Annotated in this window: 42 protein-coding genes (1 of these 42 only partly in view); 19 read left to right on the top strand and 23 right to left on the bottom strand. The window is 59.5% G+C overall.

All coding sequences use genetic code 11. From position 1 onward, the window contains the following. Window positions 1-116: the 5' end (the start) of a thiamine-phosphate kinase gene (gene thiL / locus H9S92_RS19915; RefSeq protein ID WP_187468456.1), read on the bottom strand. The gene continues 919 nt to the left of window position 1, outside the view; 116 of the gene's 1,035 nt are visible here — the first part of the coding sequence; the start codon lies at window positions 114-116; its stop codon lies off the left edge, out of view. A gap of 224 nt (window positions 117-340) precedes the next feature. Here thiL and H9S92_RS19910 point away from each other — a divergent pair, with 224 nt between their 5' ends. The 9 genes from H9S92_RS19910 to H9S92_RS19870 all read left to right on the top strand — a co-directional run bounded on the left by H9S92_RS19910 (window position 341) and on the right by H9S92_RS19870 (window position 13,935). Then, window positions 341-2,419, top strand: coding sequence for a T9SS type A sorting domain-containing protein (locus tag H9S92_RS19910; protein WP_187468455.1), 2,079 nt, complete (start codon window positions 341-343; stop codon window positions 2,417-2,419). A gap of 139 nt (window positions 2,420-2,558) precedes the next feature. Next, window positions 2,559-3,911, top strand: a complete 1,353-nt coding sequence (locus H9S92_RS19905; RefSeq protein ID WP_187468454.1) for a DUF58 domain-containing protein — start codon at window positions 2,559-2,561, stop codon at window positions 3,909-3,911. Between the two features lie 216 nt (window positions 3,912-4,127). Further along, window positions 4,128-5,429, top strand: coding sequence for a citrate (Si)-synthase (locus H9S92_RS19900; protein WP_187468453.1), 1,302 nt, complete (start codon window positions 4,128-4,130; stop codon window positions 5,427-5,429). Window positions 5,430-5,483: 54 nt separating this feature from the next. Continuing rightward, window positions 5,484-5,873, top strand: coding sequence for a glycine cleavage system protein GcvH (gcvH, locus tag H9S92_RS19895; protein WP_187468452.1), 390 nt, complete (start codon window positions 5,484-5,486; stop codon window positions 5,871-5,873). Window positions 5,874-5,878: 5 nt separating this feature from the next. Then, window positions 5,879-6,325, top strand: a complete 447-nt coding sequence (locus H9S92_RS19890; protein ID WP_187468451.1) for a VanZ family protein — start codon at window positions 5,879-5,881, stop codon at window positions 6,323-6,325. Window positions 6,326-6,344: 19 nt separating this feature from the next. After that, complete coding sequence (locus tag H9S92_RS19885; protein WP_187468450.1) at window positions 6,345-7,271, top strand: energy transducer TonB; 927 nt, start codon at window positions 6,345-6,347, stop codon at window positions 7,269-7,271. Between the two features lie 242 nt (window positions 7,272-7,513). Beyond that, the gene (locus tag H9S92_RS19880; RefSeq protein WP_187468449.1) at window positions 7,514-9,316 is read left to right on the top strand and encodes a tetratricopeptide repeat protein; all 1,803 of its coding nucleotides are present in this window, start codon (window positions 7,514-7,516) and stop codon (window positions 9,314-9,316) included. 226 nt (window positions 9,317-9,542) lie between these two features. After that, window positions 9,543-11,336 (top strand): SLC13 family permease, encoded by a 1,794-nt coding sequence (locus H9S92_RS19875; protein ID WP_222936181.1) that lies wholly within the window; start codon window positions 9,543-9,545, stop codon window positions 11,334-11,336. Window positions 11,337-11,685: 349 nt separating this feature from the next. Further along, on the top strand, window positions 11,686-13,935 hold the full coding sequence (locus H9S92_RS19870; protein WP_187468447.1) for a hypothetical protein: 2,250 nt from the start codon (window positions 11,686-11,688) through the stop codon (window positions 13,933-13,935). A 109-nt stretch (window positions 13,936-14,044) separates the two neighbouring features. On the opposite strand, the gene porX is transcribed toward H9S92_RS19870, so the two are convergent. Next, entirely contained in the window at window positions 14,045-15,601 is a 1,557-nt protein-coding gene (porX, locus tag H9S92_RS19865) for a T9SS response regulator signal transducer PorX (RefSeq protein ID WP_187468446.1), read from the bottom strand. 268 nt (window positions 15,602-15,869) lie between these two features. Between porX and H9S92_RS19860 the strand changes: the two genes are divergently transcribed. Next, entirely contained in the window at window positions 15,870-16,946 is a 1,077-nt protein-coding gene (locus H9S92_RS19860) for an App1 family protein (protein ID WP_187468445.1), read from the top strand. Between the two features lie 77 nt (window positions 16,947-17,023). Here H9S92_RS19860 and H9S92_RS19855 read toward each other — a convergent pair whose 3' ends face one another. Beyond that, the gene (locus tag H9S92_RS19855; protein ID WP_187468444.1) at window positions 17,024-19,459 is read right to left on the bottom strand and encodes a zinc-dependent metalloprotease; all 2,436 of its coding nucleotides are present in this window, start codon (window positions 19,457-19,459) and stop codon (window positions 17,024-17,026) included. 241 nt (window positions 19,460-19,700) lie between these two features. On the opposite strand from H9S92_RS19855, the gene H9S92_RS19850 reads away from it, so the two are divergent. Together H9S92_RS19850 and H9S92_RS19845 are read left to right on the top strand one after the other, a co-directional pair. After that, the gene (locus tag H9S92_RS19850) at window positions 19,701-20,138 is read left to right on the top strand and encodes a hypothetical protein (protein ID WP_187468443.1); all 438 of its coding nucleotides are present in this window, start codon (window positions 19,701-19,703) and stop codon (window positions 20,136-20,138) included. A gap of 118 nt (window positions 20,139-20,256) precedes the next feature. After that, a complete protein-coding gene (locus H9S92_RS19845) occupies window positions 20,257-20,940 on the top strand; it encodes a rhomboid family intramembrane serine protease (RefSeq protein WP_187468442.1) in 684 nt (227 codons plus the stop codon). Window positions 20,941-21,272: 332 nt separating this feature from the next. Here H9S92_RS19845 and hemF read toward each other — a convergent pair whose 3' ends face one another. The 8 genes from hemF to H9S92_RS19805 form a co-directional block, all read right to left on the bottom strand. Next, window positions 21,273-22,169, bottom strand: coding sequence for an oxygen-dependent coproporphyrinogen oxidase (gene hemF / locus H9S92_RS19840; protein ID WP_187468441.1), 897 nt, complete (start codon window positions 22,167-22,169; stop codon window positions 21,273-21,275). 193 nt (window positions 22,170-22,362) lie between these two features. After that, window positions 22,363-22,719, bottom strand: a complete 357-nt coding sequence (locus H9S92_RS19835; protein ID WP_187468440.1) for an arsenate reductase family protein — start codon at window positions 22,717-22,719, stop codon at window positions 22,363-22,365. A gap of 34 nt (window positions 22,720-22,753) precedes the next feature. Then, window positions 22,754-23,482 carry a peptide-methionine (S)-S-oxide reductase MsrA gene (msrA, locus tag H9S92_RS19830; protein ID WP_187468439.1) on the bottom strand — a complete coding sequence of 243 codons (729 nt, stop codon included), beginning with the start codon at window positions 23,480-23,482 and terminating at the stop codon, window positions 22,754-22,756. A 364-nt stretch (window positions 23,483-23,846) separates the two neighbouring features. Beyond that, complete coding sequence (locus tag H9S92_RS19825; protein WP_187468438.1) at window positions 23,847-25,265, bottom strand: hypothetical protein; 1,419 nt, start codon at window positions 25,263-25,265, stop codon at window positions 23,847-23,849. After that, window positions 25,262-25,798: an RNA polymerase sigma factor gene (locus H9S92_RS19820; RefSeq protein ID WP_187468437.1), complete on the bottom strand. Its 537-nt coding sequence runs from the start codon at window positions 25,796-25,798 to the stop codon at window positions 25,262-25,264. Before H9S92_RS19820 ends, H9S92_RS19825 begins: the two co-directional genes overlap by 4 nt. A 104-nt stretch (window positions 25,799-25,902) precedes the next feature. Continuing rightward, complete coding sequence (gene mfd, locus H9S92_RS19815) at window positions 25,903-29,316, bottom strand: transcription-repair coupling factor (RefSeq protein WP_187468436.1); 3,414 nt, start codon at window positions 29,314-29,316, stop codon at window positions 25,903-25,905. 156 nt (window positions 29,317-29,472) lie between these two features. After that, window positions 29,473-30,741 (bottom strand): adenylosuccinate synthase, encoded by a 1,269-nt coding sequence (locus H9S92_RS19810; RefSeq protein ID WP_187468435.1) that lies wholly within the window; start codon window positions 30,739-30,741, stop codon window positions 29,473-29,475. A gap of 240 nt (window positions 30,742-30,981) precedes the next feature. Further along, window positions 30,982-31,344: a hypothetical protein gene (locus H9S92_RS19805; RefSeq protein ID WP_187468434.1), complete on the bottom strand. Its 363-nt coding sequence runs from the start codon at window positions 31,342-31,344 to the stop codon at window positions 30,982-30,984. A 172-nt stretch (window positions 31,345-31,516) separates the two neighbouring features. On the opposite strand from H9S92_RS19805, the gene hisA reads away from it, so the two are divergent. Then, window positions 31,517-32,236, top strand: a complete 720-nt coding sequence (gene hisA / locus H9S92_RS19800; RefSeq protein ID WP_187468433.1) for a 1-(5-phosphoribosyl)-5-[(5-phosphoribosylamino)methylideneamino]imidazole-4-carboxamide isomerase — start codon at window positions 31,517-31,519, stop codon at window positions 32,234-32,236. A 124-nt stretch (window positions 32,237-32,360) separates the two neighbouring features. Here the strand turns inward: hisA and H9S92_RS19795 are convergent, their stop codons facing one another. Both H9S92_RS19795 and H9S92_RS19790 read right to left on the bottom strand, forming a co-directional pair. Next, complete coding sequence (locus H9S92_RS19795; RefSeq protein ID WP_187468432.1) at window positions 32,361-32,690, bottom strand: hypothetical protein; 330 nt, start codon at window positions 32,688-32,690, stop codon at window positions 32,361-32,363. Between the two features lie 25 nt (window positions 32,691-32,715). Next, a complete protein-coding gene (locus H9S92_RS19790) occupies window positions 32,716-34,152 on the bottom strand; it encodes an NADP-dependent isocitrate dehydrogenase (protein WP_187468431.1) in 1,437 nt (478 codons plus the stop codon). Window positions 34,153-34,245: 93 nt separating this feature from the next. Here H9S92_RS19790 and H9S92_RS19785 point away from each other — a divergent pair, with 93 nt between their 5' ends. The 3 genes from H9S92_RS19785 (at window position 34,246) to H9S92_RS19775 (ending at window position 37,252) form a co-directional block, all read left to right on the top strand. Continuing rightward, window positions 34,246-35,178 carry a LysR substrate-binding domain-containing protein gene (locus H9S92_RS19785; protein ID WP_187468430.1) on the top strand — a complete coding sequence of 311 codons (933 nt, stop codon included), beginning with the start codon at window positions 34,246-34,248 and terminating at the stop codon, window positions 35,176-35,178. A gap of 127 nt (window positions 35,179-35,305) precedes the next feature. Next, window positions 35,306-36,403, top strand: coding sequence for a flavin monoamine oxidase family protein (locus tag H9S92_RS19780; protein ID WP_187468429.1), 1,098 nt, complete (start codon window positions 35,306-35,308; stop codon window positions 36,401-36,403). Between the two features lie 339 nt (window positions 36,404-36,742). Then, window positions 36,743-37,252: an RNA polymerase sigma factor gene (locus H9S92_RS19775; protein WP_187468428.1), complete on the top strand. Its 510-nt coding sequence runs from the start codon at window positions 36,743-36,745 to the stop codon at window positions 37,250-37,252. Window positions 37,253-37,384: 132 nt separating this feature from the next. On the opposite strand, the gene H9S92_RS19770 is transcribed toward H9S92_RS19775, so the two are convergent. Next, complete coding sequence (locus tag H9S92_RS19770) at window positions 37,385-38,545, bottom strand: MFS transporter (protein WP_187468427.1); 1,161 nt, start codon at window positions 38,543-38,545, stop codon at window positions 37,385-37,387. 183 nt (window positions 38,546-38,728) lie between these two features. Here H9S92_RS19770 and H9S92_RS19765 point away from each other — a divergent pair, with 183 nt between their 5' ends. Beyond that, window positions 38,729-41,185, top strand: a complete 2,457-nt coding sequence (locus tag H9S92_RS19765; protein WP_187468426.1) for an HRDC domain-containing protein — start codon at window positions 38,729-38,731, stop codon at window positions 41,183-41,185. 133 nt (window positions 41,186-41,318) lie between these two features. Here the strand turns inward: H9S92_RS19765 and H9S92_RS19760 are convergent, their stop codons facing one another. The 5 genes from H9S92_RS19760 to H9S92_RS19740 all read right to left on the bottom strand — a co-directional run bounded on the left by H9S92_RS19760 (window position 41,319) and on the right by H9S92_RS19740 (window position 49,952). Continuing rightward, a complete protein-coding gene (locus H9S92_RS19760; protein WP_222936180.1) occupies window positions 41,319-44,687 on the bottom strand; it encodes a hypothetical protein in 3,369 nt (1,122 codons plus the stop codon). A gap of 104 nt (window positions 44,688-44,791) precedes the next feature. Beyond that, window positions 44,792-45,445 carry a hypothetical protein gene (locus tag H9S92_RS19755; RefSeq protein ID WP_187468424.1) on the bottom strand — a complete coding sequence of 218 codons (654 nt, stop codon included), beginning with the start codon at window positions 45,443-45,445 and terminating at the stop codon, window positions 44,792-44,794. Window positions 45,446-45,665: 220 nt separating this feature from the next. After that, entirely contained in the window at window positions 45,666-48,287 is a 2,622-nt protein-coding gene (locus H9S92_RS19750) for a TonB-dependent receptor (RefSeq protein ID WP_187468423.1), read from the bottom strand. Between the two features lie 3 nt (window positions 48,288-48,290). Further along, window positions 48,291-49,265 (bottom strand): FecR family protein, encoded by a 975-nt coding sequence (locus H9S92_RS19745; RefSeq protein WP_187468422.1) that lies wholly within the window; start codon window positions 49,263-49,265, stop codon window positions 48,291-48,293. A 162-nt stretch (window positions 49,266-49,427) separates the two neighbouring features. Beyond that, the gene (locus tag H9S92_RS19740) at window positions 49,428-49,952 is read right to left on the bottom strand and encodes an RNA polymerase sigma factor (RefSeq protein ID WP_222936179.1); all 525 of its coding nucleotides are present in this window, start codon (window positions 49,950-49,952) and stop codon (window positions 49,428-49,430) included. A gap of 147 nt (window positions 49,953-50,099) precedes the next feature. On the opposite strand from H9S92_RS19740, the gene H9S92_RS19735 reads away from it, so the two are divergent. Then, a complete protein-coding gene (locus tag H9S92_RS19735; RefSeq protein WP_187468421.1) occupies window positions 50,100-50,984 on the top strand; it encodes a hypothetical protein in 885 nt (294 codons plus the stop codon). Between the two features lie 87 nt (window positions 50,985-51,071). On the opposite strand, the gene H9S92_RS19730 is transcribed toward H9S92_RS19735, so the two are convergent. The 4 genes from H9S92_RS19730 to H9S92_RS19715 all read right to left on the bottom strand — a co-directional run bounded on the left by H9S92_RS19730 (window position 51,072) and on the right by H9S92_RS19715 (window position 55,969). Then, on the bottom strand, window positions 51,072-52,253 hold the full coding sequence (locus tag H9S92_RS19730) for an OmpA family protein (RefSeq protein ID WP_187468420.1): 1,182 nt from the start codon (window positions 52,251-52,253) through the stop codon (window positions 51,072-51,074). Window positions 52,254-52,451: 198 nt separating this feature from the next. After that, complete coding sequence (locus tag H9S92_RS19725; protein WP_187468419.1) at window positions 52,452-52,898, bottom strand: hypothetical protein; 447 nt, start codon at window positions 52,896-52,898, stop codon at window positions 52,452-52,454. 75 nt (window positions 52,899-52,973) lie between these two features. After that, window positions 52,974-53,531 carry a DinB family protein gene (locus tag H9S92_RS19720; RefSeq protein WP_187468418.1) on the bottom strand — a complete coding sequence of 186 codons (558 nt, stop codon included), beginning with the start codon at window positions 53,529-53,531 and terminating at the stop codon, window positions 52,974-52,976. Window positions 53,532-53,752: 221 nt separating this feature from the next. Beyond that, entirely contained in the window at window positions 53,753-55,969 is a 2,217-nt protein-coding gene (locus H9S92_RS19715; RefSeq protein ID WP_187468417.1) for a RecQ family ATP-dependent DNA helicase, read from the bottom strand. Window positions 55,970-56,290: 321 nt separating this feature from the next. Here H9S92_RS19715 and H9S92_RS19710 point away from each other — a divergent pair, with 321 nt between their 5' ends. Then, window positions 56,291-57,265 (top strand): KpsF/GutQ family sugar-phosphate isomerase, encoded by a 975-nt coding sequence (locus H9S92_RS19710; protein ID WP_187468416.1) that lies wholly within the window; start codon window positions 56,291-56,293, stop codon window positions 57,263-57,265. Window positions 57,266-57,671: the final 406 nt, after the last annotated feature.

Raw genomic sequence — 57,671 nt, 5'->3', positions numbered from 1 at the left:
GCCGCGTCGTCGCCAATGCCCAGCAGGCTGCTTGGCTGGCGGAGTTGGAAAGGGGCGGTCAGGCGGTCAATCAGGCCAAATTCGCCCAGGGTATTTACGTCGGTACGGGTTGCCATAAGGGGGTGGGGTTAGCTACGCTGCGGCGGTGGCGGCAGCAACAAACGGGCGCGGCCGCGGGTGCAAAGAAAGTCGCTTTGGGTGCAATGAAGGTAACCCTCCGCCCGGCAGCAAGTTGCCCGACGGCGGGGAACTTGTTGGCCCGGCAAGGGAATTGCGGACAAAAGTCCTTAGTTTTATGGAATCTCCCTCCCTTTTTCGTCCCTACGCAAAAACCTGAACTATGCGCTCCCTTGCCCATCTCTGCCTTCCCCTGCTCCTCGTCCTGTTCGCAGGCACCTGCGTCCGCGCCCAGGCGGATATCCCGGTTAGCTACCCAGCGGATTTCATCACCCATTTCCAGGACATCCACATTGACGCTGCCGGCGTGGGCTTTGCCGCAGGCACCTGCGGAGTCCTGCGCCGCACGACCGACAGTGGCCAAAGCTGGACGACGGTGACCTCCCCCACCGACGAGAACATTGAGAGCATTGCCTGCGCCCCGGGCGGCTGCGCAACGGCCATGCTCTCCACTGAAACCGGCTTTTTCCGCCTGGCCAGTAACGTCTGGAGCCCCGTCGATTACCCCGACTTCACGAGCAACGGCCAGCTCCACTGGCTCACTGCCAACGTAGTAATCCACGAAACGGGCGGCAATTACTACGACCGCTCCGCCGACGGCGGCCGCACCTGGACTTCCATCGATTTTCCCGGCAACAGCAGGGGGAATATGGACTTTTCGGTCGCCAACAATATTTTCGTCTTCATTGACAACACGCTGTACCGGAGTACCGACAACGGTGCCACGTTCACCGCTACGAGCTACACCCACCCCAAAACGGTACTGAAGCAGGCCTGGCTGGACGCCAGCCGCGGCTGGTTGTTTGACTCCGACCGCCTTTTTTACCGCACCACCAACGGGGGGACTACCTGGACCCTGCTCAACCCTACTTCCCAGCTCACTTCCGTCAATTGGTTCATCGCCCTTTCCGCCACCCACCTCGTAGGGGCCCAGGTGGTGAACAGCCGCCTGGAGAGCCTCGACGGTGGGGTGACGTGGACGCGCAACGAATTTATCCCGGCCAGCACCCAGCGGGTAAACGAAAAGTACCACCGCCGGGGGAACGAAATTTTTACGGTAGGCAACCAGAGCCAGTTGCTTTATTCCCCCCAGGATTTTGCCAATTTCGTAGAGCTGGCCCCTTTCGGCCGCCTGGATCGGCTTGAGCACCTGGCCTTTGCCACCAACACCCTGGGCTACGCCATCAATGGCAACGAACTCCTTTCCACTACCGACGCGGGACTGACCTGGACGCGGACACAAATGAACCAATTCGGCCGGGATCTCCACGCACTCAGCAACGGTGCGGCCATCGTTTTGGGCTCGTCCGGGGTGCAGATTACCACCGACCGGGGTGCCAGTTTTACGCCGTTCCTCCCCGGGGCCGTGGTGACGGATAACAACACCCCACAGAGGATCGGGGTGAAGCCCAACGGTGACCTGTACCTGATGTCGGGCACCTTTGCTTACGTGACGACCAACGATGGGCAGAGCTGGACGGCGATTGCCCATAGCCTCGGTTACGAGCCTTCGGCCATTTTCTTTCTGGACCAAAACCGGGGCTACGCCGTGGGGCGGCAGTCGCAGTTTGCCACCACTACCAACGGCGGCCAGACCTGGACGGCGGGCGTGGGGCCGGCCAACAACTCCGTCGACGTTTACTTCACCACTCCCACCAACGGCTGGGTATCCACCGCCTCCAGCCGCCACGTGACGACCGACGGCGGCATGACCTGGACCAGCCAGAACGACCAGGGAGGTTACGACATCACCCGCCGGGCGAGCGACGGCTTGCTGCTCACCAACCGCTTTGCTTCCGGCAACAACGGGGAAGTAGCGGTCTCCCGCGACAACGGAGTCACCTGGGAAGCCGTTGCCTACAATTGCTACGCGTTCCGTGCCGGTGCCCTGACCCCGAACGGCCGCTACTGGTTCAGCGGCGGTGACGGCTTCATCGTGCGCCACGACCTCGACGCACTCCTGACGAGTACCCGCTCCCCCGACCGCCCGGCGGCTTTGGCACTGCGGGCCTACCCCAACCCGACGGGCGGGGAGTTCACCCTTGAACTTCCCGAGCTGCGGACGGGCGGGCAGGGCCAGATCGAAGTCTTCGACGGCAACGGCCGTCGGGTAGTGCAGCACAACGTCTTCACGGGTCAGCCCCGGATTGCGGTGGACCTGGCGGCCTTCCCCGCCGGCGTGTACTTTGTGCGGTGGACTGACGGGACCCGCACCGGCCGGGTGCGGATGGTCAAGCGGTAATTCTGGTCCGTCATTTTTGCTTGGGAGAGCAGCGGTTTCCGGTGGGGAAGTCGCTGCTTTCCCGTTTTCCGGCCCGCGGGCCACGCGGGGGGGGGGGCGTGCTGCGCAATTTCGGAACAAAACGTACCTTTCCGACCCGATGCAAAACTGGTTCAAGCCTATTTACGAACACCTGCGCCACCTCTATTTGGGGAACCGCTTTTTTGTGGGCCTGGGGGCCGTCATTTTGTCGTCGGCCGTGGGCTTTTACTGGAGCTGGCTGTTTTACCTGGCCATCGCAGGCTTGGTTGCGTTGCTGGGGGCTTTGGTCTTTGATACGGTACAGCTTTACCGCATGGCCGGCACGGTGGAGGCTACGCGCCGCACCCCCAGGGTTTTTTCGCTGGGAGACCGCATGCCCGTGCGGGTACTGGTAAGTAACCGGGGCACTTTTAACATTAACGCGGCCCTGACGGATGAACTGCCGCCGGAATTGCAGATCCGCGACCACTACCTTCCTTTTGAATTACCCGCCGGGGAAGATCGCGAATTGAGTTATCCCATTTTACCGCTCAGTCGCGGGGAGTACCAATTTGGCAACCTCAACATCTTTTTGAAGACGAACTGGCGGCTGGCGGAACGGCGGCTGGAATTTGCTGCCGCCCAGGTCGTCCCCGTTTACCCCAGCATTTTACAGATGAACCAGTTCGCCCTCCAGGCCAAAACGACGGTACCCGCCCCGGGGCGTCGCCGCCTGCGCAGACTGGCCAAGAGCTACGAATTTGACCAAATCAAGGAATACGTAAAGGGGGATGACTTCCGCAGCATCAACTGGAAGGCCACCAGCCGCCACAACGCCCTGATGATCAACCAGTACGAAGACGAGCGCGCGCAGCGGGTCTTTTGTTGCATCGATAAGGGGCGGACCATGCTCATGCCCTTTAACGGGCTGAGCCTGCTGGACTACGCCATCAACGCCACCCTGGCCCTGAGCAACGTCATCCTGACCCGTGAAGACCGCGCCGGGCTCATCACTTTTTCCGACAAGATCGGCACGGTATTGCCCGCCGACAGCAAGCCCGACCAACTCCGGCGCATCATGGAAGCGCTCTACCGCCAGCAGGACCGGCAAAGAGAAAGCAATTATGACCTGCTGTACTACGCCAGCCGCAAGCTGCTCGGTGGGCGCAGCCTCATCATTCTGTTCACCAACTTCGAGAGCAACTACGCCCTCGACCGCGTATTGCCGGGGTTGCGGCGCATCAGTAAATCGCACCAACTCGTGGTCATCCTCTTCGAAAACACGGAAATTGCGGAGTTGCTGGATGTGCCGACGGGGGAGGTGGAAGACGTTTACCGCAAGTCTACCGCCCGCCGTTTCCTGCAACAACGGGAATTGATGGCCGCCCGGCTGCGGCAAAACGGGGTCAACGTCGTTCTGACCCGTCCGGAAGATCTCACGGGAGCGGTGATTAATAAGTACCTGGAACTAAAAAAACGGGGGCTGGCGTAGAGGTTCCTTGTCGTGCCAACGAAAATTTGGTTTTCCGGGAAACTTTCGGGTCCAATCCGGGGAAAGAAGTGGGGAAATCACGTTATTTGCCCGCTAAGCCGTTTGGCAACGCTTTCTCCCCCAACCCGAAGTACGGGAAGGTGTTACCTGATGGACAACGGAGCCACAGATTCACGTGGCTTCCCCAAAACCAAATAAAAACTTACCCTTCGATCCATGGAATCCCTTAAACAGAAATTCGCTGAAAAAGCCATTGCCCTTTACCAGGAGCTGCGTGAAATCAACAAGGCCCACGGTGATTTAAAGGTGGACGAAGTAACCCTGGGACAGATCACCGGAGGGGCGCGAAGCATCAAGATGATGCTGTGGGAAACCAGCCAGCTCGACGCCATCAAGGGCATCCGTTTTCGTGGTTATTCCATCCCCGAGTTGAAAGAATTACTCCCCAGCGGCCCCCAGGGAGAACCCAAGCCCGAAGGTTTGTTCTGGCTCATGCTCACGGGCGAAATTCCTACCGCTGCGGAGGTGGACGGGCTGACGGCCGATTGGCACGCCCGCGCTGGCGTCCCCGACCAGGTTTTCAAGACCCTGGACAGCCTTCCGGAAGACACCCACCCGATGACGCAGTTCACCATCGGCATCATGGCCATGCAGCCCACCAGCATCTTCGAACGGCGCTACGCCGAGGGCATGCCCAAAAGCGAATACTGGGATGCGGTTTACGAAGACAGCATGAACCTCATCGCCCGCTTGCCGCGCGTGGCGGCGTACATCTACCGCCGCGCGTTCAAAGGGGGTAAGCACATCGCTCCGGATACCACCCTCGACTACAGCGCCAACTATGCCCACATGCTGGGCAGTGACGACGAAGACTTCCGCAGCCTCATGCGCCTGTACCTCACCATCCACGCTGACCACGAGGGGGGCAACGCATCGGCCCACACCGTCAACCTGGTAGGCTCCACCCTGAGCGACCCTTACCTGTCTTTCGCCGCTGGCATGAATGCGCTGGCGGGCCCCCTCCACGGCCTGGCCAACCAGGAAGTGATCAAGTGGATCTTCGAAATGATCGAAGCCCTCGGCACCGACCGCCCCACGAAAGAACAGATTGCGGACTACGTAAACAACACCCTGGCCGAAGGCAAGGTCATCCCCGGCTACGGCCACGCCGTACTGCGGGAGCCCGACCCCCGCTTTACCGCCCAGCGCAAGTTTGCCGAGCAGTACATCAAGGACAGCAACCTGATCACCACCGTCTGGAACATCTTTGACGTTGTCCCCCCCATCCTCGAAGGCCTCGGCAAAGTCAAAAACCCCTGGCCCAACGTCGATGCCCACTCCGGTGCCCTCCTCGTACACTACGGCTTCCGGGAGTACAGCTACTATACCGTCCTGTTCGGCGTCAGCCGGGCCCTCGGCGTACTGGCCGCCGGCATCTGGAGCCGCGCCCTGGGTATGCCCCTGGAAAGGCCCAAGTCAGTAACCAGCGACTGGCTCAAGGCCCAAGTCAATAAATAACGCACCTCTTTTTTCCACTTTTTGCCGTGCGCGACTGCGTACCTACTAAGCAACATGAATATTCCCGCTAACCTGCTGTACACCCACGAGCACGAATGGGTCCTCATCGAAGGCAATATTGCCACCGTTGGCATCACCGACTACGCCCAAGACCAGCTCGGTGAACTCGTTTACGTAGAAGTCGATACCGTAGGAGAGACCCTGGAACGGAACGATATCTTCGGCACCGTCGAAGCCGTCAAAACCACCAGCGACCTCTTCCTGCCCCTCGCCGGCAAAATTCTGGAGTTCAACAGCGCGCTCGATGAAAAGGACGGAGACAACCCCACCCTGGTCAATGAAGACCCCTACGGTGAAGGATGGATCGTAAAAATTGAACTTGCTGATCCCGCAGACCACAGTGGCTTGCTCACGGCCGAGGCCTACGGCGAATTAATTTCCTGATTTTTTTGCCCGGCCACCCACCAAAGCAAAAGCGGGAGGCATCTTCCCCCCAAACCCGCCGCATACAACGGTTTGCGGCCGCAGCCTACGCCTGTTTCGTACTCGTGATCAGCTTGCTCCCCGGAGCCGCCCTGCCGGTGGTTCCCGATTGGAACCTGCTTTTTTCCCCCGATAAGATTGCGCATTTTGGCGTTTACGCCATTTTTGCCCTATTATTGTCGGCCATCTTCACGGAACGCCGTAAGTTGTGGGGCCTAATTGCGGCCATCGGTCTTGCCGGCACTTTCGGAGGCCTGATGGAAGTACTGCAAGGCACGGTGACGGCCGGCCGTAGTTTTGACCCCGTAGACATGGTCGCCAACCTCCTGGGGGCCGCCTTCGGGGGCATCTGCTACCTGGTCTTACAACGAATCACTACTTCACCTTCCACTCCGGTGGAAGACAACAATTAACTTTTTAAACCCAATTGTCATGGATATCTCATACTCCGGAGGTACCCTGGGAATCATTCTCGTCCTCATCTTCGCAGGGCTTATCGGGCTGGTCTATTTCATGAGATCGGTTTACAATAAGCGTTCGGAGAAGGCACTGCAGGGTGAGTACCGGGCAGCCGATGACGCCAACAAGTCTTACATCGCCAACCGGGCGAAGTACGAACCGTTGGACGTTTTCGGGCTGAGCTCTACCTTCTTCAACTTCGGGCTGGCGCTCGCGGTGGGCCTTTCGCTCCTCGCCTTCGGCTGGACGCAGTACTCGAAGGAAATTTATATCCCCGACGGTGCCCTCGACCTCGACGAAGAAATCGAGATGGAGCCACCCCGTACGGCGGAACCACCCCCACCCCCTCCCCCCCCACCCCCTCCGGTGATTGAAGAGGTTCCGGAAGATGAATTGATTGAAGAAGATCCACCGGAATTTGAAGATACTTCCGTTGATGAGAATACGGTAATGGAAGCCCCTCCCGAAGTAAAAGTGGAGAAGGCGCCACCACCCCCACCTCCTCCGCCACCACCACCCGCGCCGAAAGTTGACGAGATCTTCAAAGTCGTAGAGCAAATGCCTTTGTTCCCCGGTTGTGAAGACATCAGCAGCTACGCAGACCGCAAAGCCTGCGCCGATAAGAAGATGCTGGAATTCATCTACGGCAACATCAAGTACCCCGCCATTGCCCGTGAAAACGGCGTAGAGGGGATGGCCGTGGTTTCCTTCGTCGTCGAGAAAGACGGTACGGTAACCGATGCTAAAGTAGTGCGCAACCCCGGTGCAAAGACCGGTGAAGAAGCCCTCCGCGTAGTGGAAATGATGAATGAAAAGGGCCTGAAATGGACCCCAGGTAAGCAAGGCGGACGCAGCGTTCGCGTACAGTTTAACCTGCCCGTGAAGTTCAAGCTCGAGTAATCCTTTGCTCCACGCACCGTACGAAAGCCGACGTTCCTTCCCCGGAGCGTCGGCTTTCGCATTCCGGGGCGACCCGGTGGGGTGCGGAGCGCCGTTTTCCGGGGGCGCGGCCGCAGGTGCCAGGGGAAAGACCGGGGCAATGCCCGAACGGACCCGCACGGACTACACCTAAAAGCCCCCGAAAAGCGTTAGCTTTACCTATCGGATTCCGTCTAATTACTCCTTCCCCAACGAACCGCCTTATGCGCCTGCTCTTTCTTTTCGCTCTGCTGGCCGCTCTGCTTCCCCTCGCCGCCCAAAACCAACAGCTGGCCCAGCAATACTTTCTGGACGGCGAATACGAAAAGTCTGCCGACCTCTACTTACAACTCTTCAAAGAGCGGCCCGAGAACAGCTTTTACTTTGATCGTTACGTCACCAGCCTCCTTCAGCTTCAACGCTTTGACGAAGCCGAGGCGGCCCTCAAACGGCAATTGCGGCAACAGCCCGAGGAAGTGGCCCTGTACGTAAAGTACGGGCAGCTGCTGGAGGAAAAATTTGACGAAGAAGGCGCCAAAAAACAGTACGCCAAGGCCATCGAGGAATTGCCGGCCGACCAATTCCGCATCACCCAGTTGGCCAATGCCTTCATCGGGATGACGAAGTACGATTTCGCCATCGCCGCTTACGAAAAAGGGAGTACCCTGCTCAAAAATAAGGGCCTCTTCAGTTACAACCTGGGCGACCTCTACCGGCGCAAGGGGGAAAACGAACCCATGATCAGCAACTACCTGGACGCACTGGCCGCTGAGCCCAAACGGCAGCAACAGGTGGAGACCTACTTTCAGCGCTACCTCGATAAAGAAGGACTGCTCGAGGCCCAGAAACAACTCTACACCAGGATCCAGGAAGGTAACCCCAACGATACAAGCTACCCCGAAATGCTGGCCTGGGTCTTCATCCAACTCAAGGACTACAAATCGGCCCTTCGCCAGGCCCGCGCCCTGGATAAGCGCCTCGACGAATCCGGCGAACGGGTCTTCCGCATCGGGCAAATGGCCGCCAACGCCCGCGATTACGAAACGGCCATCAGTTCCTTCGATTACATTACCGACACCAAAGGCACGGCCAGCCCCCTCTACCTGGAAGCCAAGCGCGAAGGCCTCCTTACCCGGCGGCGGGCCATCACGGACGGGTACGATTACACCGAGCAAGACCTCCGCATCCTGGAAACGGCCTACACCGATTTTCTCGACGAGTTTGGCATCAACCCGGCCTCCGCAGGCATTGCTATCCAGCTGGCCGAACTGGAAGCCCTCTTTCTCAATGACCTCGACCGGGCCATCTCCATCCTCACCACCGTAGTGGAAACGCCAGGCATTCAGGACAAAACCCAGGCTACCGCCAAGCTTTCGCTGGCCGACTTCTACCTCATGCAGGGCGAAGAATGGGAATCTACCCTCCTCTACTCCCAGGTGGACAAAAAATTTAAGGAAGACCTCCTCGGCCACGAAGCGCGCTTCCGCAACGCCCGCCTGAGTTATTTCCGGGGAGACTTTGAATGGGCACAGTCTCAGTTTGACGTTCTCAAAGCCTCTACTTCCCGCCTCATTGCCAACGATGCGCTGGATCTTTCCGTGTTCATCCTCGATAACCTGGGGCTCGACACCAGCGCCCGGGCCCTGCAAACTTACGCCGACGCGGAGTTGCTGGTGTTCCAAAACCGTTTCGACGAAGCGTTCAACACCCTGGATGGATTGAAAAGAGATTTCCCCGGCCACGACCTGGAAGACGACATCATTTACCTGAAGGCCAATATCTACCAGAAGCTGCGGCGCTACCAGGATGCAGCGACGGCCTACCAGAGCCTGATCGACGGCTTCCCGGAAAGCATTCGCCTGGACAACAGCCTTTTTGCCTTAGCGGGTCTCTACGAAAAACAACTCGGCGACCTGGCCAAGGCCCAGGAGTTGTACGAGACGCTTTTCATCGACTACAGCGGAAGCATTCTTGCCGTCGAAGCCCGCAAGAAATACCGGGAATTGCGGGGGGATGCGGTGCAGTAGGCTTGTGGAGCAGCGGGCTGGCCTGGCCTGGCTCCTTCAACGTTCGCAGCACCTGCGGCCGCGCCCTGTTTTACTTCCTGGCTTTGTTTTGCTGAATTGCTAGGAATAGCTGGCACCGCTTTTATCTTTGGCGTTGCGCCCGTGTCTGGGCCTGCCTCCCGGGGCTGGCGCTGAGACGGAGTGCGCTTCCGCCCGCCGAGGGATGGCCGGTAATACCCCCCTTCACTTGTCAACTGCCACCATCACTTTATTCGTTGCATTGGCTGCCGTGCTGCTCTTCGTTACGGAGTGGCTGACGGTGGATCTGATTGCTATGCTCATTCTGGTGACGCTGGTGGCCACCGGAGTAATCAGCCCGGAAGAAGGCCTGGAGGGTTTCAGCAACGGGGCTACGCTGACGGTTGCCTTCATGTTTGTGCTCTCGGCGGCGTTGCTGAAAACGGGCGCATTGCAACTGCTGGCGGGGTCGATGGCGGAGCGCTTTCGCCGGCGCCCCAAACAAGCGACGATGCTCCTCATTCTGGTGGTGGCTTCCGTTTCGGCGTTCATCAACAATACGCCAGTGGTGGCGGTCTTCATTCCCATCGTGGGACGGATTGCGGCTTCGGCGAAGATTAAGCCTTCGAAATTGCTGATCCCCCTTTCCTACGCCAGCATCCTGGGCGGGATGTGTACGCTGATCGGCACTTCCACCAATATCCTCGTCAGTGGAATTGCCGAATCGAAAGGCCTGCCCGGCTTTTCGGTATTTACCCTTGCTCCGGTGGGGCTCAGCCTGCTGGTGCTCGGGGTACTGTACCTGACTTACCTGGGCGGACGGCTGTTGCCAGACCGGGATGAGGACGTCAGTCTGGCCGAACAATTCGCCCTGCACGATTACCTGGCGGAAATTGTCATCCTTGACAATCCCAAGTTGGCGGGCGTGCGCATCATGGATTCTCCCATCGTACGGGAGCTGGACATGGACATCATTGAAGTGCGCCGGGGCAGCGATCGATTTACCCTGCCCCCGGGCGACTTCCGGCTGGCGGCCGATGATACCCTTAAGGTCCGTTGCGACCGGGAAAAAATCAAAAGCCTGAAGGATTGGGTCCGCCTGGTCGATCACTCGGGCAGCGTGCGGGTTATGGGTACGGGATTAGAGCGGGACAATTCCAGCCTGGTAGAAATGGTGGTAACGCCCAATTCCGAGTTCGTTGGCAAGACCCTCCGGCAGGTGGACTTCCGGCGCAGCTTCCGGGCCGTCCCCCTGGCCGTACGCCACCGGGAAGAGACGCTGCACGAAAACCTCTACCAGTTGCCCCTGAAGGCGGGCGACGTCATCCTGGCCGAAATCAAGAGCCATTACCTGACTGAGCTCCAGCGTATTGAGCAGCGCCAGGACAGTCCTTTCATTCTGCTCTCGAGCGACACCATCAGTGATTTTAAGCGGACGCGTTTTTACTTCGTGCTGGCCACCATCGTCGGGCTCATCGTGCTGGCTACGGCGGGCATTACCCCCATCAGCATTGCGGCTTTGGGGGGCGTATGCTTGCTCGTCTTGGGCCGGACGCTGACGATGAAGGAAGCCTACGAAGCCATTGACTGGAAAATCATCTTCCTGCTGGCGGGTGCCCTCAGCCTCGGGCGGGCGATGAGCAACAGCGGGCTGGATACCCAGGTCGCCAGCCTGCTAACCGGCGTAGTGAGCCAGTGGGGCACCTACGCTTTGATTGCCGCCCTCTACCTGGTTACTAACCTTTTGACGGAAGTAATGAGCAACAACGCCACAGCCGCCCTGTTGGCGCCGGTGGCCATTGCTGCGGCTCAACAGCTGGGGGTGGACCCGATGCCTCTTCTCGTAACGGTCACCATTGCCGCCTCGGCCAGCTTCATGACGCCCGTAGGCTACCAAACCAACGCCATGGTGTACGGCGCGGGACGCTACCGTTTTACCGACTTTACCCGCGTTGGCGCTCCGCTGAACCTCATCTGCTGGGTGGTGACAACCTTGTTGGTGCCCCTGTTTTTTCAACTATAGCATCAGGTAAAGCCTCTTCCGGGGTTGGGGGAACTATGGTGGCTGAATGATAAGGTTGGGCATGAATAGATGGCCGGGGGGCAGGGGGGGCATCGTGGTCTTCCAGGGCCTGGCCAAGGAAAAAAACCAGCACGCCCGCGTAAAGGCCGATCCGGGCGTACTTAGAAGTGAGTCCGAGGAGATGCATGGCGGGATTCTTTTGGTGGGGGTAAAACGGTATAAAGCGCAGTGCCTTAGGTTTTCAACTTCAGAGATGCGGAAAGGATTGCACTTTGTGGCCCGATTTAACGAGGAAATTTTGCCAAATCGCCAAATTCCAACTGCTGGCTAGTGCGTAGCTTTGGGATTCATGGTCGATTTGCTACAAAACATCCTCAGGTCATTCTCCGTGCAGTTACTGTTGTTGCACCTGCGGAGCAATTTCCTGTTGCTGGTGGTTTGGGCGCTGCTTTTATTGATGATGAGCGGCCTGGTGGGCCCCCAGCTGGGTTTGCAGTACCTTTTCCTGGACCCCGAGTATTTGAACCGGACGGATTTTTGGTCTTTCCTGATTGTGGGGATTGCCTACGGTTTTTTTGCAATGACCTGGAACCTGAGTACTTACCTTCTCATCGGCGGCTATTTCAATTTCCTGGCCAGCCTTTCGCGGCCCTTTTTCAAATTTTGCATCAACAATGCCCTCCTGCCGCTGGGCGTCCTGTTCTTTTACTTTGGCTTGTTGGTGCGGTTTTTCCGACTGGACACCGACTCCTGGATTCTGCTGGAAAGCCTGAGCGGCCTGGCCCTGGGCGTCGTGATCAGTTTGTTTCTCTACGCGCTTTACTTCAACCTGACCAACCGGGACATCAGCTACTATCGCCCGCGGCACCGGGAGCGACCTCCGAATATGGGCCCCGGTGAAGGTACGGCCTCGGCCCAGGGTCATCGCCCCTACCGGGCCCAGGCGCTGGCTCCCGTCCTGACCCGGCTGTACGACAACCCCTACCGGGTGCGCACCTACCTCAACGAAGGGCTGAAAACCCGCCTGGTGCGTTCCGTGGCCCATTACGAATCTTCCGTATTGCAGGGCATTTTCCGGCAGAACCACCTTAACGCCATCCTGCTTCAGGTGATTACCGCATTGTTGTTGGCGGGGCTGGGCCTTTTGATTGATCGCCCCCTTTTCCAAATTCCGGCGGGGGCCAGCTTTTTGGTGATGCTGAGTCTGGTAATTGCCTTTATCGGGGCGGTGAGTTACTGGTTTTCGGAATGGCGGGTGACGCTGCTGCTGTTGTCGTTGGTGGCGATAAATGTCCTGACCAGCGCCCCCTGGTTTCAGCTGGGCAACCAGGCGTATGGCTTGGATTACAACCTGACGGCGGCGTACTCCGAAGATCGCTTGCAGGGCCTTTACGGTAGCCCTAAGCTGGCCGAGGACATTGCCGCTACAACCGCCATTCTGGAAAACTGGAAGGCAAAGCAAAACGAGGAACGCCCGCCTTTGGTCATCGTATGCGCCTCCGGGGGAGGCCTGACGGCAGCGCTGTGGGCCACGCACATCGCCCAAACCATCGAAGGGTGCAGCGACGGAGCGTTTCTGCACCATACCGCCCTGATGACCGGTGCCAGCGGCGGGCAAATCGGGCTGGCCTACCTGCGGGAAGCTTACCTGAGCGACCCTAACTTTCGGGAAAACGACGTTTTCCGCCTGGATCGCATCAGCCGGGACCTGCTCAACCCCGTAGCCTTTTCCATCGTCAGCAACGACGTTTTCCTGCCGCTGGCCCGGGTTACGGTGGGCGGAAAAAGCTACCGCCGCGACCGGGCCTACGGCTTCGAACGGGAGTTGGCCATCAATACCGACCACACGCTGGATAAAGCGATCTGGACCTACCGGGAGCCGGAACGGACGGCCCGCATCCCCCTGCTTTTTGTCACCCCCAGCATTGTCGACGATGGCCGCAGGATGGTTATTTCCCCGCAGGGTGTTACGTACATGACGGCGTCGGAGGCGGCAACGCGGGGCAACCTGGCCTTGATGCCCGATATGGTAGATTTCCGCTGGCTGCTGGCCGGGCAAGACGCCGATAGCCTCCGCTTCATCACGGCGTTGCGCATGAATGCCACCTATCCCTACGTATTGCCGCTCGTCCGGCTGCCCACCACGCCCGTAATCCGCCTGATGGACGCAGGCTACCGCGATAACTACGGCATCACCTCGGCGGTCCGCTTCGTATCCGTCTTCCGGGATTGGATTTTGGAAAATACCTCGGGGGTCCACATCGTGCAGATCAGTGCCTTCCGCGAACGGGAACCCGAACCCGAGGCCGCAGACAATCGGGGCGTGGTCTCCAGCCTGTTTCGGCCAGTGGGGGTGGCGGGCAATATCCTCAGCGTCCAGATTCTGGACCAGGAAGTCCTGCTGGGGCAGCTCGCCGCTACCCTGGGACCAGAGAATTTCCACCTCTACCGCTTCAACTACCAGCCGGCGGCGGACGACCCGCTGCGGACCTCCGTATCCTTCCACCTCACCGAGCAGGAACGCCGGCAGGTGCTGCGGGCCAGCCAGGACCCAGCCGTCCAGGTTGAAATGGACCGCCTCGTCAGGATGCTCCAATAAGCCCGGCTGGGCCAGACTTCCCTTGCTCTCCCCCTTTGGGGGTTGGGGGGCCAACTAACTCCCCCTTCGGGGGGTCGGGGGGGAGCACCTGCGGCCGCGCCCTCCACTACTACCGGCTACGCAGCCTAACGATGGGGCAGATGATCTCTTCCAGGCTGACGCCGCCGTGCTGGAAGGTGTCCTTGTAGTAGTTGTTGTAATAGTTGTAGTTGTTGGGGTAGAGGAAGAACTTGTCTTCCTTGGCGAAGATGAACGTGGAGCTGAGGTTGGGCCGGGGGAGCATGGCTTTGGCAGGGTCGCGGACTTCAAAAACGTCTTTTTCTTCGTAGTTGAGGTTACGGCCGAGCTTGTAGCGCAGGTTGGTGCTCGTGTCGCGGTCTCCGACGACCCGGCTGGGAGTATTGACGCGGATGGTGCCGTGGTCGGTAGTGACGATGAGCTGGATGTCGCGCTCGGCGAGTTTGCGTAAGGTGGCCCAAAGGGGGCTGTTTTCAAACCAGCTGCGGGTGAGGCTGCGGTAGGCTTTTTCGTCGCCGGCCAACTCCTTGAGCACTTCCATCTCCGTACGGGCGTGGCTCAGCATATCGATGAAGTTGTAGACGATGACGCTGAAGTCGTTGTTCAAAAAATCCAGGGCCCGGTCTTGCATCTGCCGGGCGAAGTTGGTGCGCGTCACCTTGGTGTATTCCCATTTGATGTCTCCGCGCCGCAGGATGCGCTCGATTTGTTTGCCGAGCAAGTCGGCTTCGTGGTTGTTCTTGCCGCCTTCCTCGGCGTCGTTTTTCCACCAGTCTTTGTAGTGCTTGGCGATGTCGCTGGGCAGCATACCGGCGAAAATGGCGTTCCGGCTGTACTGCGTGGCGGTGGGCAGGATGCTGTAGAAGTAGTCTTCTTCCTCCACCTTGTAAAGCTGGGTGAGGTAGGGCTCGATGACCTTCCACTGGTCGTAGCGCATATTATCGAGCAAGACCAGGACCGTGGGCCGGTCCTTATTGATGTAGGGAAATACTTTCTCCCGCATCAGATTGTGGGACATGATGGGGGCGTCTTCGCCACCGACCCAGTCGAGGTAATTGCGGTCGATGAACTTGCTGAATTCGGCGTTGGCCTCCTTTTTCTGGACGGCCAGGATTTCGCCCATCTGCTCACTCTGGCTGTCTTCCAGTTTGATCTCCCAGTTGATGATTTTCTTGTAGACCTCCACCCACTCGGCCTTATCGAGGCCACTGTTGATTTGCATCAGCAGCTGGCGAAAATCCTGCTGGTAATCGGTGTTGGTTTTTTCCCGCACCAGGCGCTTTTCGTCGACGATCGTTTTGAGCGTCAGCAGGATCTGCATGGGGTTAACGGGCTTGAGGAGGTAGCCAGCAATCTGGCTGCCAATGGCCTCTTCCATGACGTGCTCGGCCTCGTTCTTGGTGATCATCACCACCGGGATGTTGGAGTTGCTTTCCCGGATGCGGCTCAGGGTCTCCAGGCCAGTGAGGCCGGGCATGGATTCGTCCAGAAACACTATGTCGATGTCCCCATTGCTCTGCAATTCCTCCAGGGCGTCGTGTCCGTTGGTGACGGTGACGACGGCGTAACCTTTCTTCTCAAGAAACAGCAGTTGGGGTTTGAAGAGGTCTATTTCGTCATCAGCCCAGAGAATGGTGATTTGATCCATGCGGAGTGTGGGGTTTAAAGCTTGCTGAAAAGGCTTGGTCTTGCGGGGAGAAAGAAACTAGTAACGTGTTTGCCGCAGTTTTGTGTGGTAAGTCTGCCAAAACGAAGGGAAAGATACTACGTTTAAGGCGGTGGGATGGTTGGAACGGTGAAGTCGGGGGAGAAAGTATTGTCTTTTTTTATTTGCGCGGCCGCAGGTGCGGGGGGAGGTTGGACGAATTAGGACGTCCGCCGGCAAACCCCGTCTCCTCCGGAACGTTAAGGGGGTTATGCCCATTAAACAAACCTTGCAAGCCATTGGCAAAATTGCCCACCGGGAGTGGGACGAAATGGTAGACCGCCTCGGCTGGGGGCACGATAAGCCCGTTTCCGTGGCCAACTACGTCGGCTTCGGCCGGGAAGACTACCTCTTCCTGACCGGGCGGGTGCTTCGCGACCGGGGCATCAGCCGCGGCGAACGCGATAACCTGCTGGACAACATCGTCAACAACTTCAAACGCCTCAACAGCCGGGAAATCACCGGCGCGGAGGTGGACATTTGCTGGGGGCACCACACGTTCCGGCGCATCACCGACTCCGAGGGCTACTTCCACGTAGAGCACCACTGTGCCCCGGAAGACGAAGTAGTGAGTGAGCACGGGCTTTGGCACGAGGCGGAAGTCATCGTCCGCTCTACCCCCTTCGATGGCCCGGTAGACTTTGTCTCCCACTCCGACGTCGTTGTTCCCAGCGCAGCCGATTTCGGGGTGATCAGCGACATCGACGATACGATCCTGCAGACCGACGTGACCAGCCGCCTGAAGCTCAAGACGATGGTACATACCCTGCTGAAAAACGCGGGCAACCGCCGGGCTTTTGCAGGGGTCGCCGACTTTTACCAGGCCCTCGCACTGGGTACCGACGGGGAAGGATTCAATCCCTTTTTCTACGTCTCGAATTCTCCGTGGAACTTGTACGACCTGCTGGCCGACTTTGTCCAGCTCCACCACTTCCCCCGTGGCCCGATTTTGCTGCGCGACTTTGGCCTGCCCGCCGAAGATGCCCTGTTCAGTTACCGGACCCACAAGGCTGACATGGTCCGCAAAATCCTGACCACCTACCCCACCATGCCTTTCATCCTCGTCGGTGACTCCGGCGAGCACGATACCGACATCTACCTGGAAGCCGCGCGCAACAACCCCGGCCGCATCCTGGCCATCTACATCCGGGACGTCCAGCACGAGCGCCGCGCCCAACGCATTGAGCAACTCATCGAATCTGCTGCGGGCATCGAAGTGAAATTGATTGGTGATTACGCTGAGGCCCTGGAGCACGCGCGGCAACGGGGGTGGATTGCGGGGGCGTAGGGTCTACCAAAACAGCAAAGCGGGCACGAAGGAAATTCCTCCGCGCCCGCTTTGCTTTTTACGAACGTCTTCGGTGCTTATTTCTCCAACAAAGCCTCTACCCCTTTGAGGGCCAGGCTAATCTGTTGGGAGAGTTCCATCTGGTGGCCGCTGACCAGGGTAGCCTGGTCGGCAGAAGCCGTGGAAGCATCCAGGTCGGAAGCTACTTTCACGAGGGTGGCGCGCGCGGCGGCTTTTACGTCGGCGCCGGCTTCGTCATTTTCCAGCAAACTGGCCAAGCCTTTGACGTAGTTGGATTGCAGGGTACGACCGAAGGTGGAGTTCGTGTTTGCGGTGGTAAAGACGCCGTTGCGGGTTTGCTCCATCAGGTCCATCAAGCCGTAGGTGGCGGGGGTGAGGGCCTGTTGTTCGGCCAGGCGGTTGAGGCGGCTGAGGTTCATCAGGGTGCTCAGGGCGGTTCCTTGGAGCCCGCGGATTTTGTCGGCCACGCCGCTGGGGGAGATGCGCTGCAGGATGGCGGGGTCGAGCAGCCAGGTGGGTGTAGTAAAGATCTGGCGGTTGACGAAGTCTACGGCGGCGCGTTGTTTGGCGGCGTCGACGGTTTCGTAGACGACCTTTCCTTCGTCGGCCGACCGTTGCCATTCAATGACGCCACCGACGTTGCTGGCCACGTGGCCGGTGTAGCGACGCAGCTGACCGATGACGTTGTCGTAAACTTCTTCCAGGTCCTCAAAGTATTTGCCGTCTTCAGCCATCCAGGTAGGCAGGTTAGGGACGATCCGCTTGAGGTTGGCAATGCCGAGGTCGGAGGCGGCAACGGCATCACCGCTCAGGTCTTCGGTTTGGGCGCTGGGGTCGTGGCCGTTGCCGCGCTGGGCGCCGTAGCGGTAGCGGGGGTCGTTGGCCTTGGCCTTCACCATTTTATTGAGCAGGGGCCTTTCCGCTTCCGCAGAGTTGACTTCGGGCATTGGCTTGTAGCCGTACTCGATGGCGTAGAAATCGTAGGGGCCGATCTTGGGGTGGAGGCCCGCCCCCTTGTCTTCGGGCTGCGCAACGTAGTTAAAGCGGGCGTAGTCCATGATGCTGGGTGCCGTACCGTTCTCCTGCACGAAGCCGGGTTTGCGCAAATCTGCCACGCTGTAGGCGGCGGAGCTGCCCATGTTGTGGGGCAGGCCCAGGGTATGCCCTACTTCGTGGGCGCTGACGAAGCGGATGAGTTCGCCCATCACTTCGCGCTCGAACTTGGGCGTGCGGGCCTTGGGGTTTACGGCGGCCGTCTGGATCAGGTACCAGTTGCGCAGCAGGTTCATCACGTTGTGGTACCAGATGATGTCGCTTTCCAGGATCTCGCCCGTGCGGGGGTCGTGTACGTGGGGCCCCATCGCGTTCTGAATGTCGGTGGTAACGTAACGGATGACGGAGTAACGGACGTCTTCGGGGCTCCAGTCGGGGTCTTCTTCCTTGGTGGGGGCGCGTTTGGACATGATGGCGTTTTTCAGGCCAATCGCTTCGAAGGTCTTGGCCCAGTCGTCAACCCCTTGGGCGATGTAGGGGGCCCATTCTTCGGGGGTAGCGGGGTCGATGTAGTAGACGATGGGTTTTTTCACATCCACCAGTTCTCCGCGTTTCCAGGCGGCCATGTCTACGGGCTCCAGGCGCCAGCGGGTGATGAAGCGCTGGGTTTCGGCGCGTTGGGCGTCCAGGCCGTAGTTCGTTTGCCGGATGCTGAAGTAGCCTACCCGGGGGTCGTACACGCGGGGGCGCATGGGGTCGGCGGGGAGCAGAATGAAACTCTGGTTCATTTCGACGGAAAGGGTGCCGGTGACTTGGTTATCGGGCAACTTATCGCCGTTGTAAGTAAGGACGTGGCGGATTTCCACGTTGCTGGGGAAGGCTTTGGCCGACATGACCATGCTCCGGCTTTTGTCCAGGCCCTTGATCCCGAAGCGCTTCCGCTCGTCGCCGTCGACGGCACCAATCATTTCTACGTCGGTGGTAAACAATGGGGTGACCTCAGCAACGATGCTGAGGCTGTCTTTGCCGTAGGCTTTGACATCAAAGGCGGCAATGATGGGCTCGAAGTTGTTGTTGCGTACGGACTGGTAGACCGGCAGGTTTTCGTCTGCCACACTGTTGTAGCTGACGCTGCGGAGGAGCACCTTATCGCCTTTCTTCTGCCAGCGGATAACTTGCTGCGGCCGGCTGCGAACGCCCGCCCCACCGAAATTGAGCCCTTTGACGAAGCCACTGATGCGGCTGACCACCAGAATTTCGTCCTCCAGCAAGCCCAGGGGAAGCTCAAAGTAGGTTTTGCCTTCTTTGGTAATGACGTCGAATAAACCCTTGGCGATTTCAGCGTCTTTCGTCAGCTCGGCGTAGGGGTCTTTCTTCTCTTTTTTCTCGTCTTTGGCGTCCTCCTTTTTTTCGGAGGCCCCGGTATCAGCATTTTCTGCCTGCGCAACGAGGATGGGGGTGCTGAGCAGCAGCGTCAGCAGGAAAAATATTTGTTTCATGAATGTGATATGGTTAAGATTCCCAGAACGTTCAAAGCTAATGGTTTTTCCCCGGGGAAAGTTGGCAAGCTACCCAGTAAGCCCATTTCTGCGGTGCAATGCAGCGGACAAAGACGTCGAAAGCCAGCCAAGCAGCGGCCAGGCGCACTTTTTCAACCGGGGCACGTTACCTTTACGGATGGGCGAATCCGCCGTTTTGCCCCCTCCAACTGAGCCTTCTGCGGCCCACAATCTTTCCCTTATGCTGCTGCGTTTTTTTCTCTTTGCTGCCCTCGTCTTTAGCGCCGCCTGCCACAAGAAGGTGGCGGAAGTAAGCCTGCCGACGGGCGAGGTGAAGTCAGTCGCTTACGACGTAATGGAGACGCTGGCCCCTGGGCAATCGCTGCGGGTCAGCAAGGAAGCCCCCTTGTTCACTTTCGTGGAGGTGGTGTCCGACAGCCGTTGCCCCCAGGGCGTAGACTGCGTACGGGCGGGTGAGGCCGTCGCCCGGGTCAGCCTGCCCAACGGAGAAATCAAAGACCTGGTCATTGAGGTAGACCCCAAAATGCCCGTCCGCTTTGGCGTGAAAAACGGCCTGGTGAAGGTATTGGGCCTCGACCCCTATCCCGTCGCCCGGGTACAAACCACCCCCGAAGCCTACCGCCTGCGGGTGATGGTAGAAAAAGCTGCGTTGGAATAACCCCCTCGGGCGCGTGACGTTTCTCCGGCATTGGGTCCGGGCCCTGCACCGTGATCAGCCATAGCCGTCCTTCCCGTTCTCCGGAGACGGTATCCTTCCCCCTGCACAATCCCTAACCATGTTTTTTCCCATTGGAGATGACCAGGTCCACCAGGGCCACGTACCCTTCTTTTCCTACGGCCTGATCGCGCTCAATGTGTTGATCTACTGGTACCAGCATTCACTGGGTGGCCCCGAAGGCGCAGCCTTCATCTACGCCTACGGCTGTATTCCGGCGGAGATCGAAAGCGGACAGGATTACTACACGCTCTTTACCAGCGTGTTCCTCCACGGCAGCTGGATGCACCTGCTGGGCAATATGCTGTACATGTGGATTTTTGCCGACAACATCGAGGCCTCGATTGGCAATTTGCCCTTCGCCGTTTTTTACTTGCTGGGCGGACTGGTAGCGGGGCTGTGCCACATCTACTTCAATACGGGCAGTGCGATTCCGGCCGTGGGGGCCAGCGGTGCCCTTTCGGCGGTCATGGGAGCCTACATTGTGATGTTCCCCCGCTCCAACATCCGGGGCTACCTGATCGTTTTCCGGCTCAGTGTTCCGGCCTTTCTCTTCCTCGGCTTCTGGTTTTTCCAGCAGTCTCAGGCGGGCTACGCCAGCCTGGGAGACACGAGTGGGGGGATTGCCTGGTGGGCCCACATCGGCGGCTTCGTCTTTGGCGTACTGGGAGGCTTTTTGTTCCGGATCTGGTACGGCACCCCCGGCCTAGTGGGCGCTGCGCGGAAGAAGCGGGATTGGGAATAGGGGGGCGAAGTGTGTGAGGGGTATCCCGGGGTATGGATGTGGTGCTTGGGCCTTGGGCGGGAGTACCCTGAATTACGGATGCGGGGGTTGGTCCTCTGGCGGGAGTACCCCGGATTACGGATGCTTCGCATTCTCCATCCGGGGTTATTCAGGTTCGACCCCTACCGGGGTCAGGGGGGTGTATAGGGGAGCAGCGGTGGGGTGTTGGTGTACCCCTGATTCCGGATGCGGTGCATCCTCCATCCGGAGTTATTCAGGTTCGACCCCTACCGGGGTCAGGGGGGTGGCTACGAGAGCAGCGGTGGGGTATTGGGGTTTGAGAGGGAGATGTGCTACCAGTTTATTCCTTTACGCAGGGCGGCCAGCGTTGCGGCTTCCGGGCTGCCGGGTGCGGGCTGAAAATCGTACTCCCAACCGGCGATGGGGGGTAAGCTCATCAGGATGGATTCCGTGCGGCCATTGGTGGTGAGGCCAAACTTGGTGCCCCGGTCCCACACCAGGTTAAATTCAACGTAGCGGCCGCGCCGGAGTTGTTGCCAGCGGCGCTCGGCGTCACTTGCGGGTAGGTCTTTGTTGCTGGCCAGCAGGTGCAGGTAAGTGGGTGCAAAGGTGCGGCCCACGGCGGCGGTAAAGTCGAAGAGCGTCCGCTTGTCTTTGCCTTCCGTGCTGGGTTCGAGTCGGTCGTAGAAGATGCCGCCAACGCCGCGGGTTTCGTTGCGGTGGGGGAGGAAGAAGTAGTCGTCGGCCTCCGCCTTGAAGCGCGGGTAGTAGGCGGGGTCAAACTGGTCGCAGGTGGCCTTGAGCTGTTGGTGGAACCAGGCGGCTTGCGCGGGGTCGATGTAGTGCGGCGTAAGGTCAATGCCGCCCCCAAACCAGTAACGGCCGCCGTCGAGTTCGAAGTAGCGGACGTTCATGTGGATGATGGGGACGTGGGGGTTGCGCGGGTGCAAGACGATGCTCACTCCCGTGGCGTAGAAGGAGGTTTCCTCCGGGGCGGTCCCCAGGCTTTTGGCGGCGGCCGGGGGCAAGTCCCCGTGTACTGCGCTGAAGTTCACGCCACCCTTTTCGATGTCGTTGCCCAGCAGTACCCGGGCCCGGCCACCGCCGCCGCCGGGGCGATCCCAGCTGTCTTCGGTAAACGTTCCTCCGTCGGCGGCGGAAAGCGCGGCACAGATTTCGTCCTGAAGCGTGGCGAAGAAGTCGGTAATTTCCTGGCGGTCGGGTTGCAAAGCAGGGAAAGTTTAAGGAATGAACGGGCCCGCGAAGGTAAGGCAGCGCGGTTGCTCCGTCGGCGCGAGCGGCATAAGCCTTGCAGTAATCCCAATGCTGGCCTGGCCTCACCTTGCTCTCCCCCTCTGGGGGTTGGGGGGCCAACAAACTCCCCCCTTCGGGGGGGCGGGGGGGAGCACCTGCGGCCGCGCCCTATTTCTTCGCCAGTGCAGCCGCCGTACCCGCCACGGCCTGCTTGGCGTTGCCGATGAAAATTTGGTCGCCAACGATGGTGACGGGCCGTTTCAAGAAAGTGTATTCTTCCAGAATCAGGCGGCGGTAGTCGGCTTCTTCCAGCTTTTGCCCGGCCAGACCGAGCGCGCGAAACTTCTGGGCCCGCCGGTTAAAAAGCGCCTCGTAGCTGCCCGCCAACTCGGCCATCCGATCAAGTTCCGCCGCAGTAATCGGCGTTTCTTTGATGTTGGAGACCTCCAGGTCGGGCTGCTCGCCGAGCTCGCGCAGGATGCGCTGGCAAGTATTGCAGGTGCTGAGTTGGTACATTTTGGCCATGGGGCAAAGGTAATCCTTAGCGCCAAAGGCTGGCTTAACGGAACTCCGCTTTCAGGCGGTCTTTGAAGACTTTCATCACTTTTTCCACCTTGGGGCGGGAGATGTTCTGGACGTAACCCTGGTTGGGGTTGCTGGGGTCTTCGTAGTAATCCTGGTGGTAGGCCTCGGCCAGGTAGAACACGATAGGATCTTCGATGGTGGTGGCCAGTGGCTTATCAAAAGTGCCTCCGGCGTTTAATTCGGCAATCTTGGCCGTCGCCGTGGCGCGTTGCTCCGCATTGAGCGGAAAAATGGCACTGCGGTACTGCGGCCCGACATCAGGCCCCTGCCGGTTGAGTTGCGTGGGGTCGTGGGCCACAAAAAACACGTCCAGCAGGGTTGCGTAGTCGATCACCGCTGTGTCGTAATACACCACAATGGCCTCGGCGTGGCCCGTTCTTCCGGTGCCAATTTCTTCGTAAGTCGGGTTCACCTCCTGGCCGCCAGCGTAACCGCTGTAGACGTCGATAACGCCTTCAATGCGGTCCAGCGCCGCCTCCGTACACCAGAAACAGCCGCCCGCCAGGTAGGCCTTGGCGTAGCCTTCGTAGCGTTGGTCTACCTCCTCAATCGTGATGCCCGCCACGGGCTCGGGGTTGCCCTTGGTCATGGCCGGTTTCGCTTCGGGAGCCGCGGCAGTGTTGTTGGTTTTTTGGCTGTCGCAGGCAGTAGAGGAAAACAGCAGGCCAAGCAACAGCAGGGGAGTAATCAGGGAAGACTTCATGTTTCGTCGTTTGCGTTCCTGAGTACAACACAAAAGAGGCGTGGAGGTTATCCGTTCTTGCCGGTCAGAATGTCGCCAGGCGGCGGCAGCCCGTTTTTTTTGGTGATGCTGACTGTGACGTGCATTCGCCGACCGCGGTTCTACCCTATCAAACCTCCACAAAATCCATGCTATACTCTACGCAACTCCATGGGCTAAATCCAGTGCCGGACCGGAGGTCCGGATCCGAACCAGAACAGCTACGACGTAGAACGTCTTGACCTGGATCGTCTTGACCACTCCATGTGACTCCATGCTTTACCTCCATGTGACTCCATGGGCTAAATGCCGGACCGGAGGTCTGGCGACGGAGAAGGTCTTGACCTCAAAACGACTTCCTTACACCCAATTGCAGCCCCGCCACCCAGTAATCTTCCTGGACGGGGGCCCCGGCTACGGTAAAGGAACCCGGGTAGGTCTTGAAGAATGGTTCCACCAACAGCACGAAGGGCTGTTGCTTGCCGACCAGATAGGTAGTAGAAAGCGAAGCCATCAAGCCAATGCCCGTGTTGCGGCGGTAGTTGCCGTCGTCGGCCAGGCTCAGGGGTGCGGGCGCGTCGGGATGCAGAAAACGACCGCGGGCGCTGGTCAGCACGTTCACCACTGGCCCGGCGTTCAGGGACACTTGCAGCCGCCGCCCCGGCAGGGTGTACCCCAGCAGCAGAGGAATTTCCAGTTGCCGGATCTGGTTGTTGGTGTTGATGTCCGTCGCCGTGCCGTTGACCAGGAGGCTGTACTCGACGCGGTTGCGGATTTCGGCGTAGGTTAAGCCGCCCAACAAAGCCAGGCGCTTGCCCATTTGGTAGCGGCCGCGCAGGCTGACCTGGTGGCTCAGTTCGGCAAATTCGGTCACCTCCCGGGTTTCGCGCAGGGGGCGGTTGGCCTCGTCGGTCACGCTAAACTGCTGATGGGCGTAGGCGGCACCGAAGAGGAATTCCGTTTGGAAACGGTGGCGGGGTGCGGCCCGGAAGCTGCCCGACGGTTCAGCTTTGGGGCGGTACTGCCGTTTGATCGTGGGCAGGTAGGGGGCCGTTGCCAGGGCGGCAAGGTCCGTGTTTTCCAGCGTTGCCAGCGCAGTCAAGTTGCGCAATTCGGCAGTGGCGGAAGCCACATTTTGCTGGGCGGTAGGAGCGGAAAAGTCCGCAGCGGCGGCAGCCAGCGCGGCGGCGGATGGCGGGGCAAGGTCTTCGGCCGTGTTCCGCGCTACCGTTACGGGCGGCAGCGTACCACCTGCGGAAACAGGAGCGCCGGGGCGCGGAGTGGAAGCCAGATTTGGGCGCCGGAGCGCAGGTGCCGGGGAAGTTGGCAAGGCCAGCGAAGTCGCGCCGCCCTCCACTTCCGCAGCAGCCACGGGCGAAGTCTCCACCGCCGGTCCGGGATGCGGAGCGGGGATATTGGACGGAGCGGTTTCCCCTTCGGAAGCGGGCAGTGGCGAGGCACCCTTGTCGGCATCAGCAGCCCAGGGCCGCACCAGGCCCAGCGTAAGGGCCAGAAGCAAAACCAAGGCCACGGCGGCGTAGCGGAAGCGGGGTTTGGCCGCGCGGGCGGCAACGATGCGCTCCCACATGCCAGCGGGTACGCTGCCCGTGTGGTCGCGGAGTTTGCTGGCGAAGAACTGGTCGAGTTGCTCGTCCTGCGGGACGGTCGGTGGGCGGTTCGCCTGGATGCGGTCCCAGAGGTCGTTCGGCACCTCGGCTTTGCGGCCACCGAGCCCCTGGCGGAATAGGTCGTCGAGTTGGCTCATATGGCAATGCGTTGGCGGATTTCGAGTTGGCGCTGCAGCATTTTACGTGCTTTGAGCAGTTGGCTGCGCGAGCTGGCTTCCTGGATGTTCAGCAGTTCACCGATCTCCTTGTGGCTGTAGCCTTCGATGGCGTAGAGGTTGAACACCAGGCGGTAACCGTCGGGCAGGGCCTTGATCATCTCCAGCAATTCCTGCTCCCCCAGCTCCGCGTAAGCCGTCGGGGCACCGCCCTCCTCGGGGAGGTGGTCGATGCCGTTTTGCTCCATGGTGTAGCGCTTGCGCTGGTAAGTCTTCAGGGCCACGTTGACCGTCAGGCGGCGCGCCCAACCCGCAAACGAACCCTGGAAACCGAACATCGGCAGTTTTTCAAACAGGCGGATAAAGGCATCCTGCAAAACGTCTTCGGCTTCCGCCTGGGTACGGCAGTAGCGCTGGCAGACGCCCATCAGCATTGGGGCATACCGTTCGAAGAGCGCGCGGGAGGCGCGTTCATCACCCCGCAGGGCTCCTTCGATCAGTTCCTTTTCCTTCATGCTCAACATCAGTGGTCCATCCGGCTTGTGGGGGGATAGACACGGTAATTGCCGAAAGCGTGGCTTGGTGGGTTAGACAAATATACGGTGTGGGGCTGGGGGGGTCAAATCGCCGCCGCCGCTTTTTCTTCTTCCATTACCGCCCGCATACGGTCCGCCAGGCCTTCCAGCACGTCTTGCGCCTGGGCCAGGGAGCGCACCCGCTCTTTGGTGAGCGAGAGGCGGCGCGGAGTCTGCTTCAGGTTCAACCCGCGCAAGGCACCTTCGTGGGCCAGCACCCGGCTTACCGCCCGGAAGGCCGCCGAGTCGTAGTACATGCTCTGGGCATCTTCCACGAAGTAGCACACCAGGGTATTCTCCTTCACCGTCAGGCGCTCAAAACCCAGCTGCCGGCACAGCCAGCGCAGGCGCAAGCCATCAAAAAGCTCGTCCACTTCCTTGGGGATGGCCCCAAAGCGATCTTTCAGCCCCACGGCAAACTGGGCCAGGCCCTCTTCGTCGGGGATGTTGTCGAGTTCCTGGTACAGCCGCAGCCGCTCCTGGGTGCTTTCCACGTAGGCAGTGGGGATGTGCATCTCCGTATCGGTCTCAATGGTGACCTCCCGCACGAAATCGCTGGCCTCCGTCAGTTGGTCGGCGAAGACGTCGCGGAATTCCCCTTGCTTGAGTTCCCGGACGGCCTCTTCCAAAATGCGCTGGTAGGTCTCGTAGCCAATGTCGGCAATGAAGCCCGACTGTTCCCCGCCCAGCAAATTGCCCGCACCCCGGATGTCCAAATCCTGCATCGCAATGTTGAAGCCGCTGCCCAGGTCGCTGAATTCCTCCAGTGTCCGCAAACGCTTGCGCGCCTCGGGCGTGAGCACCGAAAGCGGCGGTGCCAGCAAGTAGCAAAAGGCTTTTTTGTTGGACCGCCCCACCCGGCCCCGCAGCTGGTGCAGGTCGGATAGCCCGAACTGGTGGGCATTGTTGATCAGCATGGTGTTGGCGTTGCTGATGTCCAGGCCCGTTTCAATGATGTTGGTACACACCAGCACGTCGTACTTGCGGTCAATGAACGCAATGAGCGTTTTTTCCAGTTCGGTGGGGTCCATCTGCCCGTGGGCGGCGGCAATCTGCACGTCGGGGCAGAGCTTGCGCAGCATCGTTACAATGTCCGTCAGCGACTTCACGCGGTTGTGCACGAAAAATGCCTGCCCACCGCGGTAGACCTCATTTTCGATGGCTTCCTTGATCATTTGCTCGTTGAACTGCCGCACTTCGGTGTGGATGGGCTGCCGGTTGGGCGGCGGCGTGCGGAGTACGCTCATGTCCCGCGCATTCATCAGGCTGAACTGCATCGTCCGCGGAATCGGCGTGGCCGTCAGCGTCAGGGTATCGACGTTGACCTGCATGGCCCGGAGTTTTTCCTTGGCCTTGACGCCAAATTTCTGTTCTTCGTCGATCACCAGCAGTCCCAGGTCTTTAAACTCTACCTGCTGGGAAAGGATGGCGTGGGTACCGATCAGGACCTCGATTTTTCCCGCCTTGAGGTCTTTAAAGATTTGCGTTTTCTCCTTCGCCGAGCGGAAGCGGTTGATGTATTCTACCGTGACCCCAAAAGGTTCCAGGCGTTCGCTGAAGGTCCGGAAGTGCTGGAGGGCCAGGATGGTGGTGGGTACCAGAACGGCTACCTGTTTGCCATCCACGGCGGCTTTGAAGGCCGCGCGCAGGGCGATTTCCGTTTTGCCGAAACCTACGTCGCCGCAGATCAGGCGATCCATGGGGTTGGGCTTCATCATGTCGGCCTTCACCGCGTTGGTGGCCGAGAGTTGATCCGGGGTGTCTTCGTAGAGGAAGCTGGCTTCGAGCTCGTTTTGCAAATAGCCGTCGGGCGGGAAGGCGTGGCCGGGGGTAGCCTTGCGCTGGGCGTAGAGCTTGATGAGCTCCCCGGCCATGTCCTTCATCTTTTTCTTGGTCCGGGCCTTCAGGTTTTTCCAGCCCTCACCGCCAATTTTGTCGAGCTTGGGCAGCGCCCCTTCCTTGCCGGTGTACTTCGAGAGCTTGTGCAGACTGTTGATGCCGACGTAGAGGATGTCGTTGTTCTTGTACACCAGTCGTACACTCTCCTGGGTGCGGCCACCAATGGTGAGTTTTTCGAGGCCCGAAAAACGCCCGACGCCGTGGTCGAGGTGAACGACGAGGTCTCCCGCCGTCAGGTCCCGCAGCATTCGCAGGTTCAGGGCTTTGTCTTTGGTAAATCCCTGCCGGAGGCGGTAGCGGTGGTAGCGCTCGAAAATCTGGTGGTCGGTGTAGCAGGCCGCCTGCATCTCGGGATCAATAAAGCCCGCGTGGATGGCAATGCCGATGGGTTCAAAGCGCACCCCGGCGTCGAGGTCGTGGAAAATGGCGTAAAAACGCTCAATCTGCTTGGGATTGCTGGCAAAAAGGTAATTCGTCAGGCCGCCCGAAGTGTTTTCCAGGAGGTTGCGGATCAGCAGGTCGAAGTTCTTGTTGAAGCTGGGCTGGGGCTTGGCGCGGCACTCAATCGTATGGTCAATATCGAAGGGCTGCTGGTAGTTGCTGAAGAAAACCAGGGGCTTGTCCTGCACATCCTCCAGTACTTCGCCGGGCCGGATGAAGGCGCGGTCGCGGAAAATCTGCGCCAGTTCCTCATCGTCGATGTTGGTCAGGTTCAAGGCAAATTCTTCGGCGCGCTGGAAGCACTCTTCGAGTTTATCCATCAGCAACTGGAAATCCTGCAGCCAGATCGTCGTATCCGGCGGCAGTACCTCAAAGATGCTGGTTTTCTGGTGCTGTCCGAACTTGGTGTTGATGTTGGGGACGATGCTGACGTACTCCACCTGCCCCACCGAAAGTTGCTCCAGTGGGTCGAAGGTCCGGATGCTCTCGATCTCGTCGTCGAAGAGTTCCACGCGGTAGGGGTATTCGTTGCCGTAGCTGAAAATATCGACAATGCCGCCCCGGATGCTGAACTGCCCGGGCTCGTAAACGAATTCTTGCCGCCGGAAACCGTACTCTACCAGTACTTCAATGATGGTATCCACATCCAGCCGCTCGCCCTTGCTGAGTTCGATGCGGGCCTTGGTCAGTTCCTGCGGCGCTACCACGCGTTCAAACAGGGCCTCGGGGTAGGTCACCACGATCTCGCCCTTGGATTTTGAGTGGGTCAGGTAGTTGATCGTCTCGGTCCGCAGCAGCACGTTGGTGGGGTCCAGCACATCAAAATACTGGGGCCGCCGGAAGCTGTCGGGCAACAGCCGCACCTGCTTCTTGGGCAGCAGGCTGGCGATCGTGTTCTGGATGTAGGCAGCCTCTTCTTTGTCGTTGGCCACTACCAGGTAGTGCCCGCCGGCGTGGCGGTAGCAGCCCGCAATCAGGAAACTTTCCAGGGATCCCGCCAGGCCCTTCAATTGCAGGCGGGGGGCATTTTCCTCGCGGCTCAGCCGGGTTATTTCGGCCACACGGGGACTATCGGCGTAGCGTTGCAGCAGTTGTTGCGTAGGATCGGGTAAAGACATCATTGGAGTAACCCGGGGGCCAAGGCTTGGGTTGTGGCAGCTGCCGTTTTTTGCGGGGCGCGGCCGCAGGTGCTCCCCCCCGCCCCCCCGAAGGGGGGAGTTTGTTGGCCCCCCAACCCCCAAAGGGGGAGAGCAAGGTAAGACCAGCCCTAGTTTCTACCGCAGAACCAATTCCTCCCGGTCCGGCCCAGTGGATACCATACTAACGCGCACGCCGAGTTTCTCCTCCAGGAAACGGACGTAATCCAAACAAGCCTGCGGCAGCTGCGCTTCTTCTTTCACGCCTGATAGATCCGTATTCCAGCCTTCGATGGCCGTGTAAACGGGCTGGTAATTCTCGTGACAAAGGTCAAACGGCAGCACAGCCGTAAGCTGCCCATCCACCTCGTAGGCATCCGCCGCCTGCAGGGTAGCAAACTTATTGAGTACGTCCACTTTCGTCACCACCAGTTGGGTTACGCCGCTGAGCATGATGGTGTAGCGCAGTTGTACCAGGTCAATCCAGCCACAGCGGCGGGGGCGGCCCGTTGTGGCACCGAATTCTCCGCCCTCCCGGCGCAGGAATTCGCCGATTTCATTGTCCAACTCCGTAGGGAAAGGCCCGCCGCCCACGCGCGTGCAGTAGGCCTTGGTGATGCCAATGACTTCTCCGATTTTTTGCGGCGCAATCCCCAGGCCCGTACAGACGCCGGCCGTGATGGTGTTCGAAGAGGTGACGAAGGGATAGGTGCCAAAGTCGATGTCGAGCATTGATCCCTGCGCCCCTTCGGCCAGGATTTTTTTGCCCTCGTCCAGGGCGCTGTTGATCCAGTATTCTCCGTCGACGAAAGGCAGGCTTTTCAAGCGCTCGACCGCCTCAAACCATTTGCGTTCCTCACCCGCAAGATCAAACTCGATGTAGGGGTAAAGACCAACGTGTTCTTTGTGCTTTTGCTTGAGTTCTTCGTAGCGGGTGCGGAAGTCGGGCGCCTCCAGGTTGCCCACCCGCAGTCCGTTGCGGCCCGTCTTGTCCATATAAGTCGGCCCGATGCCCTTGAGCGTGGAGCCGATTTTGCGGTCTCCCTTGGCGTTTTCGCGGGCGGCGTCCAGCAAACGGTGGCTGGGCAGGATGAGGTGGGCCTTGCGGGCAACGAAGAGCCGCCCGGCGTAGTCGATCCCGGCCGCATCGAGCTGGTCGAGCTCTTTGCTCAGCGTAATGGGGTCAATCACCACGCCGTTCCCGATCAGGTTGAGCAGGCCGGGGCGAAAAATGCCCGAAGGCACGGTGTGCAAGACGAATTTCTTGCCGTCAAAAATCAGGGTATGCCCCGCGTTGGGGCCGCCTTGAAAACGGGCGATGATGTCGTATTGCGGCGCAAGAACGTCAACGATCTTGCCTTTGCCTTCGTCTCCCCACTGGAGACCGAGTAGTACGTCTACGGCCATGCTGCTTTGGCTTTGGGCGGATGCACCGGACTATTCCGGGCAGGGTCCGTGAAAACGTCCGCAAAGGTACGAAGGGTTGGTGGGTAGTTTTATAGTTTTGTAGTTCAGTAGTTCAGTATAGTTCGGTAGTTCATAGTTCCTCCCTTTACTCCTTTTCTCCTTTGCTCCCGCGTCCTTTCCCTGCACCTGCGGCCGCGCCCACATTAGGCGCTACGTCAAGCGGAGGAGTCCTCGCTGCTTTTACTGGTTTTTGGGGACGAACCCAAAACGGGCCCCTTCGGCATCAACGATGAGGAAGCAAAGGGCATCCGGGTTCTTCTTGTACACCGTCCGGAAGGGGTCGATCTTCGCCTGGTCCACCACCTGCCGCGCCACCAATTCCTCCAGCGTAGAGACGTTCACCCGCCACTGGGTGCCCCGGGGAGTAAAGATATCCAGGACGAAAAGTCCAGGCGCGTGGTTGTTTTCTTCACCAGCGTAAGCAAAAAAAACGGGGTAATTGCTCACGTCCTGATCAACAACGGTCTCCGCTGCCGTGGTCAGGGACGCCAGGTAGGGACGAACGTCATCCTGCAGTTGTATCCAGTCGTTTACGGGGGGCATGCGCTTTTTTTAGGGCAAATTTGGGCAAAAGCTGGCCACCGAGCACGGTCGCCGCCGAAAAAAGGTAGACCTTCCGCGTTTTTCCCTTCCGGCGGCTTCGGCTTCCCTTGGCGTACCTTCGCGCCCGGGTAAGGTCAATTTCCTTTCCCGCCCCCCAAAACCAAGCCAAGCAGTGCACATCATTCCCGCTATTGATCTCATCGACGGAAAATGCGTCCGCCTCACCCAGGGCGACTACGCCCAGAAAACCGTCTACAACGAGGATCCTCTCGCCGTAGCCCAGGCCTTTGCCGCCGCCGGACTGAAGAAACTCCACGTCGTTGACCTCGACGGAGCCCGCGGGGGCGGCATTGTCAACCACCGCGTTCTGGAAAAAATTGCGACGGGCACGGCGCTGGAAATCGACTGGGGCGGCGGCATCAAAAGCGACGAAGACCTCCGGATCGCCTTCGAATCCGGGGCCCACCAGGTCACCGGCGGCACCATTGCCGTGAAACAACCCGAGGTGTTCCTGAGCTGGCTGGAACGCTACGGCCCGGAAAAAATCATCCTGGGCACCGACGTGCGCGGCGATAAAATTGCCGTTTCCGGCTGGGAAGAGGCCTCCGACCGGGAGCTCTTCGAGTTCCTGGCCAACTACGTGGCACACGGCGTGCGCTACACGATTTGTACTGACGTAAGTAAAGACGGCCTGTTGCAAGGAACGGCTAGAGCCCTGTACGGCCGCATCCGGCGGGAGCAGCCGGAGGTAAAACTCATCGCCAGCGGCGGCGTGACGGATACCGACGACCTGGACGCGCTGGCGGCGCTGGATTGCTACGGCGTCATCGTCGGCAAAGCCATTTACGAAGGGCGCATCAGCCTGGAAACCTTGCTGACTTACCAGGAGTGATGGGCCACCGCTCGTCCACCAGGAAGTATGTGCATCACCCGTACAGCTTCCGGAGAAACTGCCGGGGATGCACACACTTTACCCTGTGAAAAGAACGGACGCTTGGTCGTTTTTTTAGCGACGTTTAGTAGCAGGCCGCAGCCGTCACTACTTCCCCGCCCCGCAACTGCGGCGCTTCATCCGTCAACTCAATCTGCAGCGTGCCATTGATGCGGACTTGCTGACCATTGATTCTGGCTTCCTGGATGATGGCCTCAATCTGGTCTAAGGCATCGCGCAGTTCTTCCATGCGGCGCTCCGAGAATTTGTCCTCCTCCCCACGCCGCTCGCTCAGGCGGAAAGCGCGGCGGCCGTGGAAGTTGAGTTTTGCCGTTACCAGGTGGGAAAGTACTTCCAGCGCGTCGGTATCGCTGAAAACCCCACGAACGAGATCGATTTTTTGTTCCTGGTTCATTTTGCGTTTTTTAAGCGGTTTACGGTTACTGCCCCTGCCCCAGCGAGAAGGCCGGGGTGCCATCGAAGGCGTAGAGGTTTTCGGTTTTGATGGTATCGATGCCGCTGCGCTCGGCGCGGTCCAGCAGGTCGATCAAGTCGGCTTTGGTTACGTTGGTGCCGGGCAGTGGCTCGAAGCGACAGCGCCAGTGGTCGGTGCAGAAAGTTTCTTCAAAGCCAGCGGGCCACACCTTAATCCCCCGGTTGGTGATCATGGTAAGTTGCAGCCTCTTGCCCGCAATGGCCAGCAGTTTTTCCGCGAGCTCATCGGCGTTGGTCCCGGCCCAGTCGACGAATACGTCCACTCCGCGCAGGTCTTTTTGCTGGGCCGGCTGCCGGCGGTAGGCGGGCAGTTGGATGCCCCCGCTTGCCGTTGCCTCGGCCACCTTGAGGCGCTGCGGCCGCTGGCCCAGGTGGGCAATAACCGCCTCGGCAAAGGCGTAGGTCCCCACCCGCTGGGAACTGATCTCGGGGTTGTAGATGTCGGCCGTATGGATCCCCTTTTCAATGGTGGCCAACCAGGCGTTCTGGATCGTGGCCGCCACTTCCGTCTCGCCCAGGTGGTCGAGCATTTGGATGGCCGCCTGCAGTAAGCCCGAGGGGTTGGCAATGCCCTGCCCGGCAATATCCGGCGCCGAGCCATGGATGGCCTCAAACATGGCACACTGGGTACCGATGTTGGCCGAGCCCGCCAGCCCGACGGAACCCGTGATCTGCGCCACGATGTCCGACACAATGTCTCCGTAGAGGTTCGGAACCACTACCACGTCAAAGTCCTCCGGCGTATCGGCCAGCCGCGCCGAACCAATGTCGATGATCTGGTGCTCCGCCTTGATTTCGGGGTACTCGGGCGCAATCTCCCGGAAGATTTTGTGGAACAGGCCGTCGGTCTGCTTCATGATGTTGTCCTTGGTCAGGCAGGTCACCTTTTTGCGCCCTTGCTGCCGGGCGTACTCGAAGGCGTAACGCACGATCTTCTCACAGCCCGGCCGGCTGATCAACTTCAGGCACTGTACTACCTCCGCAGTCTGCTGGTGCTCAATGCCCGCGTAAAGGTCCTCCTCGTTCTCGCGGATGATGACCACGTCGAGCTGCGGGTGGCGCGTCTTGACGAAAGGTGCCAGGCTCCGGCACGGACGCACGTTGGCGTAGAGGTTGAGGGCCTTGCGCATGGTGACGTTGAGGCTCTTGTAGCCACCGCCCTGGGGCGTCGTAATCGGGGCCTTGAGGAGCACCCGGTTGCGGCGGATCGTGTCCCAACTTTCCGGGGCAATGCCGGAGCGCTCGCCGGCCAGGTACACGCTCTCGCCAATGGCGATCTCATCGTAGGTGAGGGGCACGCCGGCCGCATCGAGAATGCGCAGGGTGGCTTCCATGATTTCGGGGCCGATTCCGTCTCCGCAGGCAATGGTAATTCGGTGCATAATCTGGTTGTTTTTGGTTTTCTAACGCAAAGGTTGGAAAAAGAGATTATAAACAATGTTTTATATTTTATATTCGCGTCATAAATATAATTTATGAACTATACCCTCCACCAGCTGCGGGTATTCTACGAAGTCGTCCAATACCGCAGCATCACCCGGGCTGCGGAGGCACTTCACCTGAGCCAACCGGCCGTGTCCATCCAGCTGCGCAATTTTCAGCAGCAGTTCGATGCCCCACTGACGGAGCTCGTCAATCGCCGGCTCTACATCACCGATCTGGGGCGGGAAGTCGCCGAGCTGGCCAGGCAGATTCTGGACAGTGCCGACCTGCTGGAGCACCGCGCAAGCACCAAAGGCGAGGAGCTTACCGGCCGGCTGACCATCTCCGTCGTATCGACCGGCAAGTACGTCATGCCTTACTTCCTGCGGCCCTTCCTGGCCCAGCACCCCCGCGTCCGCTTGTCCCTGGACGTCACCAACCGCCAACGGGTGGTGGAAAGCCTGCGGGCCAACGAGGTCGATTTTTCCCTTGTCAGCATCCTGCCCGAGCGCCTCTCCCTGCATAGCCTGACCCTGCTGCCCAACATCCTCTTCCTGGTTGGCCACCCCGAAGTGGACTGCGGGCCCAACGCTGACCTAAGCACGGTCCTCGAGCAGCGCCCCTTGATCTTCCGCGAAGTAGGCTCCGGCACGCGCCAAGTCACCGAACAGTACCTCTACCAACGCGGGCTGCCGCTCAGTCCACAACTCGAACTGGTCAGCAATGAAGCCGTAAAACAGGCGGTCATGGCTGGTCTCGGGGTGTCCATTATGCCCCTCATCGGCATCCGCAACGAGCTGGAACTCGGCCAGCTTTCCATCCTTCCGGTCCCTGGCCTTCCCGTGCGCACGGAGTGGCAAATCACCTGGTTACAAGACAAAACCCTGACCCCCACCGCCGCCGCTTTTCTGGAATACCTCCGTCTGCGGGGGGAAGAAATCGTGGCCCAATCCTTCGCCTACCTGGCCGCATACCCACCGGAATGATGCTGGTAGGGGCGCGGCCGCAGGTGCCGGGGTTCAGAACAACAGAGCGAGGGAGGTTGAGCAGGCCGTGTCCACGCCTCCCTACTGTGCCCTTCGACCGATTTCCCCCGCCCAGCGTTTGCCCGGTATGCCTACGCCACGACTCCATCCCATCATCATCCTCGGCGCCGGGCTCAGCGGCCTGACCCTCGCCTACCGGCTGAGCCAGCGGGGCCAGGAAAGCCTCATCCTGGAGGCCCGCAACCGACTGGGCGGGCGCATCCTCACCTCCCGCAGCGCACCCACGGCGGCGCTGGAGTTGGGGGCTACCTGGCTGGGCCAAAAACACGGGGCGCTGGTGGCGCTATTGGAAGAACTTGGTCTGGCGACCTTTGAGCAAGTCACCGGCGGGCGGGCCATTTACGAGGCGATTTCTACCAGTCCCCCGCAGGTCGTCCAACTCCCCCCCAACGAAGAACCCACCCTGCGGATCGCCGGCGGCACCGACACCCTCATCCAAAAACTGGCCGCTGCCCTGCCGCCCGACTGCCTGCAACTGGAAACCCGCGTCGAGCACCTGGAGCTTTTGCCCGACGGCCTGGCGGTCCACACCAACCGGGGGGAATACCGCGCCGCGCGGGTCATCTCCACCTTACCGCCCCACCTGTTGGTTGCTACCGTCCACATCAGCCCCGCTTTGCCCACGGCGCTACGGGAGATCGCCGAGACTACCCACACCTGGATGGGAGAATCCATCAAAGTGGGCCTGCGCTACGCCAAACCTTTCTGGCACAGTACGGGCGGTCCGGGCGGCACCATCTTCAGCAACGTCGGCCCCGTCTCGGAGATGTACGACCACAGCAACGTGGAAGACGACCACTACGCCCTCAAAGGATTCCTCAACGGCGTGTACTACAGCCTGCGCCCGGAAGAACGCCGTGCAATGGTTTTGGACCAACTCCGCAAGTATTACGGCGGGGTAGTGGATGAATACCTGGCATACGAAGAAGGCGTCTGGCGGCAAGAGCCCTTCACTTTCGCGCCCTACGCCAGCCACGTCTTGCCCCACCAACACAACGGCCACCCCGTTTTCCGGCAGCCTTACCTGGAAGGACGCCTTCTCCTGGCCGGCTCCGAAACCGCTGCCGAATATCCCGGCTACATGGATGGTGCCGTTCGCAGTGCCGAGTGGGCCGCCCGGCAATGCCAAGCCCTTGCCCAAAAGGAGAAGCTCAATGAGCAGTAGGACTTTGGTTCGTTTTCTTCCTTTGCTCTTTTACCTGTTTCAGCTCCTGCGGCCGCGCAAAACGAATTACTACCAGCCCATTGCACTACCTTGCGACTTTCAGCGGCCTTTTCAGTATTGACACCCACTAACGGCAGCTGGAAATACCTTTTGGGGGCGAATCGCAGTATGAAAAACTGCACAGCATTTCCCGCACTTCAGATTAAGGAGATAAATAATCAATTGTTTAAATTTAAACATTTCACGTTTTTCTCAACTGCTCATAAATAGCTGTAAATCAATAATTTATCACTTTGGCACGCTATTTGAAATGATCTTGGCAACTAAAAGCTAAGAAACATGACTACCCAAGAATTCACGACCAAGACCCAGGAACTTAACAGCCTCCTCTACGCTTTTGCGCTCCGCCTTACGAAGGGCCAGCAGGATGCCGAAGACCTGCTCCAGGAAACCACCATCAAGGCCTTCAAATACCGCGAGCGCTTCGCCGCAGGAACCAACTTCAAAAGCTGGATCACTACCATCATGAGAAACACTTTCATTAACCAGTACCGCAAGGCCAAGACCCGCAGCCACCTTAACCATAAGGTAGAAGATGCCACCGCCTTTGTAGCTGACTCCAGCACGGTTGCCAACTCCGGTGAGCAGAACCTGCGGATGCAGGAGTTGCAGCGGATGCTCAACAGCATCGGAGAAATCTACTCTACGCCCTTCCTGATGTTCTACAAAGGATACGAGTACCAGGAGATCGCCGAGCACCTCAATATTCCCATCGGCACCGTTAAGAGCCGCATTTTCAGCGCCCGCCTGAAGATGAAAGAAATGATCGGCGAGCGCCGCGCCGCGTAAATAAACCCCACTTTGGGGCCCTAACCAAAATTGACCCAGCCCTTGACGTCCAGTTCCGGTTCAGCCGGCGCTGGACGTCTCATTTAGTAACTCTCCACCCGTAATTTCGGGACCGCCACCACGGCCCTTTCCTCAGCGCCGCCGTTGGTAAAGCCCAAAGGCCAGCAAAAAGGCCACTCCGGAAGCGGCAAGCAGTACCGTAAAGCTCAGCGCAAGCGTGCCGAGGGTAGACAGGAAACCCAGCAACGGCGGACTGGCCAGGAAACCAACGTAGCCCAGTCCCGCCACCAGGGCGATGCCTTCGGAAGAAGAGACCCCCTTCGTCTTGCCCGCCAGCCGGAACAACTCGGGGATAATGACCGAGAAACCCAGCCCCACCAACGCAAAACCGAGCAACGACAGCCAGTAATTGGCCAGGAGCACCAAGACATATCCCGCTGCCGCCAGCAACGTGCCTCCCATCACGATGCGCATGGCACCGTAACGACCGGAGATGCCATCCCCCAAAAAGCGCCCCAGCATCATGGTTGCCGAAAAAGCCACGAAACCGAAGCCCGCCAGTTGGTCGGAGCCCACCTTGACCACGTCCAGCAAATACAGTTTACTCCAGTGCTCAATGGCTCCCTCGCTGCCCATAATGAGGAAAGCCAGCAGGGCCAGACCCCACAGAGGCCGCAACAGGGACATCCGGAATCCCCCTTCCCCACGGTCGGTTTCCGGGCTGCGCGAAGAGATATAATTGCCCGCTACCAGGGCGGTGGTGAGCACAATAAAGCCCGCCACCAACAGCGCGTGCTGCCAGGGGGCCGCAAAAAGCGGAATGAGCAAACTGCCAATTCCCGCACCAATCACCCCTCCCATACTGAAGAACCCGTGGGCCGCCGACATGAAGTGCGCATCATCCGCCTTTTCCAATTCCGAGACCAGCGAATTCATCGCCACGTCCAGCAGACCCGCCAACGCCCCCGCCACGAACAGACAGCCGCAAAGGGCCAGCAGCGATGGGGCCAGCAACGGCGGAATCATCGAAAACGCGAAGGCCACCACACTCGCCGCCGTGGTGCGCCCCAGGCCGATCCGCCCAATCAACCAGGAACTGAGGGGGACGATCGAGAGCGTCCCCATGGAAAATGCCAGCAGGGCCAGGCCCAGGGCCGCATCATCCAGCGCCAACCGGTCTTTGACTGTGGGGATGTAAATGGCCCAGGTGCCTACGACAATGTTGAGCGAGGCAAAAGCCCAGGCGGGAGCAAAATACCGGCGGGTACGAAGGATGAGCAGCAGCGATTTCATGGAACAGTCTGGGTAAGTCAGCCCCAAGGTAAGCGGCCGGGTAAATCGGTGAATACGGGCAAGTGACTAAATCGTTTTTAAACGACTATAATCGATTATATTCGATTAAAGAACAACTGTTTGGTGCGCCGGGGCGGTACTTGCGGCTGAAACCCCGCTTGCCGGGGGCCAAAAGCATCAGACATGACCAGCAATCCCGAACTAGATCTCGCCTTCAAGTACGTCAGCCAAACCCGGCGACACATTTTCCTGACCGGTAAGGCCGGCACCGGCAAAACCACTTTCTTGCACCGCGTGCGTAAGGAGATCCCCAAAAGAATGGCCGTAGTTGCCCCCACGGGGGTGGCGGCCATCAACGCCCGGGGGGTGACCATCCATAGCCTCTTCCAGCTGCCCTTCGGGGTCATTCCCCCCAACGGCGTGAAGGAGCGCAGCCGCCGCTTTAATAAGGAAAAACTCCGCCTCATCCAGAGCCTCGACCTGTTGGTGATCGACGAGATCAGCATGGTGCGGGCGGATGTCCTGGACGCAATTGACGAAGTCCTGCGGCGGCTGCGGCAGTCATCCGATCCCTTCGGCGGGCTGCAGTTGCTGATGATCGGCGACCTGCACCAGCTGCCTCCGGTCGTACGCGACGAAGAAGTCCGGGAATTGAACAAGTACTACCGAACGACCTACTTTTTCGGCAGCCGCGCCCTGGAGAAGGCACGGCCGGTCAATATCCAGCTGACCAAAATTTTCCGGCAGTCGGATGCCAACTTTATCAACCTGCTCAACCGGGTGCGGGACCGGCAGCTGGATACGCCCCTGCTCCAACGGCTCAACGAACGCTTCCGGGCCAACTTTGCTCCGCCCGACGAGGAGGGATACATCACCCTTTCTTCGCACAACTGGACGGCCCGCGAGATCAATGCCCAGAAGCTCGGCACCCTCCCCACCGAACTGCACATTTTCTCGGCTACCGTAAGTGGTGTCTTCCCCGAATCAATGTATCCCAACTCCTCCACGCTGGAGTTCCGCGTTGGGGCCCAGGTAATGTTCAATAAAAATGACACAATTGACCAGGCCTATTTCAACGGCAAGATCGGCCGCATCGAAAGCATCGAAGAAGGGATCATTGCCGTCCGTTGCCCGGGCGAAGACGAGCTGCTGCACGTTGGGGCCGTCACCTGGCAAAACATCAAATACGAGCTCAACCCCAGCACGAAAAAGGTAGAAGAAAACGTGATCGGCACCTACACCCAGCACCCGCTGAAACTGGCCTGGGCCATCACGATTCACAAGAGCCAGGGGCTTACTTTTGACAAAGTCATCATCGACGCCGCCGATGCTTTTGCCCACGGGCAGGTCTACGTGGCCTTGAGCCGCTGCCGGACTTTCGAGGGCATCGTACTGCGCACCCGCATCGAAGACCAGAGCGTGAAGACCGACGCCGTAGTGAGTGCCTACAGCCACGCGGCCAGCGAAAGACAACCTACCGAAGCCAACTGGCGGGCCGACCGGCGGGCCTTCGCCATCGACTGCCTCCGGGAATTGTTCGGTGGCGAAGAGCTGCGCCGCACCGCTGGCCAACTCAACCGTGTCTTACTGGAAAACGAGAAGACCATCCAGGGCACTGCTCCCGCCGACTTCCGCCGTCTCCACCGCGAAATCATCGAAAAGGCCGTAAACGTAGGGCAGCGCTTTCAACCGGCGCTGGGAGGCTACGACCCCGACTGCCCTACCGACCCGGCACAGACGGCACTCTGGGAGCGCATCCGGGCGGGCGGCGATTACTTCCTCGGCTACTTCCGCAACACCCTCTCCCCCGGCTTGCAGGAGTTGAGTTTCCTGACCGACAACCAGGCCGTTCACCAGGCCGTCACCACGGCCCTGCAAGACCTCCGGCGGACAGTCTACGTGAAGCAACAGCTCTTCGAGGCCCTGGCCAGTCCGTTTGATCCGGCGGCCTATACCCTGCGAAAAGCCGATGCGGCCTGGGATTTTACCGATCTTTTCGCGGCGGAGATCACTACCCGGCGGCGCGTCAGAATCCCCGCCAACGTTACCAACCCCGGGCTCTACACGGCTTTGGCCAACTGGCGCATTGCCGAGGCGGAGCGCCGGGAAATCCTCCCCTTCACCGTACTGCACAATACGGTTTTGATCGAAATCGCTCGCGTGGTCCCCACCACCCCCGATGCCCTGCTGAGCATCCACAAGTTCGGTCCCAAAGCGATGGCCAAATACGGCAACAGCATCCTGCAGATCATCGCCCGCCACACCCGCAACAACGGGAGCCCGGCCCAGCCTGCGCCCCCGCCCCAACGCCCGAACGTAGCGGCGAGCACCTTCCACCTTACGCTCGATCTGTTTCGCCAGGGCAAAGACCTATCCGAAATCGCGGCCTTGCGCGGGCTCAAGGAAAGCACCCTCCAGGGACACCTCTGCTACTGGGTGGAACAGGGGGCCATCCCGGTGTTGCAACTGGTCCCGGAAGAGTGCCTCGCCGCTTTGTTGCCCCACCTGGAGATGCACCCCGATGCCCCCGCGGGCTTCACCAAATACCACTTTGAAGACCGCTACGATTACCACCAGATCCGCGCGGTGATGGCGCACCGCAACTGGCTGGCCAGCGGGCAACTTCAGGACGCCGGTTGATGGGCGCGGCCGCAGGTGCCGTGGCCGCCTAAAGGAGCGGAGGGGGGAAGACCGGGAGGACATTCCTCTTCCGCGACCTTACTTTGCTCTTCGAAAGACGGGCCCCGCACCCGCGGCCGCGCCCTGCGGAGATTTACTTATTGAAAAAGCGGAAGATCGGCACGTCTACGCTGAAGGTGACCATGCCCCGGACGGAGCGGGCTTCGCGGACGACGGGAGAGCCCTCGGCAGTGAATTTGCGGACGCTGGGTCCGTCCTGCGCACCGATGCCGAGGCTGAACGGCGATTTCGGAAAGTTGTACAGGACGTGCAGACCGGGAGCGATGACGTTGGCGGGGCGGAATTCGGGCAGGCGATCCACCCGGGCACTGCCGGGCGCTTCATCCCGCGACTCCAGGCGGAAAGCCGTTAGCGCCCCCAGATCCAGCAAGGAACCGAAGAAAGTCAGCGATTTGCTGCCCCCGATATTGCGGCTGTAACTGAAGCCCACCGGCACGAAGAGCGAAGCCCCGAAGACGGCTTCTTCCAGGCTGGCATCCTCTACATCCACGGGTAAGACCAGCCTTTCCCGGCTCAGGGCCACCCCGAAGTAAGCGCCCAGTTCTACGCTGGACGGGCGGTTGCGTTTGATCTGGGAGCTGCCGGCGGGCAAGGCCACCGTGTTAAGGGCATTCTCAAACTCGGCGGGACTTTCGGCATTGGCCACGTCGGCCATAAAAGTGCCGTAGCGGAAGAGGTTTTCGCGGAATTGATCGACGCGGCTGGGGTTCAGTTTAGCGATGCGCTTTTCCACCATGTTCAGTTCTTCCCGAATCCGTTGGATTTTCAGGTCGCGGATGCTGTTGGCGATCTCTTCGCGGCTCAGGGGATCCGTTTCGCTGAGGAGCTGGCTGCTGTACAATTGGAGCCTTTTCTCGTCCCGCTCGTCGCCCAGCATCGGTAAATCCTCCGAAGACGGGGTAGCAAGGGCCACGGCGCGCAGGGCTTCATTCTTTTCGATGACGTGGTTATCGATCAGTTTGCGCAGGTCGTCGCGCTGGCTTTCCAGCCGCTGTTGTTTTTTGCTGGCGGCGGGCAGAATATCGAAAAGCCGCAACAGGTTGAGCAGATTATCGACCGCATAGCGGTATTCGCCGATCTGGCTGAGGCGGAAGATTTCGTTCAGCTCGTGGCTTACCTCGGGTACTTTTTCGAAGGCCGGGAATTGGTCCGTTAAGGTAAACGCTCCCCCTTCGCTGCTGGGATCCTGAAGCAATTCTGCGGTGAGGATGGATTCGAGGGTGTTGGTAATGAAGGCAACCGCCTGGATGCGCCGCACGGTTCCTTCCGGAAAGCCGGCGAGTTGCTCATCCGCTGGCAAGGCGCGGAAGTCGGAGAGATAGAGCCCGAAGTCCAGCAAAAAGTCGGCAATGCCCGGAGCGTTTAGTGGCCCCAGGTTGGGTACCCGGGTTATGCGCTCCTGGCTGAGGCCGGCCAGCAGGTGGCGGGCGCTGGTGTTGGTCTGGAAGATGGCCATGTCTTTCTTGTCGATGAACAAGTCACTATCGGCATCCGAAAGGAGAAAGAACACTTGCTGGGCCATCCCGAACACCGTCTCGAAAGTGGTGAGGTTTTGGTAGGTCCGCACCAGGCTATCGGCCCGGCTGCTGCTGTAGCGTTGTACGGCACCGTGGAGCTGGTCGTAAGCCTCCCCGGTAGCGTCGATGGCGGCTTGTAACGGGGGCAGGTTGGCGGCCTCGCTGGGGCCCGTTTTCATTTTTCCCAGGAAGGGGGAGCCGCTGTCGCCGCGGGCCATCACCCAGTCGGCCAGCCGCTGCCGGGTGGCGTTGATCTGCTTATCGGCGTTGGGTTGACCGGGGATGATCTCTTCGGCAATCTTGCGTAAGAGGCGCAGGGCGGGCTGTTCCGGTGCGGGGGTATAGGCCAGTTCCGCATCGATGCTTTCCAACAGGATTTTTAGTTTATCGGCCGAAGAAAGCTCGGCCAGCTTGGTGGCTTCTTCGTAGTTGCTGACCTCCTGCCGCAGATCGATGAAAGCCGCACGGGCGTTTACCAGGCGATCAATCTGTGCCGCGTAAATTTCCAGATCCCGGCGCTGGGCCAGCAGCTCCCGGACGGCCGTAAGGCCCGCCGCCCGCCGCTCAATGGCGTCAAAGGGCAATGCTTCTGGACCGAAAAGTTCATCAAAACGGGTAAGGCTGGGGTAAGCCTCGTAGTACTCGTAGGCTTCCTGACCACGCAACCAGGCCCGGACGATGCCCGTGGCAGGTGGGTCGGGCTTAAGCTCCCAGTAGTTGTTCTTCAGGGGCAGTTTCTCGGCGTCGAGGGGCAAAAACAGCTCAGCGGCGCGTTGGTAAAAGCCCTGCCGCACATCTTCGGGCAAATCCCCCGTCTCTACCGCATCGAGAATGGGGTTGAAGAACTGGCTGCTGAGCAAGTTCTCCGCCGCCGCAAACTGGGTATTAAGGTTGTCGGTGGTGCGGATGTAATCGTCAAAGGCCAGCAGGATTTCCTGGTAGGCCGGGTTGGTGGTGTCCACCTTAGCCATCCGCAAATCGATCTGGCAACGGGTATCGATGCGGGCGCGCTCCAGTTCTCCGTAGGTAAAGGCGAGGATATCGGCCAGCGGAACTTCCCGCATTTCCAGATCGAGAATGCGGTAAATCAAGAAGACATTGTACACTTCGGGGTTGCGGAAGCCGGCTACGTCTTGCGCCTCCAGAAAATTCCCTAGGTTAAAAGCAATAGCGTTGAGGTCTTCGACGAAGGCCTTGCGAATGCTGGGCAAAATGGCTTTGTAGTTCAGCAGATCCAGGCTGGGGAGGAAGTTGGAGGTCTCGGGGAAGAGGTGTTCCAGCTTGTTCCGGTTAATGTCCTCGCGCAATTTGGTAAGGAAAGTATACGTGAGTTCTTCCTGGGCCCGGCGGCTGATCCAATCGGAAAGACCGGCCAGCGCGTTGCCCACCAGATTGGCAGAAGAAAGCCCGGTGGGTGCGTTGTTGGCTCCTTCGGCTGCCGCTTTGAGGTTGAATTCGGTGCTCGGCGGACTGGTAAAGGTTTGGCGAATCTTACCGAGATCGACCTTGTGGCCGCGCGAAAAAAGCTCCGCGCCGGGCAGTTCCTGCAGGAACGAAGCCCGCCCTTCGGTAGCGATGGTGGGAGGGAAGGCCAGGCCGCTCGGCGGCGTGTAGTCTTCCAGCAGCTTATCCAATCTTTCGTTGAGGAGAAACGCGCGCACGTCGGCGTTATTCCGGTAGTGGTTCAACAGTTCCGGGCCCGAAAGCAGCCGGTCCACTTGCTCCGCGTCCGGCATTCCACCGTAGTACGCTAAAGTAAGGACAATGGTGTCCAGCGCGGGGTTATCCACCGGCTCCCCGATTTCCCGCGCCACCGGTGCCAGCCGGATAACGCGCTGGAGATCGAGGCCAATGTTTTGGCTGTAAGCCACGCACGAGAGGAGGAAGACGCCTCCCAGCAGTAAAAAACGAAGTGATGGTGTCATGTGCTTTCTCATACCATAATACTAAAGGCGAATAAATGGGGCGCATTGCCGGAAGCAGTCACGGAGGAGCCAAGCGACGGGCAAAATGCGGAAGGTTCCAGGATTCAGGCCTCGGGAAATGTGTTGGCTTTCATAAAATCCGCCGCATCCTGGATTTTCTCCGGGAAGTTGCGCCCCTTGGCTTGCTCGATACCGGGCAGCAGGATTTGCTCCGCCCGTGCGCATTCGGCGTTGCTGCTCGTTACCTGGTTCAGGCGCAGGCGCTCTCCGTAAACGGATTGGGCCAGGGTGAATTCGTTGCGGGCTGCCACGTAGGCCACTTGGTCGTAATTATCACCGGCCAGGAGCAAACGGGTCCGGGTCTTATCAATGGCCGAGCGGAGATTGTCCAGGTTATCGATCATGCGCTGGTTGATCGGCAGGGTGGTGCCCGCCGGGTTTCCCTTAGGCGGAGCAGCGGGTGGTGGAACGGCCGTGCTTACCCATTCTTCCAGGCGGAACTGGATTTCTTCGGGATCGTGCCCGGCTTCGGCCAGCGAAGCCTTCAGCTCCGCCACCGGGTTATCTGCAAACGACGCCTCGTCGGGGAAGGGCGTCATGAGGCTGAAGGCTTGAAGACGGTCAATGAGCCGACGAATGTCCTCCTTGGCTTTTTCAGAGACCAGTTGTTGTTCCCTGACGAGTTGCAGACGCCGGAGGAAGAGTTCCCGGCAAAGCCCACTGACGTCGGTCAGCAGGCGGTCTTTAAATGTAGACATGGGTGAAGTGTGTAGGGATGCTTTCCTATTGAGTGCCAGCCCCCGCCCAAACCCTAAACACGGCCAGGCCAGGCGGAGACATACCGCAAATTAACGAATATAAATGCCTAACAAGTGTATCTCCGTTCCAACAAGGTCCTTTTTATCTTCCACCGTTAACCGTCAGGATCAGCATTTGCCCACCCCAAACCCACCGTTTCATCACCAAAGCAGCCCGCAACTACTCCCAGCCAATGCTGATTTTCAGGTTGGGGGTGAAGCCCAGTCCCAAGCGGTCAATGTTCTCCGTAAATAAGCGATCCCTAAAAACAGTCGCCTCCCCGTTGCGCCGTACGACCGTTTCCCGATCCAGGATATTGACCTGGTCGTACACATTGAGCAGCGATAAAGACCAACGCCCCACTCCACGCTCGCCCAGTTTCCAGGCGTAGGCCAGGGAGAAATCCAGCCCGTGGTAGGCTGGCAACTGGGCTTGGTTTAGCTCCCGGCGGACCACAATCGGGCCCGATCCAATGCCGTCTTCGGGCTCCCGTTGTTCCACGGTGTAGCGGGTATAGCGCGCGCCCGAGGCGTACTGCCAAGCCAGGGTGGCCGACCAACGTGGGCCCTGGTAGGACCCCACCAACCGCAGCTGATGGCGGCGGTCGTTATCCGCCGGGAAGTACCCACCTTCAATACGGGGGAAATTCCACTCCGTTTTGCTCAGGGAATACACCGCCCAGGTCCGCAGTGTCTTGCTCCACCGCTTTTTCAGCAGTACATCCAGGCCCATACTGCGCGAATCGCCCGTGGAATAAGTGCTCTGCAAGAGGTTAAAATTGAGGGAAGAAATGCCCGCAATCCGCTTTTGGTAGAGTTCCAGATCGATCAGCCAGTCGCGGGGACTGCCGGTAAAGCCCAGCGTAAATTCCCGGCTTTTCGCCACGGCAAAGCGCTCGCCGTCGGCCAGGGTCCACAGCGCGGCGTTGCTGCTGATCTCGTCCTGGTTGAGGTCCAGCAGTTCCCGGGCAAATTGGTGGTTTTGCCCGTAGCCCGCCTTCAGCAGCCAGTTTTTGCCCAAGGCGTAGGCCCCCGAAATCCGGGGCTCGGGGTAGAGCGTTGCCGTGGGCAGGTAGTACTGCAGGCGCAGGCCCAGCTCCGCCCTCCATGGCCCCCGGGGCACCCAGTGGTAACTCCCGAACGCTGCCAATGCCGTCGTCGCACCGTCCCGGATGTTGAGCGCCCGGATCCGCCCCGTTGTTTCGTTGGTGCTGCTCAAAGACATCTGGTAGGTGTAGTGCTGCCACTGCCCGCCCGCCTTGAGTGTCCCTGCGGGCCCCACCGGAAAGCTGTACTTCGCCCGCAGGGAGGATTCCGCAATTCCACTCGTACTCTGGTTGCTTTGGTTGATCCTGGCCTCGGTGAAGGCATTGAGCCCCGCGTTGTAAAAGTCGGTATGCGATAAATGAACGTCCAGCGTCCTGCCCCCGGCCAGCTCCCAGGCGTACAACAGGCCGATGCCCGCATTGCGGCTGGACAGAAAGTTCTGGTAAAAGCCAGCCTGCTCCGGTGTCCCGAGCTGGTAACGAAAGTCATCGTCCTGCACAAAAGCACTCAGCCGGACGCGCCGCCCCCGGCCGAGATTATACTGCCACCGCCCGTTGAACTCCTGAAAGTCGAAATGCTCCTCCGCCGCCAGGCGCGTGGAAGCCTCATTAAGGATATCCCCAAACTCTTCGCCCTGAAACACCTGTGTCCGGTAGCTCTGGTAGGTCGGCCCCGCCAGCAAGCCCGGCAAAGTAGTGCGTACGCCCAGGAACAAGTCCGAACGATCCCGCACCAGGGGAATCCGTAGATGGGCATCGCCGTTGAGCAGGCTGGCTCCCGCCCCAACGTTGAGCGTGTTCTCGATGCCATCATCCGTGCCAATGCGGACGACGCCGGAGACCCTCCCACCGTATTCGGCCTCCGCACGGCCCCGCCAGACGCTGACGTCTTTGACCAGTTCCGGGCTAAAATTAGATACCATCCCAAAGTAGTGACCCATGGAATAGATCGGTATATCGTCCCACAGCACCAGATTCTGGTCGCGGGTCCCTCCCCGGATGGAGAGATCGCCCGCCGTCTCGTTGTTTACGCTGATGCCGGGCAGGAGGGAAAGGGAGCGGTACACTTCCTGCTCGGCGTAGCCCGCGATGGGGGGCGCTTTGTCCTGCCGGATATCGATGCGCCGCCCATCGGCCGTCGCCGTAATGCCCTCAACGAGGTATTCCGAGATGAGCACCGAGGCCAGCTCAATGGTTGCCGCAGTAAGGGTAATGGTCCGGCAGTCGGTACCCACCAGGTCAGCCACGGCAAAGGTGCGGCTGCCGTAGCCCACGTAACTGAGGCGCAGCGAGTCGGTAGCTGACGCCCGGATCACGCCTTGGTAGCTGCCCTGCGCATCGGTCGTCAGTCCCCGCTGCTGGCCCACTATTTCCACCGTCACGAAAGGCAAAAACTCCCCCCGCTCGTCGTTCGTCAACAGGCAAAGTGACCACTCGGGTAGGTCAGTAGCCCCTCGTGGACGCAGGCTCACGTAGCCATCGCCCAGCCAGGTGGCCTCCAGCTGGTGCGCGGTAAAGAGCTGGCGGGCCACCTCTTCCCAGGTCGCCTCCCGGAAACGGCCGCTTACGGTCTGCCCCGCCACGGTGGTGGCCAGGTAAGAAAATTTGAGCCCGTGGTCTTGCTCCAGCTGCCGCAGGGCAACTTCCAGTGGTACCGCATTAAAATCGGCGCTGATGCGTAGCTGCTCGGGGGCTTGCGCCGGCAGTGCTGCGCCAACCAGGAAAAACAGGACCAGACCGGGGAGGAACCGTGGCATACGCTACTCGTTCAGGCGGAGGACGACCCGCTGCCCGCTACGCGTGTACGTCACGCCGCTCAGGGGGCTCAGGGCAATTTCCAGGGCACGGTCGGCATCGTCGTTGGGGAAGGAAGTGCTCAGCAACTGCTGGTCATCCAGCCCCGGAGGAAGGTCGATCTTGAGGGCGAATTGCCGCTCCAGCTCGCGCAGTACCTCCGCCAGTGGCCGGTTTTTAAAGGCAGATTGGCCGTCCAGCCAGTCCAGTGCCTCAGCGGCATCCGTGGCGGTAGTTGCTACGGTGCCATCCGCCGCCAGGGCCACGGAGTTGCCTGGCGTCAGCAGGAAGTCTTCGCTGTTGCCTGCGAAGCTTACCCGCACACGGCCCGTGGCGCAACTCACGCGCATCTCGCCGTCGCGGCTGTACACATTAAAGGAGGTTCCCAGTACGGTGACTTCCCCCTGTGCAGTAGTGACCACAAATGGGACGGTGGCTTTTTCTACTTCAAAAAAGGCCTCGCCCGCCAGTTCCGCCGCACGGCTTTCGGCGGTGGCGTCGAATGCCAGGGTACTGCCCGCGTTGATCCTGACGGTCGAACCGTCCGGCAGAGCGGCCAGCTCCGTTTCTCCCGCCCCGGCGCGGTAGCGTACGGCGCCGTCGGGCCAGAAGAGCCAGGCCGTCAGCAACAGGGCTAGCGCAGCGGCTACGGCGTACCAGGGGCGGAGCCGGCGCAGCCGGGTGGGTGCCACCGCTTTTTCTTCCTGGGCGCCGGAGCGCAGGTGCTGGGAGGGGCTTTGAGGAGCAAGGCGCGTCGCCCTCAACCGCGCCAGTTCCGCCTGGGCATCGTAGGGCGGAGGACGCAGCCCCTCCGCCGCCCGGGCAATGCGTTCGTAGGCGGCAAAGTCATCCCGCTCCCGCAGGGCAGACGCTTCCTCCGGACTGAGGGCATTGCTCAGCCAGCGGGCCAGGATGGTATCGTCTTGGAAAGGCTGCGCCATGGTGATGGAGGATGTGTCATTAAAGTAATCGCTTGGCCGCGTTTTACCCTACCCCGGTTCCGTAGTTTTTTTTGGGGGCGGACTTTTTTTGTCCGGACGGCCATTGCCAGCGTCCCTTTCCCTGCACCTGCGGCCGCGCCCTGGCCCCCACCATCCGGGGGTCTATACGCCCGGGTGCAGCTCCCGGAGTTCCACCAGGGCGCGGTGCATGCGCTTTTCCACGGCCTTTTGTGAAATGCCCAGCAGGTCCGCAATTTCCCGGTACTTGAGCCCGTCGATGCGATTGAGCAAAAACACTTCGCGTGACCCCTCGGGCAGGGCCGCGATGGCCGCGTCGAGCCGCTCGGCAAATTCTTTTTCTTCCAGCAAGGCCTCCGGAGACTCGCCCTGGGCCTCGTCCGTGCGGACCATCTCCAGAGCGTAACGACCCGCCACCCGGGCCTTGGCCACCTGCTGCAAAAACAAGTTTTCTCCTACCTTAAACAGCCAGGCCCGCGCCTTATCGGGCAATACCTTACTGCAATTTTCCCACAGGCGCACGAAGGCCTCCTGCACCAGATCGGCCGCACTTTCGGCGTCGCCCGTCCGGTAAAACAGAAAATTGCGCAGCAACGGGGCTACCCGCAGAAAGGTGGCGTCAAACACGCTGGGTGCGCACACTCCGGACTGGTCTTCGGCCTGCATCATGGAAGAAAATTCGACGCTTTGAAAATATTTTCGTGGCCAAGGTAGGGTAAATTGCGCGTTTCGGATTTGGGTTTATGAAGGGTGCGCAACGCACTCCTCCTCATCACCCGGGTGGCCCCCCAAAGGCCATTCACAAATCATTACCCAATGTTCAATTTCCCAAAAAACATTCTCCCCTTCCTCTTCCTCCTGGCCTTCGCCCTCGTCTTTACCGCCTGCGATGAAGACGCCTTCGTGGAAGAAACCCTCATCAACGTAGAAATCGAAGAGGAAATGCCCGATTTGCTCGAGGCTGCTTTGCCGCCACCCAATATCACGGAAGAACAGGAAAGCTACCACTGTTTCCAGTTCGTTTTCCCCGTGGAGATCATCCTCTCCAATGGCACGACGGTGACGGCCGAGAATCGCCCCGAACTGCGCGCGCTCCTCGCCCGCATCCGCAACAGCAGCCTGCGCGGCAACTTCGTCTATCCTTTTGACGTCACGCTGGCCAACGAACGGGTAGTCACCATCGATAACTTCCGCGAATTCCGCCGCCTTGTCCTGGCCTGTGGTGACCGCGAAGAGCGTTGCTTCGACTACAACTTCCCCATCGAACTCAACATCGCCCGCCGCACCGTGACGGTAAATAACTACGTAGAATGGCACCGCGCGGTAATTGCCGCTGGCCGTGGCGTTGCCGTAACGATCAATTACCCCATCACCGTTACCCTCGCCGACGGTTCAACCCTGACCCTGGAAAACGCAGCCCAACTGGCCCGCCTGCGCTACAACTGTGGCCACGAAGACGACCGTGCCGACCACGACCTCAATCCCTGCTTCACTTACGTTTACCCCGTCAATATCCTGGTGGATTCCGTCTCCGTCTCCGTAGACACCCGCCGGGAGTGGAACCGCGTAGTCCACGAAGCCCGTCGCGGCGCAACCATTACCCTGGATTACCCCGTTACCGTCACCATCACCGAAACCGGTGAGGCGATCACCCTCGCCGGGCGGGAAGACTGGGCCGACGTCCGCGAAGCCTGCAACTAACAAGCATTCTCCCAACCCCCTGAACTACGGTGCCCGGTACACGATGTGTACCGGGCACTTTTTTTAGCGGGACGCTGCGGTGAAGAATCAACGGCTTTCGCGCAGTTTAAGGATTTTAACCTCTACCCGCTGGTTGCGGCGGTTGCAGTCGGGGGCGTTGTCCATACACACGGGCCGGCTGTTGCCGTAGCCTTTGGGCAGCATCCGTTCGAAGCCAATGTTGTAGGTCTTGAGGTAGCTTACTACGGAGCGGGCACGGTTTTCGCTCAGGCTATTGGCAAAAGAGGGGCTGGCCAGGCGGCTGGCGTGGCCACCAATTTCTACCACCACGTTTTTGTTCTGTTGCATGAACCCAACGATTTCCTGCAGCGCTTCCTCGCTTTCCGCTTCCAGTTCGGCGCTGTTGGCCTTAAAGGTGATTTCCTCGATGGCAAAGACCTGTCCTTCGCGGAGCGCCGCTTCGGTGAGGCCCAGTTTCACCTTGGGGGCGGGGGGGGAAGAATTGCTTCCGTTGGGTGGGTTTTGGGATCCACGGGGCGTTACGGGCGTCGTCCGGATGCGGTTTTCCGGGTTGGTGAGCACCACTACCGGGGCCTCCGCCGGGCCATCGGGGAGGTTCAGGTCTTTTTCACAATCAATCGGGCGGATGGGCTGGATATTGTCCAGCAAGAGGTTCCCGTTGTAGGGCACCAGCATGGGGGTATTGTAAAAGGCCTCCAGCGTGATGTGGGTGTAATCTTCGTCCGGGGAAAGCTTGATGCGGTATTCCTGCCAGTCGTAGTTGCTCACCACGGCCGAGCGGCCCAGTTCCTGCGCCCGGTCACAGATGGAGTAACCACCGTAAATTTTGAGCCGGATGGGCGTGTTGTAGTTGCTGGGTGCACCCGTAAGGCGGCTGCGGCTCAGGTACACCTCCGAGCGGGCCAGGTGAATGCGGAACTCGTAGCACTGCCCGCCCACCATTGGCGCGCCCAGTTGCTGGCCCACACTTTCGTAGGTTTCATTTTCGCGGGTGACCATACCGAGGTAGGTCTTTTGGTCGAAGGGCCGCTTGCTTACGCTGAATTCGAATTTCGGATCGGGGTGAATATCGGGCGGGGTTTCCACGGGAAATCCACAGTTCGTCCAGCCCAACGGTGCCGCACTGTTGCGCGGCATATCCTCAAACGAGGGATTGCGAAGAAAGAGCGTACCATCCCCTTGCGCACTAAGCGCCGCAGCGGCATAAATCGAAAGGGTGAGTGTCAAGAGATAGGGATAAAGTCGCATTGATGAATGCTTGGTTTGAAAGTATAACGCGGCGAAAGGCGGGGTGTTGCAATGGGGCTTTTCCTCCCATGCAGTCTGCCACCGCTACTGGCCCATCAGCGGTACCCGGCTTCCGGCTGGCCACTGGGCCGGTATCGAGACCGGAGAGATAACGTTTTTCACCCCGCTTCCGCTTCTCCGCCACGCCATCCGCTTTCGTTACTTTTCTTCGGGAAGTACCCCTGGAAAGTCCGTGCGGAAGGTATTCAGCAAACTGCTGCTGGTCACAAAGTACAGCTTTCGGCCAAAACTTCCCACCCCGTTGAGTTCGATGGTGGCTACCTTGAGCAAAAAAAAGCGGCTGTAGGAGATGCGTTCCACATCCCGGCTCCATTCGTAAAAGGCCGTGCGGAAGTAATTGCTGATGTATACTTTCTCCCCGTCTGTCTCCACCCGCTTAAGCCGCCAGAGCAGGAGCCAGAAGCTGGCCACGGCCGCCACGAGGGTGAAAAGCGTAGCCCAGCGGAAAGACGTCAGGGGGATGCCCGCAAAGTATTTGGCCTCCGCCAGCCAGGCCACGAGCGTAACGCCGGCCAGGATCGTGGTCCAAAACACGGGCACGAAAATCTTCAGAAACAAAGTGGCGTTGGACGATAATCGGTACATGCCACAAAGGTACGTTGCCACCGCGCAGTCTGGGAGGATCCGGGGCCGACGAAGCCGGAAAATGCCTCAGTGCGCTTAACCGGCGATGGCCGCCTGGGCTTGCAGGATGTGCCGCCAGTTGTGGTACACCACCACGCGCAGGGTATCGCCGAGCCGTAGCCGGATCAGGCGGCTGATGCTGATGCCGGTCTTCGTTCTGGTCAGGTCTACCTGCGCGGCCAGGCGGAGCAAATCCAGAAGATCTTCCTGTTGGCGGATGAATTCCACGACGGCGGGCAGGCCGACGGCGGCAGAAAAGTTTTGGGGGTTGGCGCTGCGGAAGGTGGAAATCTTGCGCATCGCCGGGCCGGGCTTCATGCCGGCGGCAAATTTGTTGCCGAGCCACGAGGAGGTGAAGGTGGCTGCCGCTCCCCGGTGCCGTGTCGTCGCCATTTGCCGGCGGATCTCGGGCAGGTAATAATCGCCGTAGTGGTTCAGGTGAGCCAGGCATTCCAGCGCATTCCAGGCATCCGGGCGCGGCCGCAGGTGCAGGGTGGCGGAATCCAAAGCAAGGAAAGAACGGGCAACGGCCAGGTTCTCTTCCGTCCGGCGGGTCAGGGCAGCCAGGAGGTCGGCGGTATTGCGGGCTTGCATCGTGGGGCAGTTTGTTGTGGGAGGCAAAGATCGGCCCCGCCCGCTCCCCCGTTCTTGATGCAACGCAAGATTACGCAGGGCTGGTAACGAACTACGCCCCCGAATGTCGAGGCACTCGGGGGCGTATTCGTTGGGAGTCTTTGGCCTTCCCCTGTCCTTAAGCCTGAACCTTGCACCTGCGACCGCGCCCTAAAAAGGATCAGGCAGGCGGCCCGGGAGCGTCAATTGGCCATTTCGGAGAGGAATTTGATGCGTACGAGTTTGATCTCGTCGATGGTGACGTCTTCTTCCTTCAGTTTCTGGAAGGCGATGTCGGGGTCGTCGGTCTCGGCGCGCATGAAGTACTCGTAGGTTTCTTCCAGGCTGTACTCGTCTACTGCGTCTTCGATGTAGTAATCGATGTTGAGTTTGGTACCCGAAAGGACGATGACGACCATCTCTTCCAGCAGTTCATCCATCGTCAGCTGATTGCCCGAAGCGATGTCTTCCAGGGGCAACTTGCGGTCGACGCCCTGGATGATGTTGACCTTTTTCTTCGATTTGTTGGCAACCTGCTTGACGACAAAATCGAGCGGGCGGTCGATGTCATTCTCCTCCACGTGCTCTTCGATGAGCGTGAGGAAGGGGGTGGCGTAGCGGCGGGCTTTGCCGATGCTGACGCCGTTGATGTTTTTCATTTCGTCCATCGTGATGGGATAGCGCGTGGCCATCTCCAGCAGGCTGGGGTCCTGGAAAATCACGAAGGGCGGGATGCCGAGGCGTTTGGCTTCTTTCTTGCGGAGGTCTTTGAGGGCCAGCAGCAAGACCTCATCGAGGACCACCGCACGGGCGTCGTCGGCCGCGCTGCGGATGTCGTCGGCCAACTCTTTTTCAAAGTCGTGGTCAATCGGAATCTGGAAGCTGACGGGCTTTTTGAGGAAGGCCTCGCCGGCTTCGGTCAGCTTGATGAGTCCGTAGGATTCAATGTCTTTACGGACCAAGTTATTGAGCAGTGCCTGGCGGAAAATCGAGCTCCACAAGACTTCTTCTTCGCCTTTCCCGACGCCAAAGCCTTTCCGGGCGGTGAATTTGTAGTCCTTCATCTGCTTCGTCTCCTTGCCAAGGACGAATTCGATGAGGGTTTTGAGGGGGTAGTTTTGGTCGAGCTCCCGGACGGCAGAAAGGGCGTGGACAAGTTTGTCCTTTACCTCAATCCGCTTTTTGGGGTGGCGGCAGTTGTCGCACATCTTATTGCAGTCGGCCTCGGCGTATTCTTCTCCGAAGTAGTGCAGTAAGAAGCGGCGGCGGCAGGCCGTCGTTTCGGAGTAGGCCATTACTTCCTGCATCAACTGGGCACCCATTTCACGCTCCATCAGGGGCTTATCGCGGAGGAACTTCTCCAGTTTGAGGATGTCGCGGTAAGCGTAGAAGGCTACGCAGCGGCCATCCATCCCGTCGCGGCCCGCCCGGCCGGTTTCCTGGTAATAGTTTTCGATCGACTTGGGAATGTCGTAGTGGATGACGAAGCGGACATCGGGCTTATCGATGCCCATCCCAAAAGCGATGGTGGCGCAGATTACGTCGACCTCCTCCATCAGGAAGTCGTCCTGGGTCTTAGAACGGGTCTTGGGGTCGAGGCCGGCGTGGTAGGGGGCGGCTTTGACGTCGTTGACCCGGAGGGCTTCGGCGATTTCTTCGGCGGCTTTGCGGCTCTGCACGTAGATGATGCCCGACTTGCCGGGGATTTCCTTGACAACCTGGATGATCTGCTTGATCGTGTACTCCTTTTTGCCCTTGGGGCGCACCTCGTAGTAGAGGTTATCCCGGTTGAAGGAAGAAACGAAGGTGTTGTGGTCTTCCCCCATGCGGAGGTTCTTCACGATGTCGGACTGCACCTTGGGAGTCGCCGTTGCCGTCAGGGCAATGATGGGGATATCATGCCCAATCTGGTCGAGCATTTCCCGGATGCGGCGGTACTCGGGGCGGAAGTCGTGCCCCCACTCCGAAATACAGTGGGCCTCGTCGATGGCCACAAAAGAGATGTTGGCCTCCCGGAAGAACTCAATGTTCTCCTCCTTGGTCAGGGTCTCCGGTGCGACGAAGAGCAACTTGGTTTCTCCGCTGGAGATGTCGTCTTTCACCTGCCGCATCTGGCTTTTGGAGAGGGAAGAATTCAGGAAGTGGGCGATGGCATCCGATTCGCCGTGGGCGCGGATGGAGTCCACCTGGTTTTTCATCAGGGCAATGAGGGGGGAGATGACGAGGGCACAGCCGTCCATCATCAGTCCGGGCAGCTGGTAGCAAAGGCTTTTGCCGCCGCCGGTGGGCATGATGACGAAGGTATCCTTACCATCGAAAAGGGATTCGATGATGGCTTTCTGGTTCCCTTTGAACTGGTCAAACCCGAAGCGTTCCAACAACGCTTTTTCGAGATGGCTTCCTACTGGTTTCGCGGTCATTTTGTTCGATTCGCTTTGCTCCGTTTGATTCTTTTACTTTTGCCGATGGATTCGTGGTACAAACTTTTTTTTCGTGACGGTCGGCGACGGAAGGTTTTGATAAAACTCGGGAGTTGCCGTCAGAGCCTACTGCTCTGGGGCGGCGTTTAAAATACGGGATTTGGGCGAAAGGTCAGGCATCAAAACGCGGTAAAGGCGTCTAAACCTAAAATTAAGGGGTTGAATCGCCGATTCTGTGCCTTCTGACTGCAAAAACTTGCGTCCGTCACCAGCTTCTTACGGCGGCGCTCCCCCTTAGAGCGCCCAAAAATACACTTTTTTGTGAAAAATGCAAGTCTTATTCTTCAGGTGGCTACCAAAACCTTGGAAATCGAAGCGAGTGCGCTGCGGGAGATGAGTGCCTCCCTTGGCGACGCCTTCGTTGGCAGTGTAAATGCCATCTTCTCTAGCCAGGGAAGGGTGGTAGCAACCGGAATAGGGAAAACGGCAATAGTGGCACAAAAGATTGTAGCTACATTCAATTCTACGGGTACCCCGGCCATTTTTTTACACGCCGCCGACGCAATCCACGGCGACATCGGCATGGTGCAGCCCAATGACGTGGTACTCTGCATCAGCAAAAGCGGGGAGACGGCCGAGATCAAGATGCTGGCCCTGCTCACCCGCCAGCTGGGTAACCCGCTCATCGCCATGGTGGGACGGCCAGACTCCACCCTGGCCCAGCGGGCCGAGCACGTCTTGCACACGCCCGTCGACCGCGAGGCCGATCCCAACGACCTGGCCCCCACCACCAGCACGACCCTGCAAATGGCCATGGGCGACGCCCTCGCTACTGCCCTGCTGGCCCTGCGGGGGTTCAGCCCTCAGGACTTCGCCCGCTACCACCCCGGTGGCTCCCTCGGCAAGCAACTCTACCTGCGGGTATCCGATCTCCACGCCCACAACCAGCAACCCGCCGTGTTTCCCCAGACGCCCCTCCACGAGACGCTGCTGGAAATGACGGCCAAGTGCCTCGGCGCCACCGCCGTGCTCGTCCCCGGAACCCGTCAACTGGCCGGCATCATCACCGATGGCGACCTCCGCCGCATGCTCGCCCGCGCCACCGACCTACAGAACGTAGTGGCGCAAGACATCATGACGGCCACCCCGAAGACCGTGGCGAACGATACCCTGGCCATCCAGGCCCTCGCCATGCTCCGCGCCCACAGCATCACCCAGTTGCCCGTGGTCGATTCCGCCGGCCAGTACCTGGGCTTCATTCACCTCCACGATCTGCTGCGCGAGGGGCTGGTTTGAAATTAACGTGGGGTTGAGCCCTGGCAATAATCACCACCCATTGGTCTTCAACGGCCTTTAGAAGTAGGGTGTCTAATCTGATGGGTTTAACCCGTACGCGCTTTAGGGGCCTGCCTAGGTTGAGACCCTCTGGGTCGATCCAACTAAGCACAGTGGCGTATTCTCCTACGACCCAGAGGGTCTCGACCTATTAAGCGCTTGAGCCTCCCCTGGTTGATCTGGGGTTGAGCCCCCAACGAACGGGCCAAATTGAGTACGGCTGCGGCCTGGCTAATTAGACTGCCTACCTTTAGAAGTAGGGTGTCTAATCTTAGGCTGTTCCGTTTGAATATGATTGTACGTTACTCTTTTTGCCCTCTCCCTCGGCTTATTTCTGGGGCCCCTACCCCAGAAAACGCGTCCAACG

Origin of the sequence: Neolewinella lacunae (assembly GCF_014349155.1) — a bacterium.
GTDB lineage: Bacteria > Bacteroidota > Bacteroidia > Chitinophagales > Saprospiraceae > Neolewinella > Neolewinella lacunae.
This window is presented reverse-complemented; position numbering and strand designations above follow the sequence as displayed.

What these genes read in the sequence shown, in the direction of transcription:
- H9S92_RS19910 (WP_187468455.1), top strand. Translation starts at nt 341, where the DNA reads ATGCGCTCCCTTGCCCATCTCTGCCTTCCCCTGCTCCTCGTCCTGTTC.
- H9S92_RS19905 (WP_187468454.1), top strand. Translation starts at nt 2,559, where the DNA reads ATGCAAAACTGGTTCAAGCCTATTTACGAACACCTGCGCCACCTCTAT.
- H9S92_RS19900 (WP_187468453.1), top strand. Translation starts at nt 4,128, where the DNA reads ATGGAATCCCTTAAACAGAAATTCGCTGAAAAAGCCATTGCCCTTTAC.
- gcvH (WP_187468452.1), top strand. Translation starts at nt 5,484, where the DNA reads ATGAATATTCCCGCTAACCTGCTGTACACCCACGAGCACGAATGGGTC.
- H9S92_RS19885 (WP_187468450.1), top strand. Translation starts at nt 6,345, where the DNA reads ATGGATATCTCATACTCCGGAGGTACCCTGGGAATCATTCTCGTCCTC.
- H9S92_RS19880 (WP_187468449.1), top strand. Translation starts at nt 7,514, where the DNA reads ATGCGCCTGCTCTTTCTTTTCGCTCTGCTGGCCGCTCTGCTTCCCCTC.
- H9S92_RS19870 (WP_187468447.1), top strand. Translation starts at nt 11,686, where the DNA reads ATGGTCGATTTGCTACAAAACATCCTCAGGTCATTCTCCGTGCAGTTA.
- porX (WP_187468446.1), bottom strand. Translation starts at nt 15,601, where the DNA reads ATGGATCAAATCACCATTCTCTGGGCTGATGACGAAATAGACCTCTTC.
- H9S92_RS19860 (WP_187468445.1), top strand. Translation starts at nt 15,870, where the DNA reads ATGCCCATTAAACAAACCTTGCAAGCCATTGGCAAAATTGCCCACCGG.
- H9S92_RS19855 (WP_187468444.1), bottom strand. Translation starts at nt 19,459, where the DNA reads ATGAAACAAATATTTTTCCTGCTGACGCTGCTGCTCAGCACCCCCATC.
- H9S92_RS19850 (WP_187468443.1), top strand. Translation starts at nt 19,701, where the DNA reads ATGCTGCTGCGTTTTTTTCTCTTTGCTGCCCTCGTCTTTAGCGCCGCC.
- H9S92_RS19845 (WP_187468442.1), top strand. Translation starts at nt 20,257, where the DNA reads ATGTTTTTTCCCATTGGAGATGACCAGGTCCACCAGGGCCACGTACCC.
- H9S92_RS19835 (WP_187468440.1), bottom strand. Translation starts at nt 22,719, where the DNA reads ATGGCCAAAATGTACCAACTCAGCACCTGCAATACTTGCCAGCGCATC.
- msrA (WP_187468439.1), bottom strand. Translation starts at nt 23,482, where the DNA reads ATGAAGTCTTCCCTGATTACTCCCCTGCTGTTGCTTGGCCTGCTGTTT.
- H9S92_RS19825 (WP_187468438.1), bottom strand. Translation starts at nt 25,265, where the DNA reads ATGAGCCAACTCGACGACCTATTCCGCCAGGGGCTCGGTGGCCGCAAA.
- H9S92_RS19820 (WP_187468437.1), bottom strand. Translation starts at nt 25,798, where the DNA reads ATGAAGGAAAAGGAACTGATCGAAGGAGCCCTGCGGGGTGATGAACGC.
- mfd (WP_187468436.1), bottom strand. Translation starts at nt 29,316, where the DNA reads ATGTCTTTACCCGATCCTACGCAACAACTGCTGCAACGCTACGCCGAT.
- H9S92_RS19810 (WP_187468435.1), bottom strand. Translation starts at nt 30,741, where the DNA reads ATGGCCGTAGACGTACTACTCGGTCTCCAGTGGGGAGACGAAGGCAAA.
- H9S92_RS19805 (WP_187468434.1), bottom strand. Translation starts at nt 31,344, where the DNA reads ATGCCCCCCGTAAACGACTGGATACAACTGCAGGATGACGTTCGTCCC.
- H9S92_RS19795 (WP_187468432.1), bottom strand. Translation starts at nt 32,690, where the DNA reads ATGAACCAGGAACAAAAAATCGATCTCGTTCGTGGGGTTTTCAGCGAT.
- H9S92_RS19790 (WP_187468431.1), bottom strand. Translation starts at nt 34,152, where the DNA reads ATGCACCGAATTACCATTGCCTGCGGAGACGGAATCGGCCCCGAAATC.
- H9S92_RS19785 (WP_187468430.1), top strand. Translation starts at nt 34,246, where the DNA reads ATGAACTATACCCTCCACCAGCTGCGGGTATTCTACGAAGTCGTCCAA.
- H9S92_RS19780 (WP_187468429.1), top strand. Translation starts at nt 35,306, where the DNA reads ATGCCTACGCCACGACTCCATCCCATCATCATCCTCGGCGCCGGGCTC.
- H9S92_RS19775 (WP_187468428.1), top strand. Translation starts at nt 36,743, where the DNA reads ATGACTACCCAAGAATTCACGACCAAGACCCAGGAACTTAACAGCCTC.
- H9S92_RS19770 (WP_187468427.1), bottom strand. Translation starts at nt 38,545, where the DNA reads ATGAAATCGCTGCTGCTCATCCTTCGTACCCGCCGGTATTTTGCTCCC.
- H9S92_RS19765 (WP_187468426.1), top strand. Translation starts at nt 38,729, where the DNA reads ATGACCAGCAATCCCGAACTAGATCTCGCCTTCAAGTACGTCAGCCAA.
- H9S92_RS19760 (WP_222936180.1), bottom strand. Translation starts at nt 44,687, where the DNA reads ATGACACCATCACTTCGTTTTTTACTGCTGGGAGGCGTCTTCCTCCTC.
- H9S92_RS19755 (WP_187468424.1), bottom strand. Translation starts at nt 45,445, where the DNA reads ATGTCTACATTTAAAGACCGCCTGCTGACCGACGTCAGTGGGCTTTGC.
- H9S92_RS19750 (WP_187468423.1), bottom strand. Translation starts at nt 48,287, where the DNA reads ATGCCACGGTTCCTCCCCGGTCTGGTCCTGTTTTTCCTGGTTGGCGCA.
- H9S92_RS19745 (WP_187468422.1), bottom strand. Translation starts at nt 49,265, where the DNA reads ATGGCGCAGCCTTTCCAAGACGATACCATCCTGGCCCGCTGGCTGAGC.
- H9S92_RS19740 (WP_222936179.1), bottom strand. Translation starts at nt 49,952, where the DNA reads ATGATGCAGGCCGAAGACCAGTCCGGAGTGTGCGCACCCAGCGTGTTT.
- H9S92_RS19735 (WP_187468421.1), top strand. Translation starts at nt 50,100, where the DNA reads ATGTTCAATTTCCCAAAAAACATTCTCCCCTTCCTCTTCCTCCTGGCC.
- H9S92_RS19730 (WP_187468420.1), bottom strand. Translation starts at nt 52,253, where the DNA reads ATGCGACTTTATCCCTATCTCTTGACACTCACCCTTTCGATTTATGCC.
- H9S92_RS19725 (WP_187468419.1), bottom strand. Translation starts at nt 52,898, where the DNA reads ATGTACCGATTATCGTCCAACGCCACTTTGTTTCTGAAGATTTTCGTG.
- H9S92_RS19720 (WP_187468418.1), bottom strand. Translation starts at nt 53,531, where the DNA reads ATGCAAGCCCGCAATACCGCCGACCTCCTGGCTGCCCTGACCCGCCGG.
- H9S92_RS19715 (WP_187468417.1), bottom strand. Translation starts at nt 55,969, where the DNA reads ATGACCGCGAAACCAGTAGGAAGCCATCTCGAAAAAGCGTTGTTGGAA.